This window comes from Paucibacter sp. DJ2R-2, assembly GCF_025717675.1.
GTDB lineage: Bacteria > Pseudomonadota > Gammaproteobacteria > Burkholderiales > Burkholderiaceae_C > Paucibacter_A.
Map to the genome: position 1 here is coordinate 1 of NZ_JAJIRT010000014.1, position 56,940 is coordinate 56,940.

A 56,940-nucleotide genomic window follows, 5' to 3' on the forward strand; every position below is an offset into this window, starting at 1 on the left:
CCGGTGCTGGCGCACCATCGGGCTGCGCCCTCTGTCTGCTCAGTCTTCCAACAGACTCCTGAGCATCCAGGCCGTCTCTTGGCTGCGCCGACAGCCGTCCGGTGCTGGCGCACCATCGGGCTGCGCCCTCTGTCTGCTCAGTCTTCCAACAGACTCCTGAGCATCCAGGCCGTCTGTTCATGCACCGTCAGTCGCTGGGTCAGCAGGTCGGCGCTGGGCTCGTCGCTGGCTTTGTCGACGGCGGCGAACAGGCTGCGTGCCGTGCGGGCCACGCCTTCGTGGCCTTCGACCAAGATGCGCACCATCTCCAGGGCCTTGGGCGGCTGGGTCGGGGCGTCGGGCAGACTGCTGAGCTGGGCGAACTGGGCGTAGGAGCCCGGCGCCACATGGCCCAGCGAGCGGATGCGCTCGGCGATCGGGTCGACCGCGTTCCACAGCTCCGTGTACTGGGCCATGAACATGGTGTGCAGGGTGTTGAACATCGGCCCCGTCACATTCCAGTGGAAGTTGTGCGTGGTCAGGTAGAGCGTGTAGGTGTCGGCGAGCAGCTTGGACAAGCCGGCGGCGATGGCGGCGCGGTCTTTCTCGCTGATGCCGATATTGATGCTGCTGGCGTTGGACTTGGCGACGGGCTTCTTGGCCATGAGGACTCCTGTTCGAGAGCAAAGAATGGGGTGGGGCTGGCAAACACTATAGAGCGGCGGCCTCAGTCCTGGCTGCGGCGCAGCAGGGCGCGGGCATGGTCGGCCAGGGCATGGCGCAACGCAGCGGGCTCCAGGATCTCGAAATCAAAGGGCAGGGCCGCCAGCTCGCGCGCCAGGCTGGCCAGATCGTCGATCTGGGCCGTCAGCTCCACGCCGCCCTCGGCGCGCGCCTGCAGCAGGCCGAGCTCGGGGTAGAGGGCGCGGCGGGCGGCGTCCAGCCCGGTGTGCAAGAGCAAGCGCACTTGGTGGGCACGGGGCAGGCGGGCCAGGGCTTCGTTCAGGAATGCCAGCACATCAAATTCAGCCGGGCGTCCGAAGCTGGCGGCCAGGGGCTGCACCGCCAGCACCCGGTCCAGGCGGAAGGAGCGCAGGGCCTGGCGCAGATGGCAAAAGCCCACCGCATACCAGGCGCCACCGCGCAGCCCCAGGCCGTAGACATCGAGCTGGCGCTCGCTGCAACTGCCGTCGCGGTCCTGATAGCGCAGGCTGACACGCTGCTGCGCCCGAGCGGCCGCGCTCAAGAGCGCCAGCTCCGCCTGCACACCCGCCGGCCGCCCATCGGACGGCGCCGCGCCGCGTCGCAAGTCCAGGGCCACGGTCTCGTGAACATCGCTGAGTCGGCGCTTCACCGCCGCGGGCAGCACCCGTTCGAGCTTGGCGCGGCTGCTGTGCACGGCCGGCAGCATGCCGTCCAGGCCCAGCTCGCGCGCTGCCCGCAAGCCCATGGCCAGTGCCAGGGCCTCGTCGCTGTTGAACATCAGCGGCGGCAGTTTGTGGCCGGCGCTCAGGCCGTAGCCTCCGTCACGGCCGCGCTGCGCAGCCACCGGAATGCCCAGCTCGACCAGATGGCCGATGTAGCGGCGCAGGGTGCGCACATCGACACCCAGGGACTGCGCCAGCTCAGGCCCCGGGCTCAAGGCCTTGGCCTGTAGCAATTCCAGCAGGGCCAGGACGCGGCGGGTCGGGTTCTCCTGTTGCATACAGGGCGGATTATGTCCGGTATGACTTCTAGACTGGCGGCCTGTGCCCCCGAGCATGCAGCCCTTCAGCTTTCCTCTGCCTCCCTCTGCCTCCCATGGAACCGACCCACAGCCTCTGGATCTTCTTCATCCTCACCTTCGGCATCATCGTCCTGCCGGGCCTGGACATGGCCTTCATCGTCGGCACGGCCGTGGCCTCGGGCGCACGCGCCGGGGGTGTCGCGCTGGCGGGCATCGTCGTCGGCGGCGTGCTCCATGTGCTGATCAACCTCAGCGGCTTGGCGGCCTTGCTGCTCTGGTGGCCGGCGGCCTTCAATCTCTTGCTGCTGGCAGGTGCGGCCTATATGGCCTGGATTGGCTGGGGCATGGTGCGCGCAGCCTGGCAGCCGGCTGTTGCTGCTGCAGCCGAGGAAGTCAGCCAGCCTGCCCGCTTGCCGCAGTCGTCCATGGCGATCTTCAGCAAAGGCGTTTTGAACTGCCTGCTCAACCCCAAGGCCTATGCCTTCATGCTGGCCGTGTTCCCGGCCTATCTGCAGACCCAGGAGCGCAGCGTGGCCGCCCAAGCGGCCCTGCTCAGCGCCATCATTGCCGGCAACCAGATCGTCATCTACGGCACGGTGCTGCTCAGCGCGCTCGGCGCCCGCCGCGTGGCGGCTCCGGGCGCTGGTGTACAACGTGGCTTGCTGGCGGGCGTGGGCCTGCTGCTGATGGCTGCCGCGGCGCTGACCCTGCTCAGTGCTTGGAAATGAGAGTCGGCTGGCTCAGTCGCAGCCAGCCCCGTTTGACGCAGAACTGCGGCGCGCTGAGCAGTTCGCTGAGATCGGCCAGCGTGCCGCACTCTGCGCTTGCTGACAGGCCGACCCAGGTGTTGCGGCCGGCGCGCTTGGCCATGTAGAGCGCCTGGTCGGCCAGGCTGACGACCTGCTGCCAGTCCAGGCGCTCGGGCTGTTCGGCGATGAAGGGCAGGGCGGCAAAACCGACCGAACAACTCAGGGCCAGGCTGCCGCCGGCGTCGATGACAAAGGGCTGCTCGGCCACAGCGGCGCGTATGCGTTCGGCGAACAGCGGCCCGCTCGCAGCGTCCACGGCGCGCGCCACCACGAGGAATTCCTCGCCACCCCAGCGCACCAGATAGTCCGACTCTCGGCAGGCGCGGCGCAGGCGTTCGCGCATCTGCACCAGCACGGCGTCGCCGGCCGGGTGGCCCCAGTCGTCGTTGACGCACTTGAAGTGGTCGATGTCCACCAGCAAAAAGACCAGGTCCGACTCCGTCGGGCGAGGCCGTTCGGGCTGGCGCCGCCAGTCTTGATAGAGGCGCAGGCATTGCGCCACTTCGGCGGCCAGGTGCTGCTCCAGAAAGCGCCGGTTGCGCAGGCCGGTCAGCGGGTCGGTCAGGCTGATGTCCTGGAGCGATTGGTAGGCGCGCTCCAGCTCCTGGTTCTTTTCCAAGACCTCGGCCTGGGCTTGGTGCAGATGGCCCAGGGTGGCCTCCAGGCGGCGGTAGTTGCTGGTGTTTTCGAGCGCGATCGAGCTGTAGGCGGCCAGGCTGCGGAAGATCAGCCGTTCACGGTCGGCATAGGCATGGGCCTGGGTCGATTGGATGGACATCACGCCCAGCACCCGCTCATTGGCGAGCAAGGGCATGAACATGGAGCTCAGGGTCGGCGCGGTGCCGGGCAGCAGCGACTGCAGCTGCGTCGGATCGATGTCGCGGAAGATCTCGCAGCGCTCGCGGGCGCAGCGCGCGGCCTGCGAGCCGCTGGCGTCCAGGGCGATGGCAAATGGCGCGATCGGCTGGCCGTTCTCGGTGCCATAGGCCAGGCGCAGCTCGGCCGCCTCGGCGTCGAGCAGGTAGATGGCGAAATGCTGGGCGCTCAGCAGGCCGTGGACATTGCGGTCCAGGGTGGCGTAGACCGCCTGCTCCTGCAGATGCGCGGTGATCTCCTGGCCGATCAGGCCGAGCTTCTCCAGCGTCGCCCCGGTCTGGCTGAGCAACTCGGCGCGTTCGGCCGATGCTTCGGCCAGTTGGCGCAGATGCTCGCCCTCGGCCTTGATGCGTTCGTTCTGGAACTTGGCCTCAACCGACAGCAGGCGCTGGCTGACCTCATGCCGATGCACCTCTTCGATGGCCGCCCGTGCTTTGCCGGCGTAGACATAGGCTTGCTGGCCCTGGCCCAGGCGCGCGTACTCGGCGGCGATGGCGTCATAGAAGCTGGGCGGCACGTTGTGCTGCGTGTCGGCCGGGAACACGGCCAGGGCCTTCAGCAGGTAGTGCAGGCTGGCACTGGCCTCGCGAAGGTCCGGCGGCGCCGGCAGCACATGGCGGCCGTGCAGCTTGGCCATGCTGCGCAGGGCTTCCGCGTGGTGCAAGGCCATGTCGGTGGCGGCCGCCAGTTCGAGCGCCTGCTGTGCGGTCGCCCAAGCCTGATCGGCGCGGCCCAGCTCGGACAGGCATTCGGTCGCCACCACCATCGCGCTCAGGCGCAGGTCCAAACTGCGTGGGATGGCGCCGGGCGCTTCCAGGCGCAGGGCCGTGGCCAGGGCAGCCTCATACTGGCGCTGGTCGCGTTGCAGCTCGGCCAGGTAGAGCAGGCCTATGGTGTAAATGCGCGAGCCCTGCACAGGCGCCAGCAAGCTCAGGCCTTCATTGAGCGAAGCCTGCGAAGCCTCCAGCTGGCCGAGCCGGCATTGCACCGTGCCCACCTGCAGCAGGGCCAAGCCAAGCACCAGGGGCCAGCCGGTCGGCCGGGCGATGTCCAGGCTGCGCTGCATCCATTCCATGGCTTGGCGCTCGTCACCCAGATTGGAGAAGGCCACGCCCATGGTGGTCAGGGTCAGGGCCAGCTGGCGCCGCATACCGGCCTGGGTCAGGCCGCTGACGGTGTCGCTGCAGACCTGGAGCACCGTGCTGAAATCGGAATGGCGCAGGGCCTCGAAGCTCAAGAATTCATTGCACAACATGTGCAAGGCCGGGTGAGCCGGGCGCGCTCTCAGCTCGCGCACATGGCCCATCCACTGCGCCGATGCGGCAGGCCCGTCCTGGCGCAGGGCCGCATGGGCCAGGCAGAGCTGTGCGAATTCCAGGCGGAAGTCGTCGCCGCAGCCGACCGCCACACTGGCCGCGGCGTCGAGCTCGCGGCAGCGCAGAGTCAAGTCGTAGCGGTCGCCGGCGATCTGGGCCAGCAGCAGGTGGGCATCGGAGAGCAGCGGCATCTCGCCCTGCTGGCGTGCCAGCTCCACCACCTGGCGCGCTTGCGCCTGGGCCGTGTCCAGCTCGGCAAACAGCCACAGGCATTCAGCCTGCAGCAGTTGCAAACGCAGGCGCAGGCCGGCCGCCGTGCCACCCGAACTCAGCGCAGGGGCGGCCGGCCCATCCAGCAGTTCGGCCAGCAGCAGTTCGGCCAGCTGCTGCGCGCGCCGCGTGTGGCGCTCGCGCAGATGCCAGGCCAAGGCCACGCGATCGTGCACGCTGGCGGCGGCGCCCGCGGTGTGGAGTCGAGCCTCCAGCGCGGCAAACTCATCGTCGGTCAGGATCAGATGCATGGCGCGCATTCTGTCAGCCCGCAGGCGCCAAAACGAAGGGCTCGCGGGTCAGGCGAGCCCTTCTTGCTGTGCATCAATGCCGCTTTCGCGGCACGGCGTTCAATGCGGCTGCTTGTGCGTGAATTGCAGCAGCATGCCCAGGCCCGCGGCGGCCCCGCCGCAATGGATGGCCAGTCCAGCCAGCAGGCGCAAGCTTCGGCGCATCTTCAGGTCCATGTCTGACTCCCGATTTCAGCGGCAGCTGAGCTCGAAGCGGTCCAGGTTCATCACCTTGGTCCAGGCCGCCACGAAGTCGCGGACCAGCTTCTCGCGGCCATCGGCGCTGGCGTAGACCTCGGCGTAAGCGCGCAGCACCGCGTTGGAGCCGAACACCAGATCGGCACGGCTGGCGCTGAACTTCAGCGCGCCGCTCTGACGGTCGCGGCCCTCGAAGCGTTCGTCACTGGCGTCGCTGGCCTTCCAGGCGGTGCCCATATCGAGCAGCTTGACGAAGAAGTCATTGCTGAGCACGCCGACGCGCTCGGTGAACACGCCCTGGTTGCTGCCGTCGAAGTTGGCGCCCAGCACGCGCAGGCCACCGATCAGCGCCGTCAGTTCCGGTGCCGTCAGCGTCAGCTGCTGGGCACGGTCGATCAGCAGCGCTTCGGTCGGCGCGCCGACCTGGCCGCGTCGGTAGTTGCGGAAACCATCGGCCAGCGGTTCCAGCACCGCGAAGGATTCGACATCGGTCTGGTCCTGTCGGGCATCGACCCGGCCCGGGGCGAAGGGCACTTCAACGTTGACGCCGGCCGCCTGCGCCGCCTGCTCGACGCCGACCACGCCGGCCAGCACGATCACATCGGCCAGCGAGGCGGTGCCTGCGGCTTTCTGGATCTCGACCAGCTTGGGCAGCACCTGCACCGCGCGCTGGTTGACGGCCCAGTCTTTCTGTGGCGCCAGGGCCAGGCGGGCACCGTTGGCGCCGCCGCGCTTGTCGCTGCCGCGGAAGGTCGAGGCCGAGGCCCAGGCCACCGAAACCAGTTCGCTGACCGACAAGCCGGAGGCCGCAATCCGGCCCTTCAGTGCCGCGATATCGGCGGCCGTGGGCTGGTGTGTGGCTTCGGGCAGAGGGTCTTGCCAGATCAGCGCTTCCTTCGGCACTTCCGGGCCGAGGTAGCGGGCCTTGGGGCCCATGTCACGGTGGGTCAGCTTGTACCAGGCGCGGGCAAAGGCGTCGGCAAAGGCTTGCGGGTTCTCATGGAAGCGCTTGGAGATGGCGCCGAAAGCCGGGTCGAAGCGCAGCGTCAGGTCGGTGGTCAGCATGGTGGGCTTGTGAAACTTGCCCGGGATGTGCGCGTCCGGAATGATCTCGGGCGCATCCTTGGCCACCCATTGCTTGGCGCCGGCCGGCGAGTGCGTCAGCTCCCACTCGTACTTGAAGAGGTTTTCGAAGAAGTTGTTGCTCCACTGCGCGGGCGTGGTGGTCCAGGTCACTTCAAGGCCGCTGGAGACGGTATCTTTGCCATGGCCGCTGCCGAAATTGCTCTGCCAGCCCAGGCCTTGGGCCTCGATGCCGGCGGCTTCGGGTTCGGGGCCTTTGTGGGCTTCAGGGGCGGCGCCGTGGGCCTTGCCGAAGGTGTGGCCGCCGGCGATCAGGGCGACGATTTCTTCGTCGTCCATGGCCATGCGATTGAAGGTGATGCGGATGTCATGGGCCGCGGCCAGGTAGTCGCCGCTGGCGTTCGGGCCTTCCGGGTTCACATAGATCAGGCCCATATGGGTGGCGGCCAGGTTGGCGTCGAGTTGGCGCTCGCCGTGGAAACGCTGATCATCAGCCAGCCACTTCGTCTCGGCGCCGAAGTTGACGTCCTGATCCGGTTCCCACACATCTTCGCGGCCGCCGGCAAAGCCGAAGGTGCGGAAGCCCATGCTCTCCAGCGCCACATTGCCGGCCAGGATGAAGAGGTCGGCCCAGGAGATGCTTTGGCCATATTTCTGCTTGATGGGCCAGAGCAGGCGGCGTGTCTTGTCGATGTTGACGTTGTCGGGCCAGCTGTTCAGCGGGGCGAAGCGCTGCTGGCCACGGCCGCCGCCGCCGCGGCCGTCCTGGGTCCGGTAGGTGCCGGCGGCGTGCCAGGCCATGCGGACCATCTGCGGGCCGTAGTGGCCGAAGTCGGCCGGCCACCAATCCTGGCTGTCAGTCATCAGCTTGACCAAATCGGCCTTGAGCGCGTGGTAGTCCAGCTTCTGAAAGGCCTCGGCATAGTTGAACGCTTCACCCAACGGGTTGGATTTGCTGGAATGCTGGTTCAGCAAGTCCACGCGCACCTGCTTGGGCCACCAGTCGCGGTTGCTGGTGCCGCCGCCGGCGGCGTGGTGGAAGGGGCATTTGGATTCGGTGGACATGGCGCTTCTCTCCTGAGGTGAGGGGGTGCTGGGATGGATGGACTTTAGATTTCTTCTATCAAACTCGCCAATTGAATAGTTTTAACGTGTGGATAGCCAAAAGCTTGCGCGCCTGACAATCGCCGCCCATCTTCCAAAGAAATCATGACCATGGCCATGCGCTGGAGTCCCTTCTTGTTTCGCTGGCACCGCTGGCTGGGCTACTTGGTGGCCTTGCAGGTGCTGGCCTGGATCCTCGGCGGGCTGATCTTTGCCTGGCTGCCGTTTCAAGCCTGGGTCAAGGGCGGCGAGGTCTTGCGCAAGCCGCAGATTTCGCTGCCGGTGGGCTGGCAACTGAAACAGCAGGATCTGCCCGGCGACCGGGGCGCACTGCTGGCCCTGCAGAGCGTGGCGACGCCGGACGGCCCGGCGCTCAAGCTTCGTTATGCCGAGGGCGGCGAAGTCTGGATGCGCGCCGGTGGCGGCCCCCTGGCCGCGCCAACGGCGGCCGAGATCGAGGCCTTTGCCCGCTCGCTCTACATCGGCGAGGGGCGCTTCTTGGGCGTCGAGCAGATCGAGGCCGTGCCGCGCCGGCTCGGGCTGGTGCGCGAACTGGGCGAACGCTCAGGGCCGGTGTGGCGGGCCCGCTTCGATGATCGTTTCAGCAGCCGTTTCTACTTCGACCCCCGCAGCGGCGAACTGCTGGCCGTGCGCAACGAGGCCTGGGTGGTCTATGACTTCTTCTGGCGCTTGCACCTGATGGACTACCAGGGCGGCGAAGACTTCAACAACAGCCTCTTGCGCGCCGCTGCGGCTGCGGCCCTGTTCTTGGTCGCCAGCGGACTGGCGCTCAGCGCCTTGGCTTTGCGTCGTGCTTTCCGCCGGGTATCGAAGCGCCCAAGCCACGAAAGTTTTTGATAGGTCTGGCTTGGCCCTAGCGCAAGAGGCCAGCGCATTTGCCCGCCTTGAGGCATGTAGACTGAAACGCATCGTTCTTGCTTTGACTCGATCCTGCTGTTTCTTAAACCATGCAACCAGAGTTTTGCGCTTGAGATCCTTTCTTCAAAGCCTGCTGATTGCGTTGCGCGTGCACTCGGTCAGTCTGAAGATCGGCCATCGCTTGGCCCTCAGTTATGGCGCGGTGATCCTCTTGCTCGTGCTGACCATGGCGACGGCCGTCTTTCAGCTCAAGACTTTGAGTGAGACGACCGGCGAAGCGCTGAACGACCGCTACCCCAAGACTTTGTTGGTCAACCAGCTGACGCAGGAGTTAGGGCTGATTGCTCGCGCCATGCGCAATGCGCTGATCCTGGCGGAAGACGAGCAGGTCGCAGAACAGTTGCGCGATATTTCCGCAGCCAAGATACGCATGACGCAGACCCTGGTCGAGCTCAAGCAAAGTGTCCGCGATCCGGTGGCGCTGGACTTGATGGACAAGATTCGCGTGGTCCATTCGGCCTATGTCATCAACCAGGACGACTTCATCCAGCTGATCGGCAGCCAGCGCATGGGTGAGGCGCGCAACTTGCTGGTGGTGGATCTGCACGGCTACCAAAACACCTATTTCGAACTGTTGGAGCAACTCCGGCGCTTTCAAAGCGAGCGCATGGTGACGGCCAGCCATGAAGTGGAGCGCGCCTATCTCAGCTCGCGCAATTGGATACTGTCCATTGCTGCATTGGCTCTGTTGCTGAGTGTGCTGGTGACGGCATCCATCACGCGCTCATTGCTGGCCAAGCTGGGCGGCGAGCCGGAGTACGCAGCCGAAGTCGCACGCACCATCGCCGCGGGAAATCTGCGCGTGGATGTCGAAGTGGGCAACCGTGATGTGAGTAGCCTGCTGTATGCAATGAAGCTGATGCAAGGCAAGCTGATTGAGCGTGACGAAGCCGTGCAGCAGGTCAATGCTGAACTGGTCCAACTGATTGAGACCCTGCGCCTGACTCAGAGTGAACTGGTGGCGCAAGAGAAGCTGGCGGCATTGGGGGCCTTGGTGGCGGGTATTGCCCATGAGTTGAATACGCCGATTGGCAATGGTTTGCTGGCCGCCAGCACCGTTGTCGACAGAACCAGCAGCTTCGAGCGCAATGGCTTGCAGACTCTGACGCGCAGCAGCTTGGTGCGCTATCTGAATGAGATGGAGGCCGCCGGCGATATCTTGCTGCGCAATCTGTCACGTGCATCGGAGCTGATCGTTAGCTTCAAGCAATTGGCGGTTGATCGCCAGAGCGCGCAAAGGCGGCGCTTTGCGCTGACTGACGTGGTCAACGAGGTCTGTTTGACGCTGCAGCCCTCCCTCAAGGCCGGCGCCTTTCACCTGGAACAGCAGATTCCCCCCGACATCCGAATGCTCAGCTACCCCGGACCCTTGGGGCAGGTTCTTGGCAATTTGATCAACAACGCCATTCGCCATGGCTTCGAAGATCGCGATGAAGGCCTGATCTGCATCACCGCCATCATGAAAGACGCTGGCCACCTCGAACTGACGGTACGGGACAACGGGCGCGGGATTGATCCGGCACATCTGCACCGTGTGTTTGAACCCTTCTTCACGACCCGGTTGGGCAGTGGCGGTTCCGGCCTTGGGCTGCATATTGCCTTCAATATCGTCACCAGCATTTTGGCCGGCAAGATTCGAGTTGACAGTGTGCCGGGCCAGGGCTGTACCGTCACCCTCTTGCTGCCCCTGGAGACGATAGACAGCTGAGGACGGCTGAGCCAAGATGTGCAGGCATGGCCGGGTTCGAGCCTCGGGACAGCTGCTCTGGCCAAGCCCCATGAAGCGAAAAACCAAGGGGACGCAGATGGACAAACGCAAAGTTCAGGACCTGGAACTTCAGACCCTCCGACGTGGTTTGGTTTTGGCGCCCTTGGCGGGAGTCGGCCTTGGGGCTTTGGGTCTGCGATCCGCACAGGCCGCGGCGCCGCAAGTGGTCTACCTGACGCCCGGTTTGGATCTGCCCTTTTGGCGCACCCTGGGTCAGGGCGTTCAACAGTATGTTGAAGCCCGAGGGCATGGCTTTCAGGTCTTGGACAGTCGCAACAGCGATGCCCTGCAACTGCAGAACGCGCAGGCCGCGCTGGCCAAGGGCGTGGCGGGTTTGGTGCTCTCACCGACCAGCAGCAAGTCGGCGGTTGATGTGCTGGACTTGGCCAGCAAAGCCCGGGTGCCGGTGGTGGTGGCCGATATCGGCACCAATGGCGGCGACTATGTCTCCTACGTCAAGTCAGACAACTACAAGGGCGCTTACGGTGTAGGCGAGGCCTTGGCCCAGGTCATGAAGGAGCGCGGCTGGCAGGGCGAGCCCTATGCCATGTGCACGATTGCCTTGGACCGAAAAAACGGCCAGGACCGCACCAATGGCTTTCGTGATGCGATGCGCGATGCCGGCTTTGGCAAGGAACTGGCGCTGCGGCAGATGAAGACCTACAGCACCGAAGAGACCTATGGCTTCGTCAAGGACTTGCTGACCCAGCACCCCAGGCTGCGTGGCTTGTTTGTCGAGGTGGATCAGCCCACGCTCGGCGCTTTGCAGGCGATTCGTGAGCTGAAGCGATCCAACGACTTGCTGCTGGGGTCCTTCGATGGCATTCCCGAGTTTGTCGACTTGCTCAGACGCAAGGCCCTGGTCGCGGTGGGCATGCAGCAGCCATTGTTGATGGGCAGTCAGGCCGCAGAAGCGCTGCTGGCGAGCCGCAGCGCTGCGTCGCAGCCGGCCAAGCAGATTCTGGTGCCGGTCTTGATTGCGACCAACCAAAACATCGACCAATGGCTGCCTGTGGCCAAGAAAACGGTCTTCGGCAGCGACGTCAAATAGCCCCTGTTGAGCAGGCCGAGGCTTCGCCGCGTGCCAGTTCCAAGCCCAGCAGAGCTCGTTTGGTGCGCGGCCCCCAGCGGTATTCGCCAAAGTCCGCATTGGCGCGAATCACCCGGTGGCAGGGGATCAGGTAGGCAATCGGATTTGCTGCAACGCAACTGGCGACGGCCCGCACCGCCCGTGGAGCGCCGACCTGCCGCGCCAATTGGCCGTAACTCAAGACCTGACCCTCTGGTATGCGCATCAGCGCCTGCCAGACCTTCAGCCGTAAGGACGTGCCGGACAAGGCCAAGCCGATGGGCCGGCTGGGCCCCAAGCCGCTGATGCGACGCAGCACTTCGTCCAGGATGGGGGCCAGTTCTTGCCGCGCCTCCTGCCATTGCGCGAGCGGCCATTGGGCCGTCGCCTTGGCCAGCATGTGTTCGTCGCTGGTGCCTTGGCTGAACACCAGCGACACCACGCCGCGTTCGCTGGCGGCCAACCAGATCGGCCCCAGCAAGCTGTCGGCGCTGCTCCAGCGCAGCGTCAGGCCGGCCGCGCCATTCTTGAACTCGCCTGGGCTCAGACCTTCTTGTCCGACAAACAAATCATGCAGGCGCGACGGGCCTGATAAGCCAGCCGATAGGGCCGCTTCCATCACCGAGTCGGCCTGCGCCAGACTTTGCTTGGCGCGCTGCAAGGCCAGTGCCTGGCTGAACTCCTTGGGCGTGACACCGGCCAGCTCGACAAAGCTGCGCTGGAAGTGAAACAGGCTTTGGCCGGCGGCATCGGCCAGGGCTTGCAGGGACACCGGGCCCTGGCTCAGCTGCTCCAGGGCCTGGCGGACGCGTTCATAACGGGGGCTGTTCATGGCGGCAGTGTGAAGGGCGAACTCTTGGCCGACCACCCGGTTCTTGCGCTCAGCTGTGCTGGCCAGGCCTTACAGGGCGGCGGCATCCGCACTGCCCGGTTCCTCTCGGTCGCGGGCTTCGGGTGCCTGCAGAGGCAGGCAGAGTACGAAGCAGCAGCCCGGCCCCGGCGCGGGGTCCAGCGTGAGGCTGCCGCCGAGCAGGGAGCTGACGATGTTGTGGCTGATGGACAGGCCCAAGCCGCTGCCGCCTTGGCCGAACTTGGTGGTGAAGAAGGGCTCGAACACGCGGCTGGCATGGGCGGCGCTGATGCCGACCCCGTCGTCGCGAAAGCGCAACTCGACCCGGCCGTCCTTGAGCGGCCGGGCGCTCAATTGCATCAGGCCACCGCGCCGGGCGCCGAAGCCGTGCAGCATGGCGTTGTTGACCAGATTGCTGAGCACCTGGCCCAGGGGGCCGGGAAAGCTGTTGAGCAGCAAGCCCTCGGGCACCTGCAGCTCCAGGCGGTGGCCCTTGTTGCGGATGCCTGCTTGCAAGGTGGCGGTGACCTGCTCGCACAGCAGGGCCAGGTCGAACAAGCGGCGCTGTTCGGCCGTGCGGTCCACGGCCACTTGCTTGAAGCTGGTGATCAGCTCGGCCGCCGTCTGCAGGCCCTGCATGATCAGGCGTGCCACCGATTGGGTCTCGCTCAGAAACAGCTCGAGTTCGCTGCGCCGCAGTAATTTGGCATCGGCCGCCTGCGCCACCTCGCGGCTGCGTTGCTCCAGGGTGCTGGCCATCAGCAGGCTGTTGCCCAGCGGCGTGTTCAGTTCATGGGCAATGCCGGCGACCAGGGAGCCCAGGGCGGCCAGCTTCTCCTTGGCGACCAGCTGGCTCTGCGCCTGCTGCAGGCGCCGGTAGGCGTGGGCATTGTCCAGGGCGATGGCGGTGAAGGCATTGAGCGAGCGGAACACCATGCGCTCATGCTCGCCATAGGCTTGGGCTTGCGGTGACTGCACCGTCACCACGCCCAGCAGACGCTCCTGGATCAGCAACGGCGCGAACATGGCGCTCAGGGTGCGCATGGTTCCGGGCACCTGGCTGGGGTCGCTGCCGTCGGCGGCCAGATGGACCGAGAGTTCGCGCCGTTCGCGTGCGCAGCGGGCGGCGTTGGAGTCGGTGTCGCTGAGCGCAATGCAGTCAGGCGGCAGGGGCTGGCCGTCCTCCAGGCCGAACACCGAGTTCAGGCTCTCGCCATCCTCGTCCAACAGATAGATCTCGAAGGCCCGAGCATCGAGCAGGGCCGGGATGTGGCGGCTCAGGGCGTCGAAGATCGAGCCCAGCTCCAGGTGTTGGGTCAGCTCCAGGCCGATCAGGCCGAGCTTTTCCAGCGTCAGGCTGTTGCGCTGCATCAGCGCGGCCTTCTGGCGCTCGGCCTCGGCCATGTCCTGCAGATGCTGCGCTTCGCTGCGCGCGTTTTCATTGAGATGGCGCAGCTGCAGGGCCTCGACCCGGTCGGCCGAGCTGCGGCCGAGCATGTTGGCGCGGGCGCTGGCGGCCAGCTGGCTGGTCTCGAAGGCTTCGCGGTAGCGGCCGGTGCCGGCATAGGCTTGCGCCAGGGCTGCCAGCAGTTCGGCGCTGTCCTTGTTGCCGGCGATCGACAGGGCGCGCTCGCGCGCCAGCTCCAGCTGCTGCAAGGCCTGGGCCCGGCCGTTCGGGCCGGGGTCCTGCTGGGCGATCTGGGCCAGCACCATGCGCAGCTCCACCTCGGCCTCGGCCGCGCCTTCGGCCTCGGCGCGCGCCAGGTCCTCGCTGGCCATCTGGCGGGCCGGCTCCAGCTGGCCCAGCAGCAGCAGCGCACGGGCTTGGCCGCGGCGGGCATTGCGCCGCAGGTCCAGATAGCCGCCGGGGTGGCGGTCCAGCGCTTCGAAGTAGTCCAGGGCCCGCTGGCCCTCGCCCAGGTCCAGGCAGAGCAGGCCTTGGTAGCTGAGGCAGACCGCGTAGTTGCGCGAGTCGGGCTGGGGCGCAAAGATCAGTGTGCCTTCGTCGAGCAGGCTGCGCGCCAGCTCCAGGCGGCCCAGGCGGCGCAGGGTTTCGCCCATCTGCATCAGGCAGCCGCCCAAGCTGATCGACCAGCCCGAGGCGCGGGCCATGTCCAGGCCGCGCTCCATCCATTCCAGGGCCGATTCCGGGTCATTCAGGTCGTTGAAGGCGCTGCCCAGATTGCCCAGGGTATTGATGGTTTCGCGTACATAGCCGGCGGCCTGCAAGGGCTGGATCAGGACGGAAAAGCGGCGCACAGCCAGCTTCAGGTCGCGCGCGCGCAGGGCGCGGTAGCCTTGGTAGAGCTCGATCAGCACGGCCGCGCTGGCATGCAAGCCGCTGAGCTCGGCCGGGAAATGCTGGCCCCAGCGCAATTCGGCGGCTTCACGGTTCTGCAGGCCGGCGCTGCGCGCCAAGCTGCATTCGAAGATCCATTGGCGCGTGCGGTCGCCGGCGCGCTCGGCCCAGACGATGGCTTGCTCCAGAGCCGCGCAGCTCTCGTCCATTTGCCCGGCGCCACTTTGCAGCAGGGACTTCAGCCAAGCGCTGTCGGCACAGGCCAGCCAATCCTGCGCGGCTGAGGCTTCCACCAGCAGCTCGGCCGCCAGGGGCAGGCCTTCGGCAAAGCGGCCATGGAGGCGCAGCGCGTCGAGCCGGGTCAGGCGCAGGCGTCGCCGCAAGGCCGCGACTTCGTCGGCGGGCAGCGCCGGCTTGGCGGCCAGGGCCTGCTCGGCGGCCTCGGCCCGCGCCAGGGCTTGCGGGGTGTTGCGCTCGCGCTCATGCCAGGCCAAGGCCACAAGCAGGCGGCAGCGCTCGGCCTCACTCAGGGTGTCGTCCCGGCCGGCGCGCAGGGCGGCGAGCTCGCCGTCGAGTTCGTAGAGCCGCGGCTCCAGGGGCGTGGCTGCGGCTGCGGGGCTCATGACAGGCGCTTCACTCCGGCCAGGCTGCAGCCGTAGACGGCATTGCGCAGCGCGGCGATGGCCTCGTAGCGGGTGAAGGTCTTGCGCCAGGCCAGCACCACGCGGCGCGTCGGCACCGGCGGCGCAAAGGGCACGAAGCGCAGATGGCTGGGCGGCAGCACAGGCACGCTGAGCGCCGGCACCACGGTCACGCCCATGCCCGAGGCCACCATGTGCTTGATGGTTTCCAGCGAGCTGCCTTCGAAGCTTTTGCGTATGCCCTCGGCGTCGCTGCTGAAACGGGCGAACTCGGGGCAGACTTCGAGCACATGGTCGCGGAAGCAGTGGCCGGCGCCGAGCAGCAGCATGGTTTCGCTTTTCAGCTCCTCGGCCGAGACAGACTCGCGCCCGGCGAAAGGGTGGCTGGCCGGCACGGCGATCATGAAGTCTTCGTCGTAGAGCGGCGCCACGGCCAGGCCGGTGTCGGGGAAGGGCTCGGCCATGATGGCGCAGTCCAGCTCGCCGGTGCGCAGCATCTCCAGCAGCTTGACGGTGAAGTTCTCCTGCAGCATCAGCGGCATCTGTGGGTAATGCTCGATGACGTTTTTCACCAGCTCGGGCAGCAGATAGGGCGCGATGGTGTAGATCAGGCCCAGGCGCAGGGCGCCGGCCAAGGGGTCTTTGCCGCGCTTGGCGATCTCGTGGATGGCGCTGGCCTGCTCGATCACCGACTGGGCCTGGCGCACGATGTCTTCGCCCAGCGGCGTCACCTTGATCTCGTTGGCCCCGCGCTCGAAGATGCGCACGTCCAGCTCTTCTTCGAGCTTCTTGATGGCCACGCTGAGCGTGGGTTGGGAGACGAAGCAGGCCTCGGCGGCGCGGCCGAAATGGCGCTCGCGGGCCACGGCAACGATGTAGCGCAACTCGGTCAGGGTCATGCGGGCCATCCTAACTGGAGCGCGGGCCCTGTGCGGGGCGGCGGCCGGCCATTGGGCGTCTCAGCCTAGCGCAAACCCGGAGATGGGCGGCTACACTGCGCGCCAAATGGGGTCTGGCTTCGCAGGCTCCGCCCCTTCAGCCCCCGAGGAGCCGCCATGACCGAGCGCAAACCCATGACCTTGCAGCGCCTGCTGGACATGCATGCCAGCGGCGACAAGATCGCCATGCTGACCTGCTACGACGCGGCCTTCGCCACCCTCTTGGACGAGGCCGGTGTCGACGTGCTGCTGGTCGGCGATTCCCTGGGCAATGTGCTGCAGGGCCAGAGCAGCACGGTGCCGGTTTCGCTGGACGAGATGGTTTATCACACCCGCTGTGTGGCCCGCGGCCGCAAGAGCGCTTGGGTGATCGGCGATCTGCCTTTTGACAGCTACCAGAGCTCGCCCCAGGAAGCCTGGAAGAGCGCGGCCGCCCTGGTCAAGGCCGGCGCCCACATGGTCAAGCTCGAAGGCGGCGGCTGGACGGCGCCAGTGGTGCGTTTTCTGGTCGAGCGCGGCATTCCCGTGTGTGCCCATCTGGGCCTGACGCCGCAGACCGCCACCATGCTGGGTGGCTACAAGGTGCAGGGCCGCGAGGAAGCGGCCGCCGCGCTGATGAAGCAGCATGCGCGCGAGCTGGTCGAGGCCGGCGCGCAGATGCTGGTGCTGGAGATGGTGCCCTCCGCCTTGGCGGCCGAGCTGACCCAGAGCCTGGGCATCCCGGTCATCGGCATCGGTGGCGGCGTTGGCTGCTCGGGCCAGGTGCTGGTGCTGCACGACATGCTGGACGTGACCCCGGGCCGCCGCCCGCGCTTCGTCAAGAACTTCATGCAGGGCGCGGCCTCGGTGCAGGACGCGGTGCTGCGCTATGTCGCTGCGGTCAAGGCGCAGACCTTCCCGCAGGACGATCTGCACGGCTACTGAAGCCCACCTTTTCTCTTTTTGCCCGAACCCCATGCAAGTGATCCACACCATCGCCGAACTGCGCCAGGCCCTGGCCGCGCAGCCGCGCCGCGCCTTCGTGCCCACCATGGGCAATCTGCACGAAGGGCACCTCGATCTGGTGCGCCAGGGCCGCGCGGCCGTAGGCCTCGATGCCTTGGTGGTGGCCAGCATCTTCGTCAACCGTTTGCAATTCGCGCCGCACGAGGACTTTGACCGTTATCCCCGCACCTTGGCGCGCGATGCCGAACTCTTGCAGGGCGCCGGTTGTGACATCGTCTTTGCGCCCGACGAGCGCGAGCTCTACCCCGAGCCCCAGGGCTACAAGGTGCACCCGCCGGCCGAGCTGGCCGACATTCTGGAAGGCCATTTCCGGCCCGGCTTCTTCATCGGCGTCTGCACCGTGGTGGCCAAGCTCTTCAATATCGTCCAGCCCAGCCTGGCCTTGTTCGGCAAGAAGGACTACCAGCAGCTGATGGTGCTGCGCCGCATGGTGGCGCAGATGTCGCTGCCGATCGAGATCCGCGCCGGCGAGACCACACGCAGCCCGGAAGGCCTGGCCCTGTCCTCGCGCAATGGCTACCTCAGCGAGGCCGAGAAGACCGAGGCCCTGCGCCTGAGTCGCACGCTGCGCGATCTGATCGCCCGCTGGCAGGCCGGCGAGCGCGATCTGGTTGCGCTCGAGGCCGAGGCCATGGACGCCCTGCGCGACGCCGGCTGGCAGCCCGACTACCTGACCCTGCGCTGCCAGCACGATCTGAGCCCGGCACGCGAGGGACAGGCCCTGGTCGCCCTGGGCGCCGCCAAGCTGGGCACGACACGGTTGATCGACAACCTCGAGCTCTGAGCCGGGCGGGATGGCCTGTTCGGATGGGTTGGTGGGAAAATATCCCACGTGTGTGCGCTATGCGCTCAAAACGGCGGTCCTGTGCGCTGCGCTGCGTAGATACTGCAGGCCGGTCGCTGGCGAGCAGCCAGGCTTGTTTGTTTGTTGATTCACCGTCATTTTTTGAGTCCTGTATGAACACCACATCCCGCTTCTCCATTGCCAAGGCAGCTTTGCTGGCCGCTGGCCTGAGCACCCTGACCCTGCTGAGCGCCTGCGGCGGCGGCAGCTCGGCCGATGCCGGCAAGCCCTTGCCCACGCCCAAGCCCAACCCGGTCCCGACGGCGCCCACCACCACCTGCAGCTCGGCCGGCATCGCCGCCTCGAACGCCAGCCCGGCCACGGCCACGGTCTGCATGCTGACCAGCAAGGGTGAAATCGTCATCGAGCTGGAAAGCGTCAAGGCGCCGATCACCGTGGCCAACTTCCTGGCCTATGTGAAGAGTGGCTACTACAAGGACACCATCTTCCATCGCGTGGTGCCCGGTTTTGTGGCCCAGGGCGGCGGTTTCACCAGCGGCAATGTGGCCAAGGCCGGCACGCTCGCGCCCATCGTGTTGGAGAACCAAAACGGTTTGTCCAATGTGCGCGGCACCATCGCCATGGCACGCACCGGCGCCGTCGATTCGGCCACCGGCCAGTTTTACTTCAACACCGTGGACAACAAGGGCCTGGACTACAGTGCCGCCATCTCGGGCAAGAACGGCTATGCCGTGTTCGGTCGCATCATCTCGGGCCTGGCCACGGTCGACGCCATCAATGCCGAGCCGCAGCTCTACGCTGGTGCCGACATGACCGGCACCGAAGTGCTGCTTTACTGGGCCACACAGCTCAAATAAGCTGACTTTCACCCGCAAGGGTAAGCAGATGTCAGCGCCGTCAGCGGCGCTGCAATCGAGCGCGTTGAGCAGACACCTTGTTCAGGAGTCTGTCTCATGCGCTCTTTTGTTTTGCGCCTGGCCGCTGTGGCCGCCCTGGTGACCTTGACCGCCTGCGGCGGCGGCGGTGGTGACGGCGATCACTACCGCCCGGACCCGGTGCCCGTGCCGGTGCCCAACCCCAACCCGCGCCCCAACACCAACAGCTGCAGCAACGAGGGCTTGGCCAAATCGGCGCAAAGCCGCTTCTCCACCGTCTGCATGCTGACCAGCAGCGGCGAGATCGTCTTCGAGCTCTACACCGAGTACGCACCGGCCACCGTGGCCAACTTCCTGCGCTATGTGGCCGACGGCCATTTCAGCAACACCTTGTTCCACCGCGTCGAGCGCGATTTCGTGATCCAGGGCGGCGGCTACACCAGCGGCATGTACGAGCGCCGGCCGACCTATGGACCGGTGCCCTTGGAGAGCAACAACACCCTGGCCAATCTGCCCGGCACCCTGGCCATGGCGCGGCGCGGCGAGCCCAACAGCGCCACCAACCAGTTCTTCGTCAATGTGAAAGACAATCCGGGCAATGACTTCAAGAGCCCGACCCAGCCTGGTTACGCCGTGTTCGGACGGGTCATTTCCGGCATGGCCACGGTGGAGGCCATCAATGCCGTGCCCACCTACTACTACGCCGATGCCGATGTCTCGCGGCCGCGCCAGGAAGTGCTGATCTATTGGGTGCAAAGACTGCAGTAAGCCCGAAGCCGGGGGCCCTGAGCTTGGCGCGCATGCGCCTGCAATGGAGCCGCGCCGAGTTGGCCGCCCTGCTGCGACGCTGGGCGGCTTTTCTCGCTGTGGTGGCCGCCGTGCTGGGCAGTTTCATCAGCACCCTGATCGGCTGGCCGGCCTTGCCCCTGTTCTGGGCCATGCAGGCCGACACGCCGCTCGCGCTCTCCTTCGCCGCGCTGCTGGGCCATGCGCTGCCGGGCCTCTTGCTGGCCTGGGGCTTGCGCGAGGCCTTGCTGCCAGTGCGCTGGATTCCGTTCGAGCGCGCGCTGCCGCTGCAGCGGGTGGACATCTGGCGGGCCGATCTGGGCGTGCTGGCCTTGGCCCTGCTGCCATGGGCCTTGCTTAACCTCATTTCTTTCGCGGCCTGGCGGGCGGCCAACCCGTTCTGGATGCAGGGCTTGTGGCTGCAAGCCTTGCTTGGCTTCGCGATCTCGTTGCTGTTCTCGGCCGGGGGCGCTCTGGCCTTGATGCAGCACCGGCGACGCCCCGGAGCACCCGCCCGGCGTGCGCCGGCGGCGCTTCGGATCTCGCGCCGCCAGGCCGTGTCGACCTGGACCGCCTTGCTCTGGCTGCCGCTCTGGCGCGGCCCGGCGCGGCCGGTGCTGCATGGTTTGTTGGCCGCGCTGCTGGGCTTGTTGCTCTGCCTCGCCGCGGCCTGGCGATTCCCGGACCAAGCGGCCTGGGCCTTGGCGTTTTCGACCCTGCTGAGCTCGGGCTTCTGCGCCCGGCTGCAAGCCCAGGCCCGGCAGTGTTTTGCACCGCTTCAAGTGGCCAGCGCCATGCTGCCTTTGTCGCCTCAGGCCTGGTCGTTGCGCCTCTATGCCTTGGCCTTGCTGCCTGCACTGCTGGCCTGGGTCAGCTGGGCGGCCTTGCTGGCGCTGGGCCCCTGGTCGCTGGGGCCGCGTGCCACCCCGGCCTTTTTCATCGCAGCTGCCGCCGCGCCAGCCTTGGCCCTCTGGCGTCCCGAGACCCTGAGCCCCGAGGCACGCGCCGGCCGCTGGCTTTTGTCCTGGGGCATCTGGGTTGCCCTCGCCAGCGAAGTCATTGTCTGAAACCATGCCCGACGCTCATCGACCTGAATTCCAACTGCATGTCCGCGCCCTGAGCTTTGCCTATGCCGGCCAGGCGCGGCGCGTGGTCGACCTCTGGAGTCAGGACTTCGGCCCCGGTCTGGTCTGGCTGCGCGGCGCCAATGGCACGGGCAAGTCCACCCGACTCAAGCTGCTGGCTGGTGCGCTGGCGCCGCAGTACGGCAGCGCCGAGCTGCAGGGTTGCGATCTGCTGCGGCAGCCCTTGGACTACCGGCGCCAGGTCGCTTTCGTCGGCGCCGAGCCGCCGCCGTTCGAGCACCTGAGCCCGAGCGAATACTTCGGCTTTCTGAGCGGGCTCTACCCGCGCGCCGATGCGGCGGCGTGGCAGCAGCACATCGAGGGTTTCGGCCTGCAGCCCTTCTTGGGCCAGCCGATGCGCAGCCTCTCCACCGGCACGCAGCACAAGGCGGCGCTGGCCACGGCCTTGGCCCTGGGCACGCCTCTGCTGCTGCTGGATGAGCCGCTCAATGCGCTCGATGCCGCCTCGCTCACGCACCTGCGCGGCGAGCTGTCACGCGCCGCTCAGTCCACGGACCGGATCTTGCTGTTGGTCAGCCATGAGGAGCTGGGCGTGGTGCCGAGCGCCCGCGTCGAGCTGTCGGCTTGATCTGAGGCAAGGCATGCGGGGCAGGCGCTGGCTAGACTGCCGCGCCACTTTGTCCCGACCGAGCTCCGCCATGACGACGCCACCACTTGCTGCCCCCGAACTGTTGCTGCCCGCGGGCGATCTCGAGCGCATGCGCGCGGCCTTTGATTTTGGCGCCGATGCCGTCTACGCGGGCCAGCCGCGCTACTCCCTGCGCGCGCGCAACAACGACTTCAAGCTTGAGAACCTCAAGACCGGCATTGCCGAGGCGCACGCGCGTGGCAAGAAGTTCCTGGTCGCCAGCAACATCCTGCCGCACAACGGCAAGCTCAAGAATTACCTGGCCGATATGGAGCCGGTGGTGGCCATGAAGCCCGACGCCCTGATCATGGCCGACCCCGGCCTGATCATGATGGTGCGCGAGCGCTGGCCCGAGCTGCCCATCCACCTCTCGGTGCAGGCCAACACGGTCAACTACGCGGGTGTGAAGTTCTGGCAGAAGCAGGGATTGAAGCGAGTGATCCTCTCGCGCGAGCTGAGCCTGGACGAGGTGGCGCAGATCCGCCAGGAATGCCCGGACATGGAGTTGGAGGTCTTCGTCCACGGCGCCCTGTGCATCGCCTACTCGGGCCGCTGCCTTTTGTCGGGCTACTTCAACCACCGCGACGCCAACCAAGGCACCTGCACCAATGCCTGCCGCTGGGATTACCAATTAGGCGCTGCCTTCGAGGACGAGGCCGGCCAGGCGCAGCCGATCCAGTTCGACTTTCACAAGGCCGTGCAGCAGGCCGATCAAGACTTCGCCGCGGCCGGTGGCACGGCTCGCCATCCGCTGGCCGATCGCACGTATCTGATCGAAGAATCGCAGCGCCCCGGCGAGCTGATGCCCATCCAGGAAGATGAGCATGGCACCTACATCATGAATTCCAAAGACCTGCGCGCGGTTGAGCATGTGCAGCGCCTGGTCGAGATCGGCGTCGATTCGCTCAAGATCGAGGGCCGCACCAAGAGTCGCTACTACGTCTCGCGCGCCGCCCAGGTTTACCGCCGCGCCATCGACGACGCCGTGGCCGGCCGGCCCTTCGACCCGGCGTTGCTGGGCGAGCTGGACGGCCTGTCCAACCGTGGCTACACCAGCGGCTTCTACCAGCGCCACCGCAGCCAGGACTTGCAGAACTACCTCGACGGCCACTCCAAGGCCCGGCGCAGCCAGTTCGTCGGCGAGGTGGGGCCGGTGGCGGCCGATGGCTGGGCGCCTATCGAGGTCAAGAACCGTTTTGCTGTTGGCGACCGCCTGGAGATCATCCACCCCAGCGGCAACCGCGAGATCACCTTGCAGGCCCTGCGCGGCCGCGAGGGCGAGCCGGTGCAGGCGGCTGCCGGCAACGGCGTGCAGGTCAGCCTGCAGCTGCCGGCCGAGCTTCAGGGCGCCTTGATCGCGCGCTTGCTGGAGCCGGGCGAAGTCGCTTGAACCGCGTCAGAGCGGTTCACAAAGGCTAGCGAAGCGGTTCTGGCTAGGCGGACCCGGCGCAGGCAGTACGGCTTGTACGACCAGCCGGGCCAACGACGCCAGAAGGACTGTGTGAGCCGCGCCTACCTTCCGACGGCGTGCAGCTGCGCGCCGTTGATGCTGTAGACCAAGCCATCGGGCCCGGCCACGGTGGGCGTGTAGGCCTGGCCGATGCCGTCGTTCAGCTTCACCTGCTCGGTAAAACGGTTGCTGCCGAAGTCCCAGCGGTAGAGCCGGCCATCTTCGTTGTTGACCAGGGCCGACTTGCCTTTCACATCGACGACCGCCGTGTTGACGCACCACTCGCGCACGCCGCCCGGGGTGTCGGCATCGGCGGTGGGGCCGACGATGGTCAGCACCTCTTTCATCACCGTCACCGCCGGGCTGATCGGGTCGGCCTGGCTGGCCTGTGGGTCCAGCAAGGCCATCTTGTTCTGGCCGTCACCCGTACCGATGCCATAGTAGTTGTTGTACTTGACCAGCAGCAGATAGCTGGACGCACCGCTGTAGCCGGGCACGGCGCTCGCCGGCACGATGGAAGCCGTGTCGTCCCAGCCGAAGGAGCCGGGCGTCTTGAGCTGGCTCAGCTCCGCATTGAAGTGCAAGAGCCAGCCGCGGCCGTTGTGGTCGGTTCGGGTGTTTTCCAGCACGCCGTAAAAGACATCGCCGTCCGGACCCACGGTGGGCGAGGCGGTGGAGCTGTCGCTGACGCGGGCGATCAACTCGGTGGCCGGGTTGATCAGGCGCTGCTTGGCCTTGAGAGCCAGGGTGCCGGAGTCCAGGGCCAGCAGATAGCCGTTTTGCATGCTGCCGCTGGCGGGGTCGCTGTTGACGGCGATGTAGAGCGTTTTCTCGTCCAACGACAGGGCCGGTGCCGCGTTCATGGCGGTTTGGAACATGCTCGCATCGCCGCTGAGCTCGGCGGCGGACTTCCAGACCGCCTGGCCGTCGGCCGCCACCCGCACGATGCCGCCTTTCAGGCCGCCCGGTGCCCCAGCCTTGGTGGTGAAGCCGAAGAACACCGTGCCCCCGCTGTCAAGGGTCAGCGCTGTGTTGATGCGCACCTTGTCGCGGTAGTTGGCGCTGTCAGCTTCAAATGCGGCATTGCCGTAGAAAGCGAAGGTTTGCACGCTGCCGCTGGCGCTGTCCACCGCATCGCGGATCAGCAGCCGGCCGCCGGCAGCCGGGGCGAACAAGCGACCCTTGAAGTCCAGGCCGATGTTCCAGGACGGCGTCCAGCTGCTGGCCGGCAGCAGGTAGTCGCTTTTCAGGGTCCAGAGCAAGCTGCCATCGGCCGCCTTGCGAGCCTGGACCTCGAAATCGCCAATGCTCGTGGTCTTGACCGGCACCAGCACCGTGTTGCCGCCCGAAATCACCGGTGTGCCGTAGTGGATCAAGAGAAAACCACCGGCCCGGTAGGGCGGCGCCAGGTCCACCGGTGTGCTCCAGACGATGCGTTGCAAGGCCTGGGTGGCGACCAGAGTCTGTGCCTGATGCTGGGCATTGCCGCCGTAGCTGGCCCAGAAGGGTGCGGTGCTGGGGCTGGGGGCCGGTGGTGTGGGGGCAGGCGGGGTGGGCGCTGGTGGTGTGGGCGCGGGCGGAACCGGTGCTGGCGTGGGCACTGGTGCGGGCTCGGAGCCACCACCACCGCCGCAGGCCTGCAGCAAGCCGGCCAGGCCTGCGCCCAGCAGCAGTTGCCGGCGCTGCGGCCGAGGGCAGGGCGAGGGCGTCGGAAGGGGGCAAGCGTCGTGGCGTTCGGTCATGGTGGTTGCGGCATGGAAAGCGGTGCGCCGCCAAAGCATCTGTGACAGGAATTGGACGCGGTGGAACTCCACTTGGGCCCGGGTGAATTCCCTAGTCGGGTGAAGCCGCCCCTAAGCTCGACAATCAGCAGCATGAGTGCCGCCCTTGAATCCCTGCTTGTCTCGTCCTGCCGTTCCCTTGGGTTGGGTTTGGGCGCTGGCTTGCTCTTGCTGCTCGGCGCTTGCGGCGGCGGTGGTGGAGCCTCGCCCTCGGTCTCGCCGACTGGCGCGGCCAGCAGCCCCAGCACGCCGGCTTCGGCACCGTCCCCCAACCCCAAACCGCTGAGCCTGCAGGCCCAGCTGGGCGAGAAGATTTTTCACGACCGCAACCTCAGCGGCTCCGGCCGCATGTCCTGCGCCACCTGCCATGACCCGGCCTTCTTCCACGGGCCGCCGAACAATCTGCCGGTGCAGGTGGGCGGCGCCTTCGAAACGGAATTCGGCACCCGTGCCGCGCCTTCGCTGCGTTATCTGGAAACCCAGCCCGCCTTCCAGGGCACGTCGCAAACCCTGGTGGCCGATCTACGCGGCGGCCTGATGGCCGACGGCCGGGCCGACAGCCTGGCCGCCCAAGCCAAGCTACCCTGGTTCAACCCGCGCGAGATGGACAACGGCAATGCCGCCATCCTGGCCCGCAAGCTGCGCGGCGCCGCCTATGCCAGCGACTTCGGGCGCGCCTTCCCGCCCGCCGCTGGTGCCTCGGCCCCGGACGACGACAGTCTGGTCACCCAGGCCAGCCAGGCGCTGCAGAGCTTCCAGATCGAAGACCCGCGCTTCCATCCCTACGACTCCAAGTTCGATTGGGTGCAGCAGGGTCGTGCGCAGTTCAGCAATGCCGAAGCGCGCGGCCTGCGCGTGTTCAACGACACCCAGCGCGGCCACTGCGCCAGCTGTCACCCGTCCTTCAGCCTCAACAACCAGCCTGTCGTTTTCAGCAACTTCGGCTATTCGGCCCTGGCCGTGCCGCGCAACCGCGCGCTGCAGAGCAATGCCGATGCGGCGGCGTTTGACCTGGGTCTCTGCCAGTCGCCCCATGCCGCCGTCAAGGGCCGCCTTGAGTCCTGTGGCTTCTTCCGCATCCCCAGCCTGCGCAATGTCGAGCACCGGCCGGTGTTTTTCCATAACGGCACATTCAACAGTCTGGAGCAAGTGCTGCGCTTTTACGCCACCCGGGACACCGACCCGGCGCAGTGGTACCCGACGGTCGCTGGCCAGGTGCAGCTCTACGACGATCTGCCGCTCGCCCTGCAAGCCAATGTCGAACGCAACGCGCCCTTCGGCCCGCGGCGGACGATGAGTGATGCCGACATCGCCGACATCCTGTGCTTTCTGCGCACCCTCAGCGACGGCTACACCGGCCCTGCCACACCGCCCCCTCCCGGTTGCAACTGAGCGGCTGCAAATGGTCGTCTGTGGCGCTGGGCAGCCATGCCCGGCACCGTTGCAAGTCATTCGCTTTGCGTATGGCAGCGCTGGCGGGCAGGCTGGACGGCCAGAATCGCCGCATGAGCACAAGCAACAGCAGCAAAGGCAGTCTCGCAGCGCGACCTCGGGTCTTGGTCATCGGTTGCGGCTTCGGCGGCCTCGCCGCCACTCGCGCCCTGGTCGGTGCCCCGGTGGACATCACGGTGATCGACCGCAGCAACCACCATCTGTTTCAGCCCTTGCTCTACCAAGTGGCCACGGCCGGCCTGTCGGCGCCCTCGATTGCCGCGCCCATCCGCCACATGCTGCGCGGCCAGCGCAATGTCACGGTGTTGATGGCCGAGGTCAAAGGCATCGATCGCCAGCAGCGCCAGGTGCATCTGGCCGATGGCCAGAGCTTGGGCTATGAGTACCTGATCGTCGCCGCCGGCGCCACGCACAGCTATTTCGGCCGCGACGAATGGGCCACCCATGCGCCGGGGCTCAAGACCTTGCAAGACGCCTTTGCCCTGCGCGCCCGCGTGCTCAAGGCTTTTGAGCAGGCCGAGAGCTCGCCCGACCCGGCGCAGCAGCGCGCCTGCTTGAGCTTTGTGGTCATTGGCGCCGGCCCCACCGGGGTCGAGATGGCCGGCACTCTGGCCGAGATCGCCCGCCACACGCTCAAGAACGAGTTCCGCCGCATCGACCCGGCCAGCGCCCGCGTGCTGCTGCTGGAGGGTTCACCGCGGGTGCTGCAGGCTTTGCCGCCGGAGCTCTCGGCCAAGGCGGCGGCGCAGCTGCGTGCCTTGGGCGTCGAGGTGCGTACCGGCTGCCGGGTGGTCGGCATCGATGCAGGCGAGGTGGAGGTGGAGACCGGGGATGGCACCGTGGGCACGGAGCGCATCCCTGCCCGCACCGTGGTCTGGGCGGCCGGCGTGGCTGCCTCGCCCCTGGGCCGCATGCTGGACATGCCGCTGGACCGCGCCGGTCGTGTCCATGTCGACGGCCGGCTCAACATCCCTCGCCACCCGGAAGTCTTTGTCATCGGCGACCTGGCCGCAGCCCAGAGCCGGCAGTCCGATGGCCGCACGCTCAAGTCCGTGCCCGGCGTCAGCCCGGCGGCCAAGCAGATGGGCGCTTACGCAGCAAGCCAGATCCTGCAATCGCTGCGGGCGCCACAGGGTCAGGTCTTGCCTCCCTTGCCGGCCGATGCGCCCGGCGCTTTTCGCTACCGCGACTACGGTGCCCTGGCCACCATCGGCCGCAAGGCGGCCGTGGCCGATCTGGGATTCCTTCAGTTCTCGGGCTACTTCGCCTGGCTGTTCTGGCTGTTCGTCCACATCTACTTCTTGATCGGCTTCCGCAACCGCCTGGTCGTGCTCATGGACTGGGCCTGGGCCTACTGGAGTTTTCAGCGCTATGCGCGGGTGGTGGCGGAGCCGGTGGATGCGGAGCCACTTTCTCTGACTAAGCCTTGAGAAACTCCGCCTTCGAGCCCAGCCAGCGTGCCACCTGACGCTGCGCGGCCTCGGGGTATTTGTCCAGCAGCTGGGGCGCCAGGCGGCGGGCGGCTTGCAGCAGCAGGGAGTCTTCCTGCAGATCGGCAAAGCGCAACAGCTCGGCGCCACTCTGGCGGGCGCCCATGAACTCGCCGGGGCCGCGGATGTCGAGGTCGCGCCGGGCAATCTCGAAGCCGTCGTTGGTTTCGGCCATGGCGCGCAGGCGCGATTTGCCGGTGTCGGACAGCGGGCCGGTGTAGAGCAGCACGCAGACGCTGGCCACCGCGCCGCGGCCGACGCGGCCGCGCAGCTGGTGCAGCTGCGAGAGGCCGAAGCGTTCGGCATGCTCGATCACCATCAGGCTGGCATTGGGCACGTCCACGCCGACCTCGATCACGGTGGTGGCCACCAGCACGCTGGCCTCGCCGCCCGAAAAGCGGGCCATCACGGCGGCCTTCTCGGCCGGTGGCATGCGGCCGTGCAGCAGGCCCACCTCGAAGCCCGGCAGCGCGTCGACCAGCTCTGCATGGGTTTCGGTCGCGTTGTTCAGGTCCAGGGCCTCGCTCTCTTCGATCAGCGGGCAGACCCAGTAGACCTGGGCGCCACCGGCCACCTCCTGGGCGATTTTCTCGATCACGTCCTGGCGTTTGCCATCGGCAAAGACCTTGGTGACGATGGGGGTGCGGCCCGGGGGTAACTCGTCAATCGTGCTGACCGCCAGGTCGGCGAAGTAGGTCATGGCCAGCGTGCGCGGAATCGGCGTGGCGCTCATCATCAGCATGTGCGGCTCCAAATCCATCGACGCCAGCTTGCGCCGCAAAGCCAGGCGCTGCGCCACGCCGAAGCGGTGCTGCTCGTCGATGATGGCCAGGCCCAGGCGGGCGAACGTGACCTTGTCTTCGATCACCGCATGGGTGCCGATCACCAGCTGGGCCGCGCCGCTGGCGGCGGCATCCAGCATCTTTTGGCGCGCCTTGCCTTTGACGCTGCCGGTCAGCCAAGCCACTTGCAGGCCCAGGGGCTCCAGCCAGCCGATCAGCTTCTTGAAATGCTGCTCGGCCAGGATTTCGGTCGGCGCCATCAGCGCGCATTGCCAGCCGGCATCGATGGCCACGGCTGCGGCCAGGGCCGCCACCACCGTCTTGCCCGAGCCCACATCGCCTTGCAGCAGGCGGTGCATCGGTTGGCCCAGGGCCAGGTCTTGCGCGATCTCTTCGCTGACCCGCTGCTGTGCGCCGGTCAGGCCGAAGGGCAGCACGGCCAGCAGGCGCTCGACCAGGCCGCCGGGCTTGGCGCGCAGGGCCGGTGCCTTCAGCAGGGCGCGCTCGCGCTGGGCCTGCATCTGGCTGATCTGCTGGGCCAGCAGCTCCTCGAACTTGAGCCGCTGCCAGGCCGGGTGGCTGTGGTCTTCCAGCGTGCCCAGGCGCGCCTGCGGCGGCGGGTGGTGCAGAAAGTTCAGCGCGTCGCGCAGCGGTGGCAGGCTGCTGGGCACCGTGCCCTGGGGCAGCAGCTCGCGCAGATCGGCGCGCTGCAGGCCCGAGGCGATGGCGCGGCGCAAGTACGTCTGCGGCAGGCCGGCGCTGGCCGGGTAGACGGGCGTCAGCGCCTCGGCCAGCGGTGTGTCGGGCTGCACGGCCTTGAAGGTCGGGTGCACCATCTCGCGGCCGAAGAAGCCGTGGCGCAGCTCGCCGCGCACGCGGATGCGCTGGCCCACGGCCATGCTTTTCTGGTGCGAGGGGTAAAAGTGGATGAAACGCATCAGCAGATCACCGGTTTCGTCTTCCAGCCGCACCAGCAGCACGCGCCGGCCACGCGTTTCGATGCGGCACTCGATCACCTCGCCCTCGCACTGCACGGTGTCGCCCTCGCGCGTGCGGCCGATCGGCGTGATCTGGGTCTCGTCCTCGTAGCGCAGCGGCAGGTGCAGGGCCAGGTCGATGTCGCGCAGCAGGCCCAGTTTCTCCATGGCCTTCTGCGGCGCGGACTTGGGCTTGCTGGCGGCGGCTGATGCAGCAGGCGAAGCGGCTGACGAATGAGGAGGCTGGGGGGCCGAAGAAGGCATGGGCGGGATTTTGCCCTGCGGGCGGAGTTCGAAACCCGGCCGGGGCGTCGAGCTGGTGCGGGGCGCTGGCATCTGCATGTTCAAGCCTCTTTGGAGCTCATGACCGGCAACATAATGGTGTTTTCGTTCGGTGCCGCGGGCCGCCATCCAGCCCTGGGGTCCGCTGGCTCTGCGTGCGACACGGATACTGTATGAATATCCAGTTTATCAGCAAGATTGTCAGCAAGTTGTGCCACATCCAGGATGCTTGCGAGAGCGCTGCCGCGCGCTCGGCCACGAGGCGGTTCGGGTGAACGCCAGGCACCCCGATCGCCAGGACGAGCTGCAGGCCATCGTGCGCAGTTCCCCTTGGCTCATGCAGGCGCTCCATGCCGCCCGTGATCTGTGCCTGCGCCAGTGGTGCATCGGCGCCGGGGCGCTGCGCAATCGGGTCTGGGACCATCTGCATGGCCACACCGAGCCCTCGCGTCTGGCCGACGTGGACCTGGTCTATTTCGATCCCGAGGAGCCGCCGGGCTTGGAGGCGAGGCATCAGGCGGCCCTGGCGCGCGCTTGTCCGGATCTGCCCTGGGAGCTGACGAACCAGGCCCATGTGCATCTCTGGTTCGAGTCCTGCTTCGGCCATGCCGTGGCGCCGCTGCGCTCGCTTCAGGACGCGGTCGCCTCCTGGCCCGAGTTCGCCACCGCGGTGGCCGTGCGCCTGGAGACCGACGACACGTTGACCGTGATCGCCCCCTACGGCCTGGACGACCTGTTTGCCATGCGCATTCGCCGCAACCCGGCGCGGGTCAGTGTCGAGACCTTTCGCCAGCGGATCGCGCAGAAGCAGTACGCGCAACGGTGGCCGCGGGTGCAGATCGAGGATGCGGAATGAGCCAGCTTCAGCCCATGCCCGAGTTCCTGCGCTTTACCGCGCCTGACCCTGAGGTCCATGCGCGCAGCGTCGCCGCCTTGCGCGAGCAGCTGGCGCAGCTGCAGGGGAATGCATCGGTCGGCAGGGCCGTGGATGAGACGGCCTTGCTGGAGGTGGTGGCCGATCTGGCCGGACTCTTGATCACGGCCCGCCAGGAGGGCGAAGCCCTGCAGCTTCTGCAGGCGCATGAGGCCCTGGCCGAGGCCGCGAGCCAGGCCTCGCCCGTGCTGCACGAGGCCCTGGGCTGGTTCTGGTGTGCCTACGCCACCGCCTCGCAATACCTCGGCCAGCGCTCCGAGGCGGAGCCCATCTTCGCCCGCACCGTGGCCTTGTGTGAGGCAGGCGGCTGGGCGCGCTTGCGCGCCATGGTGCTGCAGCACTGGGGCCGCAGCTTGGCGGAGCAGGGGCGCTTCGACGAGGCGGAATCGCGCTTCCAGCAGGCCCTGGCCCTGCGGGTGCAGCTGCAGGACCCGAGGCAGGCCACCACGCGCGAGGCGCTGGCGCTCTTGGCGCAGTTGCGCGATCGGGATTGAGCGGCACCTCATGATCTCGGACGACCTGCTGGCCCGCCTGGCCGCACCCATCGAGTCCCCTCGCCTGTGGCTGGAGCCCTTGCGTGCCACCCATGCCGCCGAGCTGTTTGAAGGCTTGCAGGAGCCCGAGCTCTACCGCTGGATCTCCATGGACAAGCCCGACAGCGTGGAGGCCCTGGCCGCCCATTGGCAAACGCTGGAGCGCAGGCGTTCACCTGATGGCCAGTTCGCCTGGACGATCTGGGCGGTGCGACGCAAAGCCGATGGCAGCTGCATGGGTCGGCTGGATGCCGAGATCGATGCGCAGCTGAACGCACCCAATCTCGGCTACTACCTGCTGCGCCCCGCCTGGGGTCAGGGTTATGCCAGCGAGGCGGTGCAAGCCGCCACGGCGGCGCTGGGCGAGCGCGGTGTGCGGCGCATCGTCGGCACGGTGACCGTGGGCAACCGGGCCTCGGCACGGGTGCTGCAAAAAGCCGGCTTCGTTTTCGATCGCATCCTCAAAGACAACGACTGCATCGCGGGCCAGATGCACGACGACGAGGCGTATGTCTGGACGGCGGACGCGCTCTCAGCGCCCGCTGCTTGAGGAGCCTGTACCCGCGTCGGCCTTGAGCCCCACGCGCTGCGCCCGCAGATGCCGGGCGATGTTGACAAAGCTGTCCACCCAGAAGCGCTCCGGGTGGGCCGCCAGATGCTGCAGCAAGGCCTGGTGCGCCTCTTTGGAGACGCTCAGGTGGTCGCCGCCAATGCCGTGGAAGGTGAGGCTGGCCAGCGTGCCCTGAGCGGCCGCCTGCTCGACGATAGCGATCAGCTCGGCGCCGCTCGAGCCCACCGGCCCGGCTGTGGGCACATCGGCCAGGTCCAGCGTGGCCAGCGAAGGCACGACCCCGCCCACGCGCGTCTTCATGGCTAGGAACTCTCCAGCCACGGTTGGGAGGTAAGGCTTGCCGCCAGCCAGTGGATCCGTGCAGGGGGCGGTGTAGGTGCGCTGGGTCTGGCCGTCGATGGCATACAAGTAGGCATTGGCCAGCTGCACCTCTTCCAGCATCTGGGCCACGCTGATCTTGTCGAGATCGCGGTGCGGCGCCACCCAGTCGCGCCCGGGCGCCGAGCGCGAGCAGGGGTGGAAGAGGGTGTGGTTGCCCAGCTCATGGCCGGCCGCAGCGGCACGGCGCCACTCGGGCAAGCGCGAGCTCAGAGCAGGGCTGGCCAGGGTCAGGTAGAAGCTGGCCTTGAGTTTCAGCGCGTTCAGCGCGGGGATGGCGTGGTCGAGCTGGCTGGGCAGGGCGTCGTCATAGGACAGGCTGACGGCAGCACGGGCGCCGCCGGGCCAGCTGAAGGCGGTGGCGGGCGACTGCGCCCAGCTGGCGTTGCTGGCGAGCAAGAAAGCCGTCAGCAGCAGGGGCCGCAGTCCGGACTGGATGAGGGCGTGGAATGTCATGTTCTTCGTCTTCATGCGCAGCCGATCTCGGGTGGGTGGGTAGGGCCCGACAAGCAGCCGGGCTCGGCGCGGCGATGATACGCAGGGCCTGGCGCTCGCAGCCTTGTCTCTTTGCAAACCCTTGACCTTGACGCATTCCGCCATGAACTCCCGCTCAGAACCCGGCCCTGCCGAGGCGGCCGGCCAGACGGCGCCGGTGCCGGCGCGCCAGCTCGATGTGCGCCACGCCGTGGCCTTGTGCGTGGGCATGGTGGTCGGGGCGGGTATCTTCAAGACCTCGCCCATGGTGGCCCAGGCCTTGTCGGGTGATGCGGCCTTGTTGGCCGCCTGGGCGCTGGGCGGCCTGCTGTCCTTCATCGGCGCCCTGTGTTTTGCCGAGCTGGCGGCGGCCTTCCCCGACCCCGGTGGCGACTACCACTTCCTGCGCCGGGCCTACGGGCACCGCCTGGGCTTTCTGTTCGCCTGGTCGCGTTTCGCCGTCATTCACACCGGCTCCATGGCCTTGCTGGCTTTTGTCTTTGGCGACTATCTGGCCCAGGTGCTGGATCTCAGCCCCTGGCTGGGCCACCACGCCAGCGCGACGCTGGCGGCCGGGCTGATCGTGCTGTTGACGGTGTTGAACCTGCGCGGCGTGCGCGTGGGCCTGGGCACGCAGCTGGGGCTGCTGGTGGTGGTGATTGCGGCCCTGCTGGCGCTGGCCTTCGGTGCCGGCAGCCAGATCCTGGCCGGGCATGCAGCGCAGGCGCCCGGCTTGCCGGGCGCGGCGGCTCTTCAGGACTGGGGCATGGCCCTGGTCTTTGTCTTTCTGGCCTATGGCGGCTGGAGCGATGCGGCCACGCTCTCGGCCGAGATGCGCGACCCGCAGCGCGGCATCGTGCGCGCCTTGCTCTGGGGCCTGGGTCTGGTGACCGGGCTCTACCTGCTGGCCAACTGGGCTTATCTGCAGGTGCTGGGTCTGGAGGGCCTGGCGCGCAGCGAGGCGCCGGCGGCCGATCTGATGCGCGCGGCTTTCGGTGCGCCGGGCGAGTTCGTGATGGTGGCCCTGGTCAGCCTGACGGCGCTGTCGGTGATGAACGCCATTTTCATCGCCAGCCCGCGCACCACCTTTGCTGCCGCTCGCGATCTGGCGGCCGAGCTGCAACTGGCCCGCTGGGACCCGCAGCGCGGCACGCCCACGGCCGCCGTGCTGGCTACCGGCGCCGTGGCTCTGGCCCTGGTGGGCATGGGCGCGCTGACGCGCGACGGCTTCTCGACCCTGGTGGACTACCTCTCGCCGGTGTACTGGGCCTTCATGAGCCTGAGCGCCCTGGCGCTGATCGTGCTGCGCCGGCGCGAGCCGCTGGCGCCGCGGCCCTTCCGCGTGCCGCTTTATCCCTGGCTGCCCTTGGCGTTTGCGGCCAGCAGCTTGTATGTGCTGTGGTCCAGCGTGGTCTACGTCAAGGCCGGGGCATTGGTCGGTCTGGGTGTGCTGGCTTTGGGTCTGCCCTTGCTGTTCTGGCAGCGCCGTGGGGACCGGGGCTAGCAGCAAATTCACACGGTGCAGCAAGGGGGTTTGGCCGAAGTGCCTGAACCGAGACCTTGGCCTAATCTGCCCCAATGGAACGCCTGCTCTATCTCGACCCCCCGAGCCCAGCCGAGACCTCCCGTCTGGACCGCCTTCTCAGCGATCGCCAGAGCGACTGGTGGGATCAGTTCTATGCCCAGCGCGAGGGCCGACCCGTGCCCTTTTTCGGCCGCGAGCCCGATGAGAGCCTGGCCGCCTGGGTCGAGGCCGGCGAAATCCCGCTCGGCCCGACCCTGGATCTGGGCTGCGGCAACGGCCGCAACACCGTCTACCTGGCCCAGGCCGGTTTTGCCGCCGAGGGCGTGGACTATTCGACCGAGGCTCTGGCCTGGGCAGCCCAGCGGGCCCATGAGGCCGGTCAGCCCGGCCTGCCGCTGACGGCTTGCTCGGTGTTCGATCTCCATCGGCCCCTGGGCCACTACGCCCTGGTCTGTGACTCCGGTTGCTTTCACCACCTGCCGCCGCACCGTCGCGCGCTCTACCTCGCTCGCATCCACGCTTGGCTGCGCCCCGGTGGCGTGCTGGCCCTGTGCTGCTTCCGGCCCGAAGGCGGCAGCGGTCTCAGCGATGCCGAGGTCTATGAACGCGGCACGCTCGCGGGCGGCCTGGGCTACAGCGAAGCGCAGCTGCGCGCCATCTGTGGCGGGCATTTCGAGATCGCCAGTCTGCGGCCCATGCAGGCGCAGCCGGCCGGCGCCGAGCGCTTCGGTGCTGACTTTCTCTGGGCGATGCGGGCGATCCGGCGGGCCGAGCCGGTGCCGGGAGCGGGCCTCTGAGGGGCCGGTGCTCTGCTATCGTGCCGCTCATGCGAAGCCTGAACTCTCTGATTCCCTTGTCCGCTCTGTGCCTGCTGGCTGCCTGTTCCAGCACCGATCAAGGCAAGGCCGGCACGGCCGTCGCCACGCCCTTGAGTGACCTGAACCTGCTCAGCGCCACCATACCTGCCGTGCTGGCAGCGGCGCAGCGGGCACCCTATGGTCTGCCGGCTGCACCGGACTGCGCCAGTCTGGCACTGGACATCCAGGCCCTGGACGAGGTGCTGGGCCCGGATATCGATGCTCCGGTTTCGGACAGCCACCCGGGCCTGCTGGAGCGCGGCGCCGAGGCCGGCTCGGGCGCCGCCGTCGGCGCCTTGCAGCGCACGGCCGAGGGTGTGATCCCTTTCCGCGGCTGGATCCGCAAGCTGAGCGGCGCCGAACGCCACTCGCGCCAAGTGGCAGCAGCCATCACCGCCGGCGGCGTGCGCCGGGCCTTCCTCAAGGGTTTGCGGGCGAGCCGGAGCTGCGGCGCGGCTTGATGCGCCGGCTGGAGCAGGCCTGGTGGGCGGGAGTGCGAGCCTCAGCTGTCTTCCCGAGCCCGCCGCTTCATGCAAAACTGCGCCCATGAGCGATGCACCGGCACCCGAAGTCCTGCCTGCCCCGAAGCCGCAAGCCGCTGGACCTGTGCGCCCCGCGCCTTACTTCGACCCGAACATCCACGCCCACAGCTTGTTCGAGGATGCGCAGGCCATCTTCACCGGCGTGCTTTTCGTCTCGCTGGCCCTGATCCTGTTTGCTCAGGTCGGCCTGATGACCGGCGGCACGGCCGGTGCGGCCTTTGTGCTGCACTACGCCACTGGCATCAGCCTGGGCAAGCTGTTCTTCCTTATCAACATCCCTTTCTATTGGTTTGCCTGGCAGCGCATGGGGCGCGAGTTCACGCTCAAGACCTTCATTGCCATCGCCTGGCTGTCGGCACTGACCGAGTGGTCGCCCAAGCTCTTCGCCATCGAGCGCCTGCACCCGGCCTATGCCGCCGTGCTGGGCGGCCTGTTGCTCGGCTCGGGCTGCCTGTTCCTGGCCCGCCACCGCGCCAGCCTGGGCGGCGCCACCATCGTGTCGCTTTACTTGCAGCATGCGAAAGGCTGGCGGGCCGGAAAGGTGCAGATGGGCATCGACTGCGTGATCGTGCTGTGCGCGCTGACCGTGGTGGACCCGACCCGCGTGGCCTATTCGGTGTTGGCCGCGGTGGTGATGAACCTCTTCATCGCGGTCAACCACAAGCCAGGGCGTTACGCCGTGCTTTGACGGGCCGTGGCGTCACAGCCGTCAAGTATTCTTGGCGCTTCCACGATTGGGGCAACGCGCCCCGGGAGCCTTGCCCATGCGTCCTGTCGTTCTTACCCGCGCTTTGGTGCTGAGCGCCTTGGCTTTCAGCATGAACCTGCAGGCCGCTGCGCCGTCGCCGGCCGACACCATCTATCTGCACGGTGATGTGATCACCATGAACGATGCCCAGCCGCGCGCCCAAGCCCTGGCCGTGCGCGCCGGCCGCATCCAGGCGGTGGGCAGCGAGGCCGAGGTACGCGCCCTGCAAGGCGCCAAGACGCGGGTGGTGGACCTCAAGGGTCAGGCCTTGCTGCCGGGCTTTGTCGATGCCCATGGTCATGTCTCGTTGACGGGACTGCAGGCCGTGTCTGCCAATCTCCTGCCGCCGCCGGACGGCAAGGGCAGCAGCGTGGCCGCCATCCAGGGCCTGCTGCGCGACTACGCCAAGGGCCCGGTTGCGCGCAGCAACAAGATCATCCTCGGCTTCGGCTATGACGAAGCGCAGCTGAAGGAAGGACGGGCGCCGACGCGCCAGGAACTCGACGCCGTTTCCAAGGACCTGCCTGTCATCATCATTCACCAGAGCGGCCATCTGGGTGTGCTCAACAGCAAGGCCTTGCAGCTGGCCGGTTTGAATGCCGACAGCAAGGACCCCGAAGGCGGCCACATCCAGCGCGAGGCCGATGGCAAGACGCCCAACGGTGTGCTGGAAGAAACCGCCTGGTTCAGCGCCGGCATGGGCCTGGTCCAACCTTCGCCGAAGGACTACGCCACCATGCTGCTGGAGGGTCAGAAGCTGTACGCCAAGTTCGGCTTCACCACCGGCCAGGATGGCCGCTCGGACGAAAACAGCAACAAGACCTGGGTGGCGCTGTCGCAGAGCGGCAAGATGCTGATCGACCTGGTCTCCTACCCCGACATCACCTTGCCCTTCACCGCCGGCTTGATGAACCAGCAAGGGGGCTACTGGAGCCGCGAGTACAAGGGCGGCTTCCGCATCGGCGGCGTCAAGCTGAGCCTCGATGGCTCGCCCCAGGGCAAGACCGCTTTCTTGACCCACCCCTATCACCACCCCCCAGCTGGCAAGGCGGACGACTACCGTGGCTACCCGGCGCTCAGCGACGAGGCCACCCAGCAGGCGGTGGACCAGGCCTATGCCAAGGGCTGGCAGCTGCTGGTGCACACCAATGGCGATGCGGCATCGGACCAGATGCTGCGTGCCGTCGAAGCGGCCACGAGCAAGTACGGCGCGGCCGACCGGCGCACGGTGATGATTCACGCCCAGACCGTGCGCGAGGACCAGCTGGATGCGATGAAGCGTCTGGCCGTGACGCCGAGTTTCTTCGGCATGCATGCCTATTACTGGGGCGACTGGCACCGCGACGAAACCCTGGGCCCTGTGCGCGGCGACCGCATCTCGCCGGCGCAATCGGCGCTGCGCCGTCAGATGATCTTCACCCAGCACCACGACGCGCCGGTGGCTTTCCCCGACGCCATTGCCATCCTCGACGCGGTGGTCAACCGCCGCACCCGCAGCGGCGACATCCTCGGCCCTGATCAGCGCCTGCCGGTCGAGGTGGCGCTCAAGTCCATCACCTTGTGGGCCGCCTGGCAGCATTTCGAGGAGGCGAACAAGGGTTCCTTGGAAGTGGGCAAGCTTGCCGATCTGGTGCTGCTGTCCAAGAACCCGCTGACCGTGCCGCCGGCGCAGTTGCGCAGCATTCAGGTGCGCGAGACCATCAAGGCCGGGCGCAGCATTTACCGGGCCACGGCTCAGCCGAAGTAACGCTGGCGCAGGCGGGCGTAGCGGCCATCGCTGCGCAGCTGGTCGAGCGCAGCCTGCAGGGCCTGCACCACGCGATCGTCGCTGTCGAGCTGCAGGCCGTACCAATAGCTGTGGCGGGTGTCGAGCTCCAGCACCGGCCGCAGGGTGCTGTAGTCCAGGCGCAGCTGCTTGAGGTGCCAGGCGGCCGCCCAGTCCAGCAGCACGATCAGGTCCATGCGGCTGGCCAGCAGCTTGCGCAGATTGCTGCCGTCATCGAGCGCCAGTTCCAGCTCCTCACCGGGGCGCAGCCCTTCGGCCTGCAGCAGGCGCGCGGCCGCCGACTCGCGCACCACGCCCACCTTGAGATCGCGCAAGTCACGCAGGTCTTTCAGCGGCTGGATGTCGCGGCGCTTGCTCAGGCTGTAGAGCATGATGCGGCGCTCGCTGATGGGGCCGACCCAGCGGTATTTGCTTTCTCGCTCAGGCAGGCGGGTCAGGGAATAGAGGATGCTGTTGGGCAGTGCGCCGGCCGCCTGCACCGCGCGCGGCCAGGGCTGTACCTGGATATCCACCTGGGTGCGCGCTTGCGCAGCCATCAGCTGCAGCAATTCGGTGCTGAAGCCCGCGGCCCGGCCGCTGTCATCCTGAAAATTCAGGGGCGGGAGGTGTTCGGTGAAGGCTTGTAGGGAGGAGATGCCTGCTGCCGCCAGCCCTGAGGCATGAGCCGATTGGCTCATGCCCAAGGCGCTCAGCAGGCCGGTTCCGCAGGCGGAGCCGAGGCCGAGGGCCAGGCCTTGCAACACGCATTCACGGCGCTGCATGATGCGAGGCGCCCGCGGTGAGGCGCAGAAATCGACGACCCACGTTCATGGCTCAAGAGAAGCAAAGAACGAAGCCTACGGTCGCCGGACCGTGAGTTGGCTTACATCGGTGACGGTGTGCCGGCCATGCGGTCGTATTTGACGAAGAACTGGCGTGCCTTGGCCACCAGTTGCGGCTCGGTCGGATGGTCCACCGTTTCGTAGGCGACGATGTGCTTGGCGACCAGGGGGCGGTGCTTGTCCGCGTAGTGCTTGAAGTCGCTCAGCGCGGTGCTGGAGCCGACGACCAGAACTTCTTCGATGCCATTCAGCGCATCACAGACCTCGCCGAAGAACTCGTGTTCCGTGCGCACGGCGCTGCCATGCTGCTTGGTGTGGTGGCTGTGGGCCTTGATCTTCTCGGCCTGGACATGCTCAGCGTCGAACTGCAAGACCTTGGCCTGTTGGTGGTCCAGGCTGACGACGGCGTGGAAAGTGACTTGCGATGTGCTCATGGATGGATCCTTGCTTGTGTGGGGATTGAGAAACGTGGGATCGGGACTACCGGGCCGCAGGCATGCGGCACGGCTTTGATCTGAGCCGCTCAGAGGCGGGCTGTCTGTGCGTGCGCCGTGGCCTGGCCTTCATGCAGGCCTTGGCAGCTCACGCAGCGTCGTGCCTCGGGGCTGGCGAGTAGACGAGCAAAGGCGATTGCGTCGCCGCAGTCCTGGCAGAGGCCGAAGCCGTCACCGTCCAGGGCGGCCAGCGCCGCGCGCACTTCGCGCAGCGATTGCAGGGTCAGATCGCTGCGCGCCAGGTCGACTTCGCGTTCGGCATCCAGTGCGCTCTCGCGCTGGCCATTGCCGTCGCCATCCTGCAGCAACTGTTCCCGGGCATGCTCGGCCCGGCTTTGATGGCCCAGCAGGCCGTCCAGTTCCTGCTCCAGGCGCTGTTGGCGCAGCAGCAGTCCCGCGCGCAGCTGCTGCATCTGTTCGTGATTGAGGGGGGTGCTCATGGCGTTCTCCTTGACGCCATCTTGGCAGTCTCGGGCCGGCCGGTGTTGACCTGGGTCAACAGCTGCGTGGGTGCGAAGCTGGGTTCGTGGGCGCCCACGACACCCTCCTATGGGGGAGGCGGAGCGTTCCCACTGGCAACTATCATCGCGCCTGAAAAAAACAGGCTGGCGCAAGAGGCGACCCGCCATTTCACAGCTCGAGAGAGGGATCCCCATGACATATCGATTCGCTGCGCGCGTAGCGCGCTTGACCCTGGCCCCAGGCTTGGCCTTGTTGCTGGCCGCCTGCGGTGGCGGAGGGTCGGATGCGCCGACACCCGTTCCCGTGCCGCCCACGCCTGTGCCTGAGAACCTCAGCATCACGGCGCCGGCCAGTGGCGATATCGCGGAGCCCACCGTTTTCGGCAACAGCGCTGCGAGCCTGGGCAAGCTGCAGTACAGCTGGGACTTCGGTGACGGCAGCGCGGCCAGCACGGAAGCGGCGCCCAAGCATGTGTTCGCCAAGCCCGGCGACTACGAGGTGAAGCTGCGCGTCAGCAATGAGGCGGGTCAGGCCAAGGAGGTCAGGACCACCATCACCGTCAACAACCAGGCCGCCGTGAGGGGACTCGAATGCAGTGGCGCCTCAGAAACCGGCTGGTGCTGGCAGGCGCCGCGCCCAACCGGCCACGCGCTGAGTTCCATCACCTTCGCCACCGCCACCACGGGTTGGCGCGTCGGTGCGGTCGGTGAGATCTTCAAGACCGTGGATGGCGGCAAGACCTGGGCGCGCCAACGCAGCGGTGTCACCGTGGATTTGCTCGAAGTCGTGTTTTGGGATGACAAGATCGGCTGGATCCGCGGCAGCAACAGCACCTTGCTCAGCACGCGCGATGGCGGCACGACCTGGACGGCCCTGGCGGCGCCGTGGCAGGACGACTACTCTGGCTCCAAACTCCGTTTGAATGGAGCGCGTGGCATCGAATACAGCGACTTTGCCGTCTATCGCAGCGATGACGGCGGGCTCACTTGGCAGTCTCGAAGCGGCAGCGGCCGGGACCTGACTCCGGCGGGCGGAGGTGCTTACCTGGCACTGACGTATGAAAAGCTGATCCGCTATAGCAGCCTCACGGCAGAGCCTGCAGACGTTCTGCAACTCAAGGACAGCGACGGCACACTGTTTCCCGGCTACTCCAGCACCATCAGTGCTGTAGGTGAAAAGTCCGTGATTGCGCGTGCGCGCAACAACGGCGCTTGGGATCCGGTGAAGCAACAGTACAGCTATCGCCAGGCTTTGTGGCGCAGCGACGACATGGGCCTGACCTGGAGCCGACTGGCTGCCGCCGGTCTGGGCGCCGAAAGCGAAGATCTGCAGATTCGCAGCTTGGACCTTGAAGCCAAGGTGCTGCTCGCCCACAACTACAACAAGCTCTTTCGCTCCGAAGATGGAGGCGTGAATTGGGCTCGGGTGTCTCTCGGCGATGTCTACGGCTTCAGCAACCTGACGGTTCAAGGCAGTCGCGTCTTCGCGCTCTGGAGCAACAAGCCGCGCTACAGCGACGATCTTGGCAAGACCTGGAGCGAGCTGGCTTTGCCTCAGTTTGCCAGTGGCAGCAATGGCTACTACTCCATGACCTTGAGTGGAGTTGGCGCGGGTTTGCTGATGGTTGACTCTCAGTACGGCAGCTTTGCCAGTCTGGACAAAGGCCTGACCTGGGTGCGCGTGAGTGAAGGGAGCAACAGCGCCCAGGGCGCGCCGCACGCGGTGGCTTTCCGGGACGCCAAGAACGGCGTGATGGTCAACAGCAAGGGTGAGTTGCTGCAAAGTGCCGATGGTGGCAAGAGCTGGACGGTCAAGCGCGCGGATCTTGGAACGCAGAACAGCTACAACTTCAGTTCTGTTTTGCAGTTCTCAAGCGCCAAGATCGGCTATCTCTTGCATCAAGACCGACGCCTTTACAAGACCGTCGATGGAGGAGAAACCTGGACCTCTGGCTTGAATAGCAATCAGTGGGCTCGCATGGGTTTCACCGATGAAAACAATGGCTGGGCGCGCATCGACAATGGCTACAGCAAGCTTTGGCTGACGCGTGACGGTGCCGGTCGCTGGGGCGAAGTCACGACGCCATTTCAGTACTTTGGAGATGTGCGCGTGGATGCAGGCGCAGGCCTGACCGTAGTTGGTTATGCCGGCAGCATTGCCCAGTCCAGCGATGACGGCAAGACCTGGGCCTCGCGCTACACCGGCGTGCGCGAGCAGCTGAATCGGGTCTATTCGCGGGATGGCAAGACCTACTGGGTGCTGGGCACAAATGGCGTCCTGCTGCGTTCCGATGACGGCGGCATCAGCTGGACCAAGGTGCCAGTACCTGGTTTCTCCACACTGCTGGATATCCAGTTCTCCGACGCCAAAAACGGCTGGATCGTCGGCGAGCAAGGCACTATCCTGGCCACCCGCGACAGCGGCAAGACCTGGGCGCCGCAAGCCTCGGGCACGCGCAAGGCTCTGCGCACGGTGCAGCTGATCGACAGCCGCACCGGCTGGATCGTCGGTGACGAGGGCACGCTCTTGGCCACGGGCACCGGCGGACACTGATCCCCTCTTCTTGCCAAGTTTGAAGGCCGGGCCGCTGCCAAGCGCCCCGGCCTTTTTTGCGCCGGCGAGGCGCATGGGAAAATCGTCAGCTCTCCCACCGTTTGGCACGGGTCCGTCCGGCCCTCAATCTCCCATGTCTTCCACTTTTCCTGCATCTACCCCCGCTTACACCGTCAGCGATTTCGATTTCGAACTGCCGCCCGAGCTGATCGCCCAGCATCCTGCGGCCGAGCGCAGCGGCTCGCGCCTGCTCGATGGCCGCAGCGAGGCGCCGGTGGACCGCGTGTTCCGCGAGCTGCCCGATCTGCTGAACCCCGGTGACCTGCTGGTTTTCAACAACACCAAGGTGATCAAGGCGCGCATGTACGGCGCCAAGGCGACCGGCGGCTCGGTCGAGGCGCTGATCGAGCGGGTGTTGCCCGGCACGCTGGAGGTCTGGGCCCATGTGCGGGCCAGCAAATCGCCCAAGCCCGGCACGCTGATCCGCTTCAACGAGGCCTTTGATGCCGAGGTGCTGGGCCGCTGTGGGCCCGATGGCGGCATGTTCCATCTGCGCTTCCCCAGCGACCCCTTTGCCCTTCTGGAACAGCATGGCCATGTGCCGCTGCCGCCTTACATCGAGCATGCCGACGAAGCCGATGATGTGCGCCGCTACCAGACTGTGTTTGCCCGCGAACCCGGTGCCGTGGCTGCGCCGACCGCGGCCTTGCATTTCGATGAAGGCGTGCTGGCCCGCCTGGCCGAGCGCGGCGTGGCCACGGCTCATGTCACCTTGCATGTTGGCGCCGGCACCTTCCAGCCGGTGCGCGTCGAGCAGCTGAGCGAGCACAAGATGCACAGCGAGTGGTTCGAGGTGCCGGCCGAAACGGTGGCCGCGGTGGCCGCCTGCCGGGCGCGCGGCGGCCGGGTGGTGGCCGTGGGCACGACCACGCTGCGCGCGCTGGAATCGGCCGCCCAGGGCGGCGAGTTGGTGGCCGGCGCGCGCGAGACCGAAATCTTCATCACGCCTGGCTTCACCTTCCGCGTGGTTGACAGCCTGATCACCAACTTCCACCTGCCCAAGAGCACCCTGATGATGCTGGTCAGCGCCCTGGCCGGCCATGCGCGGGTGATGGCGCTCTACCGCCACGCGATTGCGCAGCGTTACCGCTTCTTCAGCTACGGTGACGCCATGCTGCTGCAGCGGCGCGAATAAAGCCCGGCTCCGCGGCGTGCGCTCGCGTCTAAGATCGAAAGACAGCAAGCTGCGTTTCGCAGGGAGGACTCTGCCGATGCCGGATTCCAATTCATCGCACGGCGTTTCATGCTCGGTGCCTGGGCGCCGTGCAGCCTTGCTTGCGCTGGCGGCTTGGCTCGCTGTCAGCCTGCCGCAGCGTTTGAGTGGCCAGCCAACGCCGATGCCCTTGCGCGTGGTCGGCAGCGCCGATCCACCGTACCGGGTGTTCGGCCCTGGTGGACCGAGCGGGCTCTATTTCGAGCTGATGGCCGAGGCGGCGCGCCGCCTCGGCTGCTTGCTGAGCTTCACCGAGGTGCCTTCGGCGCGCGCTTTCAAGATGATGGAGTCCGGCGCGGCCGATGTGATGCTGGGCCCGCTGATGACCGCCGAGCGGCAGCGCTTTCTGAGCTACAGCCAGGTGCGACTGCCGGCCGAAGACAAAGTGTTCTATACCAAGCCCGATGCGCCGGCCTTGCGCAGCCTGGCCGATCTGGATGGTCGGCTGATCGCCGTGCACCGCGGCAAGCGCTATGGCGCGGCCTTTGATGGGCTGACGCAGCTGCGCTTGCAAGAGGTCAACGACTATGGCGTGGCCCTGGAGTTGGTGGCGCGGGGCCGTGTGGACCTGGCCGTGCTGCCCGAGCGGCAGGGTGATCTGCTCTTGCGCGAGCGGCAGTTGAAGCTGCAAAAGCAGGCGCTGCGCCTGGAGGGGGAGACGGCCTATCTGGTGCTCTCGCTGCGCTCGCCCTGGTTGAAGCGTCAGGCCGAACTGGAGCATGCATTCCAGACCATGATGGCCGATGGTAGCTGGCAGCGCATCGTCGCGGCCTATCCCTGAGAGCGGCCGTATCTTGCCAATGCCACAGGTTTTCTGGTCAAGCCGGCCGATAATGCTCGCAAACTTTCAGCCCGGAGCACCCGCACCATGTTCAAGCACGTTGACGCCTACGCCGGCGACCCGATCCTGAGCCTCAACGAGGCTTTCCAGAAGGACAGCCGCCCCGGCAAGATCAATCTGTCCATCGGCATCTACTTCGACGACGAAGGCCGCATCCCCATGCTGGATTCGGTCCGCAAGGCTGAGCTTGCCGTGGTGGCCGACGCTGGCGCCCGCCCCTATCTGCCCATGGAAGGTGCGGCCAATTTCCGTAGCGCCGTGCAAGGCCTGCTCTTCGGTGAAAACCACCCGGCGCGCGCCGAAGGCCGCATCGTCACCATCCAGAGCGTGGGCTCCAGCGGTGGCCTCAAGGTCGGTGCCGATTTCATCAAGCGCTACTTCCCGGCCAGCGCCATCTATGTATCCGACCCGACCTGGGACAACCACCGTGCGGTGTTCGAAGGCTCCGGCATCGAGGTCAAGACCTACCCCTACTACGACGCGGCCACCGGCGGCGTGCGCTTTGCGGACATGCTGGAAGCCATCCGCGCCCTGCCGGCCAAGAGCGTGGTGCTGCTGCACGCCTGCTGCCACAACCCGACCGGCGTGGACCTCAGCCCCATGCAGTGGGATGAGTTGATCCCGGTGCTGAAAGAGCGCGAGCTGCTGCCCTTCCTGGACCTGGCCTACCAGGGCTATGGCGACGGCATCGATGAGGACGCCTTTGCCATCCGCGCCATGCTGGATGCTGGCCTGTCCTTCTTCGTGGCCAATAGCTTCTCCAAGAGCATGAGCTTGTACGGCGAGCGCTGCGGCGCGCTCAGCGTGGTCTGCCCCGATGCGGCCCAAGCCGCCCTGGTGCTGGGCCAGCTGAAGTTCATGATCCGCCGCAACTATTCCAACCCGCCGCTGCACGGTGGCCAGATCGTCGCCCGCGTGCTCAGCGACCCGCAGCTGCGCAGCCTCTGGGAAGGCGAAGTGACCGAGATGCGTGAGCGCATCCACGCCATGCGCAACGCCCTGTACGAGGTGCTGGCGGCCAAGCTGCCGGGCCGCAACTTCGACTACTTCCTGACCCAGCGCGGCATGTTCAGCTACACCGGCCTGACCGCCGCCCAGGTGGATCGCCTGAAGGACGAGTTCGCCGTCTATCTGGTGCGCTCGGGCCGCATGTGCGTGGCCGGCCTGAACAACAAGAACGTCGAGGCCACGGCCAGCGCCATGGCCGCTGTGCTGGCTTGAAGCGCAAGGGCCCGGTCCTCTTTGTCGCTGCCCTGCTGGGCGCTGTGCTGCTGATGGGGCCGCGCAACGCCGACCAAGCCTGGTTGCCGCCGGACACGGTGGCGCCGCTGCCTTCGCAGCTGGACCAGTTCGACGCCCACCTGGCCGCCGCCGAGGCGCGCCTGGGTGATGTCACGCCCGGTGCCGAGAAGCACATCGTCTGGGGCCCGGCCGGCCGCAAGCGCGCGCCCTGGGTGGTGGTCTATCTGCATGGCTTCAGCGCCACGCGGCAGGAGCTGGCCCCGGTGCCCGATCTGATTGCCAAGGAGCTGGGCGGCCACGTCTATTACGCCCGCCTGGCCGGCCATGGTCGGCCCGGCGCCGCCATGGGCACGATGACCGTCAGCGAGTGGAAGGCCGACGCGCTGGAAGCCCTGGCCATCGGCCATCAGTTGGGTGAGCGCGTGCTGGTCATGGGCACTTCGACGGGTGCTACCTTGTCCGGCTGGCTGGCCCTGCGCCCCGAGGCGCAGGACGTGGCCGGCTGGGTCATGGTCTCTCCGAACTTCGGCCCCAAGAATGTCTGGGCTTCGGTGATCAACTGGCCCTGGGGCCGTGTGCTGGCGCGTTGGTTCCAGGGCGAAACCAGCCGCTGGACGCCCAACAGCCCGGCCAAGGCCCGCTACTGGACGCATGAGTACCCGACCTCGGCCCTGTTCCCCATGATGGCCCTGGTGGCGCGTGTGCGTGACAGCGCACTTGAGAAGGTCAAGGCGCCTTTGTTGATGATGTTGTCGCCGCGCGACCAGGTCATCAATGTGCAGGCGGCACGCGAGGCCTTCGAGCGTTTCAGCCACCCGGACAAGCGTCTGGTCGAGGTGGATTACAGCCAGAGTCCCAGCCAGCATGTGCTGGCCGGCGACATCGAGTCGCCCCAGTCCAATGCGCCCATGGTGGCCCAGGTGCTGGAGTTTGTGCGCTCGCTGAAGTGAGCGGCAGCGCCCAGCTCCGCCACGCGCCCGGCTGGCTGCTGAGCGTGCTGCTGGCGCTGGCGGCCGCGTCGGCCCAGGCCGCTGAGCTGCCTGCCTCGGTGCAGGCGGCGCTGGAGCTGGCCGGTCTGCCGGCCACGGCCTTGGGCGTGGTGGCCTTTCCTCTCGACGAGGCGGCGCGGCACGGCGGCCCGATGCACCGACCGCAGGCTTTGCGTTGGCAGGCCGATCGGGCGATGGCGCCGAGCTCGTCCATCAAGGTGCTGAGCGCCGTGGTCGCGCTCGATCGATTGGGCGCCGCCTCGCGCGGCCGCACCGAGCTGCTGAGCGAAGGCCCGCCCGATGCCGAGGGCCGCCTGGCCGGCCCGCTCTATCTGCGCGGTGGCGCCGACGCTCAACTCGATTGGGGCGCACTCTGGCTGATGCTGCGTCAGGCGCGCGAGCAGGGCGTGCGCGAGGTGCCGGCCGGCCTGGTGCTGGACCGCAGCCTGTTCCGCCCCGCGCGGCCCGACCCGGCCCTGCTGCCCTTCGACGAATACCCCGAGTCGGCCTACAACGTGGTGCCCGACGCCCTGATGCTCAACGGCAATCTGCTCGGCCTGAGCCTGGCCTCCGATGGGCAGACGGTGCGCGGCCGCTTGAGCCCCGCCTGGCGCGGCCTGCAGCTGGACCTCAGTGCCCTGGCTTGGAGCGAGCGCCCCTGCGCCGAATGGGAACTCGATTTCGGCCGGCCGCAGCTGCTGCCCGCGCCAGAGGGCCATGGCTGGTTGCTGCGCCTGCAGGGCAGCTTTCCGCGCCAGTGCCAGCAGCGTCAGGACATGAATCTCGTCGACCGTCAGGCTTTTGTGCCCTTGGTCGTGCGCTCGCTCTGGGAAGAGCTGGGCGGCAGCCTGGGCCCGGCCGTGCAGGAGGCCGCCACACCCGCAGGCGCTCAGGTCCTGGCCCAGCACCAGGACCGGCCGCTGGGCGAGCTGCTGCGCGGCGCCTTGAAAAGCTCGGACAACCCGCTGACCCGCCTGGTCTATCTGCGCCTGGGCGCCGCCGTCGCGCGGCCCGGCGAGGAGACCCTGGCCGCGGCCGAGCGCGCGGTGCGTGACTGGCTGGCCGGGCAAGGCTTGGACGCTCAGGGCCTGGTGCTGGAGAACGGCTCCGGCCTGTCGCGGCGCGAGCGCATCCGGCCCGAGCTGCTGGCCGCCGTGCTGGCGCGCGCGGCCCGCCTGCCGCTGGCGCCCGAGCTGCAGAGCGGCCTGCCCCTGGCCGGCGTGGACGGCACGCTGCGCCGCCGCCTCAAAGGCAGCCCGGCCGAGGGCCGCGCACGCCTCAAGACCGGCAGTCTCAATGAGGCCGTGGCCTTGGCCGGTTATGTGCCGGACCGGCGCGGCCGCACCTGGGTGCTGGTGGCTTTTGTGAACGATGAGCAAGCCGGGAGGCGCGGCCGACCGGTGCTCGATGCGCTGGCGGACTGGGTGGCGCGCCAGTAGCAGGGCCTTGCCTACCGTCAGGCAATTGCACGTATTCTTGGGCCTTGCCAACGAGGGCTCGATGGATTTCAGCGTTCGCGATGAGGTGCTCAAGGTCTGGGAAGCCGAGCTGGATGAACCGGCCTGGTCGCTGCCGATCTCGCGCCGCCTTGCCCTGGCCTGGCATCTGCGCCAGCGCAACAGCCGCCGTGCCCGCCTGCTGGCCGAGCAGGCCCGGGCCGCCTTGGCCGCCAGCCCCGAAGGCAGCAAGGAATGCACAGAAAGCGCCTGGCTGGACTTGCTGGATGCAGAACTGCTGCTCTTGCAGCAGATCGAACTGCTCGCCGCCCAGCGCCAGGCGCAGCTGGCCCTGGCGGTGTTCGAGCGCCTGGGCGATGCGCTCGGCCGCTGCGAAGCCTGGCTGACCCTGGCTCGGGTGGACATCGCCCAAGGGCGCAGCCATGAGGCCATCGCCTCCTTGGGGCAGGCGACCCTCGCCGCGCGCGCCGGCGGCGACGAAGAGCGCGCCCAGGTGACTGAGTTGATGTCCGCGCTGTTCCTGACCTATATCGACCCGGTGCGTGGCCGCCAACATGGCGCACCGAGCGACGCCGAGTTGGCCGGCATGAGCCCGGCCGTGGCCGCCTGGGCCCATGAGCTGCGTGGCACCCTGGCGGCTCAGGCCAGCGACTACGGCCATGCTGCGGCCGAACGCATGAGTGCTATGCAGCTGGGTCTGTTGACCGGCCAGCTCAGCCGCGCCATTGCCGCCGGCTTCAATGCCGCCGATGCTCTGAACAGCCTCAACGAGCATGAGCTGGCCCTGCAGTGGATGGAAAAAGCTCTGGCTCTGGCGCGCCAGCATGAGCTGCCGCTGAGCACCGGCCACGGCCTGGCCCAGATGGGCGAGACCCTGCGCCGCCTGGGCCGGCTGGAGCCGGCGCGCAGCAGCCTGCAAGACGCGCTGCAGCTGCTGCGCCGGCTGCCGCCGGGGCGCAATTTCTGCATCGCCCTCAAATACTGGGCCGACCTCTGCCTGGACCTCGATGAGCTCGATGGCGCCCAGGCGGCGCTGGCCGAGCTGCTGCCCTTGACGCTGCGCCAGGCCCACCCGGACCTGCACATCCACGCCTGCCGCGCCCTGGCCCAGCTGCACTCCCGCCAAGGCCATGTCGCGGCGGCCCTGCAATTGGCGCAGGAAGCTCTGGAGGGCGCGCGCCAGACTGGCCATGTGCTGCGCCAGATCGAGAGCCTGCGTGCCCTGGCCGAGCTGCACAGCCAGCATGGCTTGAACGGCCCAGCCGGAGAGGCGCCGGGGCAGGCCGCGCTGCAGCTGCTGGAGCAAGCCCTGGCCCTGGCGCACAGCATGGCCGGCTATCTGGTGCCGGGCGAGCTCTTCGAGGCCCTGGCCGAGGAGCACCGCAAGCAGGGCGATGTGGACCTTGCTTACCAGCTGATCCGCCAGGCCTCGGGCGCGCGCCTGAAGATCCAGAGCGACGCGGCCAACAAGCGCCTGCTGGCCTTGCAAGTGCTGCACCAGACCGAACGCGCCCTGGCCGAGGCCGAGCATCTGCGCCAGCTGGCCGAGGAGCAGGCACGGCGGTCCGAAATGCTGGCACGCACCCAGGCCCAGCTGCTGCAGCAGGAGCGTCTGGCTTCCTTGGGCCGCCTGGTGGCCGGCGTCGCCCATGAGCTGAACACGCCGATCGGCAATTGCCTGCTGGCCGCCAGCACCTGGCAGGAGCGCACCTTGCAACTGGCCGTGCAGGCCGAATCACGCAGTATGAAGCGCAGCGATCTGGAGCGTTACTTCAGCGACGCCGAAGCCTCGGCCGATCTGCTCTTGCGTGGTCTGCAACGTGCCGCCGAGCTGGTGCGGCAGTTCAAGCAACTGGCGCGCGACCCGGGGGGCGAGCCGCTGCAGCGCTTTGCCGTGCTGCCTCTGTGTCAGCTCATGCTGGCCGGCTTCCGCGACGCGGCGGCTGCGGCTGGCGTCGAGCTGAGCCTGGAGGCGCCCGAGACCGAGATCGTCCTGCAAGGCCAGCCTTCGGCCTTGCAGCAGGTGCTGCAACAGCTGCTGGACAACGCCTTAATCCATGCCTTTGTGGGCCGCGAGCGCGGCCGCCTGTGCCTGCGCTTGCTGCCGGACGGCGCCCAGGGCTTGCGCCTGCAGGTGCAGGACGATGGCGTGGGCATCGCGTCCGAGCACCTGGGCCGGGTCTTCGACCCCTTCTTCAGCACCCGCTTCGGCCAGGGCGGCAGCGGCCTGGGCCTGCACATCGCCCACCACCTCGCCACCGCCGTGCTCGGTGGCAGCTTGGCGGTGCAGAGCGAACTGGGCCAGGGCAGCTGCTTCGAACTCCGCCTGCCTCCGCCTGGTGTGATGACGGGCGAATGACGGGTGCTTCGGCGGCCGCGATGCCGGTTCGCCTCGGCATGGCGCTATGCTGGCCGCCGGCGTCACGCCCGCGGTGCTGTGGACGTGTCAGAACAAGGAGTGCAATGTGCAACGCAAGCTGAGGCTGGCGATTCCGATGTGTGGACTGTTTCTCGCGGCCAGCGTGGCTTCGGCTGTGGCTTTGACAACGGCGCCGGAGCGGCTGTTCGTTACCGAATCGTTTCCGCCCTACACCTTCGTGCAGAACGGTGAGCCGGCCGGCCCCATGGTCGATGTGCTCAAGGCGACCTGTGCCAGCCTGGGCTGGTCCTGTCGCATCGAGCTGTTGCCTTGGCGGCGCGCCCTGGCCATGGCCGAGCGCGGCCAGGCCGATGGCTTGTTCACCTTGCTGGACACGCCGCAGCGCCAGGCCCTGGTGCGCGCCTCCCTGCCGGTGCTGGATGCCCGCTACAGCGTGTTCGCGCGTGCCGGCCAAGCCTTTTCCTACACCGGCGCGGATTCCCTGGCCGGTCATCAGATTGGCGTCTACGGGCCTTCGGGCAGCTCGATCAGCCTGAAGACCCTGATCGAGGGCCAGAGCGCGGCCGAGCCGGCACAGCTGGTGCTGGAACCCGACAACCTGACCGTGCTGCGCAAGCTCATCAGCGGCCGCTACGGCCCTGACGGCCTGGCCTTCATGAACGAGAACGTGGCCCTCTGGCTGCTGCGCGAGTATGGCCTGACCGGCCTGCAGGCGGCCGGCGTGGCCAAGCAGTTCAGCTACAGCTTCGGCCTGGTCCGGCAGCGCGTCAGCGCCACCGACTTCAAGCGCTTCAATGCGGCCCTGGGCGAACTCTGCCGCAGCGGCCGCACGGCCGAGCTGATCCGCCCCTATGCCTTGCCGGCCTCGCCCTGCTCGAAGTGAGCGCTGCGAGCTTCAGCAGTCGGCACAAAGCAGCCGAATACAAAAGGCAACCACAGAGGCGCAGAGGCACAGAGAAATACAAAGCTGAATTGGTTTTAGCTCTGTGCCTCTGCGCCTCTGTGGTTGCATTTGAGTTTCAGCAATGTGCCGAACCCTGACGATCCTGGTTGGGCCGTCGCGCGTGTCGCTTACTTGCGCTGCACGTTCTCGAAATCGACGCTGCCGTTCGGCGCCATGATGAAGCCGCTGACGTCGCGGCGCACCGGCATGTAGATGGCCGAGTGGGCCATGGTGATCCAGGGGCGCTCGCGTTTGAAGATCTCCTGTGCCTTTTCGTAGGCCGCCTGGCGCTTCTTGGCGTCGGGGGTGGCGCGGGCGGCGTCGATCAGGGCATCGAATTCCTTGTTGCAGAACTTGATGCCGCTCTGGTTGGCGGCGCAGCTGAGATTGGGCGTCAGGAACTCGTCGGCATCGCCGGTTTCGCCGCTCCAGCCGCTCATATAGACGCTGTGCTCGCCTTGGTTGGCGCGCTTGAGGTACTCGCCCCACTCGTAGGTCTTGATGTTGGCCTTGACGCCGATCTTGGCCCAGTCCTGCTGGATCAGCTGGGCCATCAGCTGGCCATTGGGGTTGGTGGGCCGGGCCACGGGCAGGGCCCAGAGGTCCAGCTCCAGGCCCTTGGCGTGGCCGGCCTTGGTCAGCAGCTCGCGGGCGCGGGCCGGGTTGTACTCGTTCTTGAGCTTGCTGTTGTAGCCGGGAATGGAGGGCGGGAAAGCGCTGACCGCCTGCAGCGCATCACCGCGCGGGAACAAGGCCTTGAAGATGGCGTTGCGGTCGATGGCGATGTCCAGGGCCTCGCGCACCTCGCGTTGGTCGGTGGGCGCCTTCTTGAGATTGAAGGACAGGTAGGAGATGTTCAGCGCCTGGGTCTTCATGACCGTGATGTCGGGCTTGCCGTCGAGCGCGGCCAGGTCCACGTCGCGCAGGGCCGCAGCCACCTGGCATTCGCCCGCCACCAGCTTCTGCACCCGCACATTGGCCTCGCGGCTGATGCTGAACACCAGGGCGCCGGCCTGCTTGCTGCCCCAGTACTCGGGGTGGGGCTCCATGCGCAGCACATCGTCCTTGGTGTAGGACTTGAAGCGATAGGGCCCGGTGCCGACCGGCTGGTTGTTGATCTGGTTGGCGCGGCCTTGCTTGAGCAACTGGGCGCCGTACTCGGCCGAATGAATCGAGGCCCAGACCATGGCCAGATTGCTGGCGAAGCTGGCATTGGCCTGCTTCAGACGGAAACGCACGGTGTGGTCGTCCACCCGGTCCAGGCCCTCGACCATCTGCGCCAGGCCCATGTTCTGCGGGTAGACGAAGGTGGCCGGAAAGGCCTTGTTGAAGGGGTGCTCGGGGTTCAGGAAACGGCCGAAAGTGAACAGCACATCGTCGGCGTTCATCGCCCGGCTGGGCGTGAAGCCGGCGGCCTTGTGGAACTGCACGCCGCGGCGCAGGGTCAGCGTCAGGGTCTTGGCGTCGGGCGACATCTGCCAGGCCGTGGCCAGCTTGGGCACCAGTTCGGTGCTGCCGCGTTTGAAGGCCAGCAGGCCCTGGAACATCTGCCGGTTGGCGTTGTTGGTGGTCGAACTGTCCCAGAGGCCGGGGTCAAAGCCCTCGGGGCTGGCGTCGGCGCAGAAGATCAGGGGCTTGGCCGCCAGGGCGCTGCTGGGCAGCAGGGCGGCGGCCAGGGCCAGGCTCAGGGCGGCCGTGGCGGGCAGGGTCGTGTGCAGCGGAAGGCGCGGGCAGAAGCGGCGTGTCGGGCTCATTGCGGGCAGGGTAGCGGGGTCAGAAAAGGACTATAGCCCCCGCCATGGTCACAGCGGCTCGCCGCTGCCCGGCGCTGATTTCAGCGCGAGCGCACGTCCGGCGGCGGCGCCCGCAGGGAGTCGGCTGCCTCGCGGCTGGCTTCGCCGCGTGCCTTGGCTTCGGCAATATTGTGGCAACGCGTCACGCTGAAGCGCGTGGCCGTGGGCGTTTCGGTGCCGCAGGCGTACTCGACCTTGCTGCTGCCGATCTCGGTGTAGTTGCCGGGCTTGGGCGGCTCATAGCTGCCGCAGGCGCTCATCAGCAGCACGGTGGCCAGGGTCAGGGCAGGGCAAGCGAGGCGGCGAAGCGGATGCATGGCAAGAATCTCCTGAGCCAGGTGCTCGCAGCTAACGCGTCATTGCGAGGCCTGCCCGGTGGCTCATGGGATTCGATCCGGGCGGCGCGATTCTGACCGATCTGGCCGACCTTTGCATGTGAGGTTCGGGAAAACTCGCTGTGAGCGCGGCTCAGCTGGGCGATCTGCGCCACAAGACCAGGGAACCGGGCTCGAATGTCTGCGCCTCCAGCTCGTTGAAGCGCAGCGAGGCCTCGCGTTCCCAGAGCGAGCGCCCGGCCAGCTGGGCCGCCACTGTGCGGCCATCCGGGCTTTGCAGCAGCAGCAGGCTGCCCAGCGGCGGCAGCTGTTGCTCGGACTCGAACTCGCCCTCCAGCGCATACCAGGTGCGGGCGGGGCGGTCTCCGATCTGGACCTGGAAACTCTCGGCAATGGTGAGGCGGTACATGGGGCTGCGGTCAAGAGGCGGGCGACGTGGGGCTCAGGTGAACAAGGTGTCCTCGTCCTGGAAGCGCGCGCGGATGTCCAGCACCGCGTCCCAGTGCTCGAAGAAGACGCGCACGCAGTCCGGGTCGAAATGGCTGCCGGACTGGGCTTGGATGTGGGCGGCTGCATCCCGAAGCTCCCAGGCCGGCTTGTAGGGGCGGGCCGAGGTCAGGGCGTCGAAGACATCGGCCACGGCAACGATGCGGCTGAAAATCGGGATGTCGCCGCCGGCCAGGCCGGCCGGATAGCCGCTGCCGTCGAACTTCTCGTGGTGGCCCAGGGCGATCGAGGCGCCGGCCTGCAGGATGGCGGATTTGCTGTCTTTGAGGATCTCATAGCCATAGGCGGCATGCTGCTTCATCAGCTCGAATTCCGCCGGGCTCAGGCGACCGGGCTTGAGCAGGATGCTGTCGCTGATGCCGACCTTGCCGATGTCGTGCAGAGGCGCGGCCTGCAGCAGCAGGTCCTGCTCGGCCTCGCTCAGGCCCAGGCCTTGAGCGATCAGGCGTGAGTAGTGCGCCATGCGCAGGATGTGGGCGCCGGTTTCGGGGTCGCGGTACTCGGCCGCCTTGGCCAGGCGGATCACGGTCTCGCGCTCGCGTTCCAGGATCTCGGCCGTGGCCTTGCGTACCTCCTCGGCCAGCCAGGCGGCCCGGTCGTCGAGCTTGTGGCGCATCTCGCTCATGGCCAGCAGATTGGCGCAGCGGGCCAGGAACTCGACCCGGTCCACTGGCTTGATCAGAAAGTCGGAGGCGCCGACATTGAGCGCCCGGTAGCGCACCTGCTTCTGGTCGTTGGCGGTGATCATCAAAATGGGCACCGCCTCTTTGCCGGGCGTGGCCCGCAGGCGTTCGATGAACTCGACGCCGTCGAGCTCCGGCATCATGTAGTCGACGATGATCAAGTCCGGCTCATGGCTCTGCGCCCAGGCCAGGCCTTCGCTGGCCGAGCTGAAGGACTTGGCCTCGCCCGCGCCCAGCTTGGCCACCAGGGCTTCGAACAGGGCGATATTGATCTCGCTGTCGTCGACGATCAGGATGTGGCGTTGGCTGTACTTCATGGGGATGATTCGGTTGGGGCCAAAGCGGCCAGGGCTTGCACGACCTTGTCGACTTCCACAGCCACGGCCTGCACGCACTCGGCCAGGCCTGCAGTGCGGCGATGTTCGGCGCCGTCCTCGATCTGCCGGGCCAGCTCGACCGCCGGCCGTGCGCCGAACATGCCGAGTGTGCCCTTGAGGGCGTGGCCCCCATGCATCAAGGTGTCCCAGTCCTGCTCGGCCAGGGCCGTCTGCATTTTTTCCAGGTCCTGCGGCCAGCGCCGGATGAAGATGGCGCGCACGATGTGCACCACGTCCTGGTCGACCTCGGCCAGGGCCTGGGCGTAGTCGAAATCGGGCGCGGCGGCGCTCGCGCGCTGCCGCTCGGCGCCGTCTGCGTTGGTCGGAAGCGCGGCCGGCTTGTGGCCTTTGTTCACCACATAGCGCTGCACCAAGCGCTGGAACTCTTTCACGTCGATGGGCTTGGACAGGTAGTCGTCCATGCCGGCGGCCAGGCAGAGCTCGCGGTCGGCCGGCGTGGCGCGCGCGGTCATGGCGATCACGGGCGTCCGTTCGCCCGGCCGCTGCTGCGCTTCCAGGGCGCGGAAGCGGCGGGTGCTCTCCAGGCCGTCGAGCACCGGCATCATCATGTCCATCAGCACCAGGTCAAAGCGGCGCCGGGCCAGCTGCTCCAGGGCCAGCTGGCCGTTGTCGGCCATGCTGACGCGGTGGCCCCAGCGCTGCAGCAGGGCGCAGGCCAGCTGCTGGTTGACCGGGTGGTCCTCAACCAGCAGCACCTCCATCTGCGGCTGCTCGCCCGGCAGGGCCGTGCCGGCCAGCAGGGCGCCCAGGCTGTCCTGGATGCGCTGGGCTTCCGGCAGCTCGCCGCCGGCGGCGGGCTCAGGTGCGCTGGCAAAGGGCAGGACGAAATTGAAACTGCTGCCTCGGCCCAGTTCGCTGTCCACCCAGATGCTGCCGCCCATGGCCTCGACCAGGCGCGCCGAGATGGTCAGGCCCAGGCCGGTGCCGCCGTAGCGGCGCGTGATGCTGCTGTCTTCCTGCGAGAAGGCGTCGAAGATGGACTGCAGCTTCTCGGGCGGGATGCCGATGCCGGTGTCGCTGACGGTGAACAGCACGCTCGGCGGCACGTCCGCCTCGGCCCCGGCCGCCAGGCTGACCCGCAGCACCACCTCGCCATGCTCGGTGAACTTGATGGCATTGCCGATCAGATTGATCAGCACCTGGCGCAGCCGCCCGGGGTCGCCCAGCACCTGGCTCGGCAACTCGGGGGCCAGCGAGCAGACCAGCTCCAGGCCCTTGTCATTGGCGCGCAGGGCCAGGGTCTTCAGCGTGTCGGCCACGCTGCGGCCGAGCTCGAAGGGGATGTGTTCGATCTGCAGCTTGCCGGCTTCGATCTTGGAGAAGTCGAGGATGTCGTTGATCACCCGCAGCAGCGATTCCGCCGAACTTTGCACGATGCTCAGGTACTCGCGCTGGTTGGCTTCCAGCGGGCCGTCCAAGGCCAGCTCGGCCATGCCGATGATGCCGTTCATGGGCGTGCGGATTTCGTGGCTCATATTGGCCAGGAAGTCGCTCTTGGCGCGGTTGGCGCTTTCCGCCCCTTCTTTGGCGCGGCGCAGCTCCTCGGACACGCGCTTGGCCTCGCTGATGTCGGCCAGATAGCCGTTCCAAAGCACGCCGCCATCGGCCGCCCGCTTGGGCTGGGCCTCGCCATGGACCCAGACGGTCTCGCCACTGAGCTTGTGGCGCAGGCGGAAGTCCAGGGACCAGGGGCGCAGGTCCGTGGCCGAGTTGTCGAACACGCGCTTCAGCTGGGCCGCTTCCTCCGGCGCCAGGCAGGCCAGCAGCAGCCGGGTGTCGCTCATGGCCTCCTCGGGGCTGACGCCGCA

At 67.3% G+C, this 56,940-nt stretch carries 47 protein-coding genes (1 of these 47 only partly in view); 29 read left to right on the forward strand and 18 right to left on the reverse strand.

Translation table 11 applies throughout. The features are described 5' to 3' along the window. Nucleotides 1-137 precede the first annotated feature (137 nt). Complete coding sequence (locus LNV28_RS22995; RefSeq protein WP_263518128.1) at nt 138-644, reverse strand: Dps family protein; 507 nt, start codon at nt 642-644, stop codon at nt 138-140. Nucleotides 645-706: 62 nt separating this feature from the next. Continuing rightward, entirely contained in the window at nt 707-1,684 is a 978-nt protein-coding gene (locus tag LNV28_RS23000) for a helix-turn-helix transcriptional regulator (RefSeq protein WP_263518127.1), read from the reverse strand. A gap of 95 nt (nt 1,685-1,779) precedes the next feature. Between LNV28_RS23000 and LNV28_RS23005 the strand changes: the two genes are divergently transcribed. Then, nucleotides 1,780-2,433, forward strand: coding sequence for a LysE family translocator (locus tag LNV28_RS23005; protein ID WP_263518126.1), 654 nt, complete (start codon nt 1,780-1,782; stop codon nt 2,431-2,433). On the opposite strand, the gene LNV28_RS23010 is transcribed toward LNV28_RS23005, so the two are convergent. Then, a complete protein-coding gene (locus tag LNV28_RS23010) occupies nt 2,417-5,227 on the reverse strand; it encodes a GGDEF domain-containing protein (protein ID WP_263518125.1) in 2,811 nt (936 codons plus the stop codon). The two genes, LNV28_RS23005 and LNV28_RS23010, sit on opposite strands and share 17 nt — an antisense overlap. 231 nt (nt 5,228-5,458) lie before the next feature. Continuing rightward, entirely contained in the window at nt 5,459-7,612 is a 2,154-nt protein-coding gene (katG, locus tag LNV28_RS23015) for a catalase/peroxidase HPI (RefSeq protein ID WP_263518124.1), read from the reverse strand. A 150-nt stretch (nt 7,613-7,762) separates the two neighbouring features. On the opposite strand from katG, the gene LNV28_RS23020 reads away from it, so the two are divergent. The 3 genes from LNV28_RS23020 (at nt 7,763) to LNV28_RS23030 (ending at nt 11,409) form a co-directional block, all read left to right on the forward strand. Further along, entirely contained in the window at nt 7,763-8,509 is a 747-nt protein-coding gene (locus tag LNV28_RS23020) for a PepSY domain-containing protein (protein WP_263518123.1), read from the forward strand. A 130-nt stretch (nt 8,510-8,639) separates the two neighbouring features. Then, nucleotides 8,640-10,298: an ATP-binding protein gene (locus tag LNV28_RS23025; RefSeq protein WP_263518122.1), complete on the forward strand. Its 1,659-nt coding sequence runs from the start codon at nt 8,640-8,642 to the stop codon at nt 10,296-10,298. Between the two features lie 70 nt (nt 10,299-10,368). Further along, nucleotides 10,369-11,409: a substrate-binding domain-containing protein gene (locus tag LNV28_RS23030; protein WP_263518121.1), complete on the forward strand. Its 1,041-nt coding sequence runs from the start codon at nt 10,369-10,371 to the stop codon at nt 11,407-11,409. Here the strand turns inward: LNV28_RS23030 and LNV28_RS23035 are convergent. The 3 genes from LNV28_RS23035 to LNV28_RS23045 all read right to left on the reverse strand — a co-directional run bounded on the left by LNV28_RS23035 (nt 11,402) and on the right by LNV28_RS23045 (nt 16,116). Continuing rightward, nucleotides 11,402-12,259 carry a bifunctional transcriptional activator/DNA repair enzyme AdaA gene (locus tag LNV28_RS23035; protein WP_263518120.1) on the reverse strand — a complete coding sequence of 286 codons (858 nt, stop codon included), beginning with the start codon at nt 12,257-12,259 and terminating at the stop codon, nt 11,402-11,404. The genes LNV28_RS23030 and LNV28_RS23035 overlap by 8 nt on opposite strands. 69 nt (nt 12,260-12,328) lie before the next feature. Next, the gene (locus tag LNV28_RS23040) at nt 12,329-15,199 is read right to left on the reverse strand and encodes a sensor histidine kinase (protein WP_263518119.1); all 2,871 of its coding nucleotides are present in this window, start codon (nt 15,197-15,199) and stop codon (nt 12,329-12,331) included. After that, on the reverse strand, nt 15,196-16,116 hold the full coding sequence (locus LNV28_RS23045; RefSeq protein WP_263518118.1) for a hydrogen peroxide-inducible genes activator: 921 nt from the start codon (nt 16,114-16,116) through the stop codon (nt 15,196-15,198). The genes LNV28_RS23040 and LNV28_RS23045 overlap by 4 nt, the downstream gene beginning before the upstream one ends. 156 nt (nt 16,117-16,272) lie before the next feature. Between LNV28_RS23045 and panB the strand changes: the two genes are divergently transcribed. The 7 genes from panB (at nt 16,273) to trhP (ending at nt 22,789) form a co-directional block, all read left to right on the forward strand. Continuing rightward, the gene (panB, locus tag LNV28_RS23050) at nt 16,273-17,079 is read left to right on the forward strand and encodes a 3-methyl-2-oxobutanoate hydroxymethyltransferase (protein WP_263518117.1); all 807 of its coding nucleotides are present in this window, start codon (nt 16,273-16,275) and stop codon (nt 17,077-17,079) included. 31 nt (nt 17,080-17,110) lie between these two features. Continuing rightward, nucleotides 17,111-17,944 (forward strand): pantoate--beta-alanine ligase, encoded by an 834-nt coding sequence (gene panC / locus LNV28_RS23055; protein WP_263518116.1) that lies wholly within the window; start codon nt 17,111-17,113, stop codon nt 17,942-17,944. A 173-nt stretch (nt 17,945-18,117) separates the two neighbouring features. After that, nucleotides 18,118-18,822 (forward strand): peptidylprolyl isomerase, encoded by a 705-nt coding sequence (locus LNV28_RS23060; RefSeq protein ID WP_263518115.1) that lies wholly within the window; start codon nt 18,118-18,120, stop codon nt 18,820-18,822. 96 nt (nt 18,823-18,918) lie between these two features. Then, nucleotides 18,919-19,608, forward strand: coding sequence for a peptidylprolyl isomerase (locus LNV28_RS23065; RefSeq protein WP_263518114.1), 690 nt, complete (start codon nt 18,919-18,921; stop codon nt 19,606-19,608). Between the two features lie 32 nt (nt 19,609-19,640). Then, nucleotides 19,641-20,693 (forward strand): hypothetical protein, encoded by a 1,053-nt coding sequence (locus tag LNV28_RS23070; RefSeq protein ID WP_263518113.1) that lies wholly within the window; start codon nt 19,641-19,643, stop codon nt 20,691-20,693. 4 nt (nt 20,694-20,697) lie between these two features. Continuing rightward, nucleotides 20,698-21,339 carry an ABC transporter ATP-binding protein gene (locus LNV28_RS23075; RefSeq protein ID WP_263518112.1) on the forward strand — a complete coding sequence of 214 codons (642 nt, stop codon included), beginning with the start codon at nt 20,698-20,700 and terminating at the stop codon, nt 21,337-21,339. Nucleotides 21,340-21,409: 70 nt separating this feature from the next. Further along, a complete protein-coding gene (gene trhP / locus LNV28_RS23080) occupies nt 21,410-22,789 on the forward strand; it encodes a prephenate-dependent tRNA uridine(34) hydroxylase TrhP (protein WP_263518111.1) in 1,380 nt (459 codons plus the stop codon). Between the two features lie 122 nt (nt 22,790-22,911). On the opposite strand, the gene LNV28_RS23085 is transcribed toward trhP, so the two are convergent. After that, complete coding sequence (locus LNV28_RS23085; protein ID WP_263518110.1) at nt 22,912-24,591, reverse strand: hypothetical protein; 1,680 nt, start codon at nt 24,589-24,591, stop codon at nt 22,912-22,914. Between the two features lie 132 nt (nt 24,592-24,723). On the opposite strand from LNV28_RS23085, the gene LNV28_RS23090 reads away from it, so the two are divergent. Next, nucleotides 24,724-26,022: a cytochrome-c peroxidase gene (locus tag LNV28_RS23090; protein WP_263518109.1), complete on the forward strand. Its 1,299-nt coding sequence runs from the start codon at nt 24,724-24,726 to the stop codon at nt 26,020-26,022. A gap of 113 nt (nt 26,023-26,135) precedes the next feature. Next, nucleotides 26,136-27,512, forward strand: a complete 1,377-nt coding sequence (locus LNV28_RS23095; RefSeq protein WP_263518108.1) for an NAD(P)/FAD-dependent oxidoreductase — start codon at nt 26,136-26,138, stop codon at nt 27,510-27,512. Here the strand turns inward: LNV28_RS23095 and recG are convergent. Then, nucleotides 27,502-29,595, reverse strand: coding sequence for an ATP-dependent DNA helicase RecG (recG, locus tag LNV28_RS23100; RefSeq protein ID WP_263518107.1), 2,094 nt, complete (start codon nt 29,593-29,595; stop codon nt 27,502-27,504). The two genes, LNV28_RS23095 and recG, sit on opposite strands and share 11 nt — an antisense overlap. 289 nt (nt 29,596-29,884) lie before the next feature. On the opposite strand from recG, the gene LNV28_RS23105 reads away from it, so the two are divergent. Genes LNV28_RS23105 through LNV28_RS23115 form a run of 3 tightly spaced genes read left to right on the forward strand, consistent with a single transcriptional unit; the run spans nt 29,885 to nt 31,630 of the window. After that, the gene (locus LNV28_RS23105; RefSeq protein ID WP_318013896.1) at nt 29,885-30,469 is read left to right on the forward strand and encodes a nucleotidyltransferase family protein; all 585 of its coding nucleotides are present in this window, start codon (nt 29,885-29,887) and stop codon (nt 30,467-30,469) included. Continuing rightward, on the forward strand, nt 30,466-31,041 hold the full coding sequence (locus LNV28_RS23110; RefSeq protein ID WP_263518106.1) for a tetratricopeptide repeat protein: 576 nt from the start codon (nt 30,466-30,468) through the stop codon (nt 31,039-31,041). Before LNV28_RS23105 ends, LNV28_RS23110 begins: the two co-directional genes overlap by 4 nt. A 10-nt stretch (nt 31,042-31,051) precedes the next feature. Continuing rightward, complete coding sequence (locus tag LNV28_RS23115) at nt 31,052-31,630, forward strand: GNAT family N-acetyltransferase (RefSeq protein ID WP_263518105.1); 579 nt, start codon at nt 31,052-31,054, stop codon at nt 31,628-31,630. Here LNV28_RS23115 and LNV28_RS23120 read toward each other — a convergent pair. Further along, nucleotides 31,613-32,500 (reverse strand): polysaccharide deacetylase family protein, encoded by an 888-nt coding sequence (locus LNV28_RS23120; RefSeq protein WP_263518104.1) that lies wholly within the window; start codon nt 32,498-32,500, stop codon nt 31,613-31,615. The genes LNV28_RS23115 and LNV28_RS23120 overlap by 18 nt on opposite strands. Nucleotides 32,501-32,627: 127 nt before the next feature. On the opposite strand from LNV28_RS23120, the gene LNV28_RS23125 reads away from it, so the two are divergent. The 5 genes from LNV28_RS23125 (at nt 32,628) to LNV28_RS23145 (ending at nt 37,922) form a co-directional block, all read left to right on the forward strand. Further along, a complete protein-coding gene (locus tag LNV28_RS23125) occupies nt 32,628-34,007 on the forward strand; it encodes an APC family permease (protein ID WP_263518103.1) in 1,380 nt (459 codons plus the stop codon). 74 nt (nt 34,008-34,081) lie between these two features. After that, nucleotides 34,082-34,825: a class I SAM-dependent methyltransferase gene (locus tag LNV28_RS23130; protein ID WP_263518102.1), complete on the forward strand. Its 744-nt coding sequence runs from the start codon at nt 34,082-34,084 to the stop codon at nt 34,823-34,825. A gap of 29 nt (nt 34,826-34,854) precedes the next feature. After that, a complete protein-coding gene (locus tag LNV28_RS23135; RefSeq protein WP_263518101.1) occupies nt 34,855-35,346 on the forward strand; it encodes a hypothetical protein in 492 nt (163 codons plus the stop codon). Nucleotides 35,347-35,431: 85 nt separating this feature from the next. Continuing rightward, entirely contained in the window at nt 35,432-36,115 is a 684-nt protein-coding gene (locus LNV28_RS23140) for a YitT family protein (RefSeq protein ID WP_263518100.1), read from the forward strand. A 76-nt stretch (nt 36,116-36,191) separates the two neighbouring features. Continuing rightward, entirely contained in the window at nt 36,192-37,922 is a 1,731-nt protein-coding gene (locus LNV28_RS23145; protein ID WP_263518099.1) for an amidohydrolase, read from the forward strand. Here LNV28_RS23145 and LNV28_RS23150 read toward each other — a convergent pair. From LNV28_RS23150 to LNV28_RS23160, 3 genes are all read right to left on the reverse strand, one after another. Then, complete coding sequence (locus LNV28_RS23150; protein WP_263518098.1) at nt 37,910-38,722, reverse strand: substrate-binding periplasmic protein; 813 nt, start codon at nt 38,720-38,722, stop codon at nt 37,910-37,912. The genes LNV28_RS23145 and LNV28_RS23150 overlap by 13 nt on opposite strands. A gap of 101 nt (nt 38,723-38,823) precedes the next feature. Further along, nucleotides 38,824-39,216 carry a hypothetical protein gene (locus LNV28_RS23155; RefSeq protein ID WP_263518097.1) on the reverse strand — a complete coding sequence of 131 codons (393 nt, stop codon included), beginning with the start codon at nt 39,214-39,216 and terminating at the stop codon, nt 38,824-38,826. Nucleotides 39,217-39,305: 89 nt separating this feature from the next. Then, the gene (locus LNV28_RS23160; RefSeq protein ID WP_263518096.1) at nt 39,306-39,716 is read right to left on the reverse strand and encodes a TraR/DksA family transcriptional regulator; all 411 of its coding nucleotides are present in this window, start codon (nt 39,714-39,716) and stop codon (nt 39,306-39,308) included. Nucleotides 39,717-39,930: 214 nt separating this feature from the next. Between LNV28_RS23160 and LNV28_RS23165 the strand changes: the two genes are divergently transcribed. The 8 genes from LNV28_RS23165 (at nt 39,931) to LNV28_RS23200 (ending at nt 51,356) form a co-directional block, all read left to right on the forward strand. Next, nucleotides 39,931-42,291, forward strand: coding sequence for a YCF48-related protein (locus LNV28_RS23165; protein ID WP_263518095.1), 2,361 nt, complete (start codon nt 39,931-39,933; stop codon nt 42,289-42,291). Nucleotides 42,292-42,424: 133 nt separating this feature from the next. After that, entirely contained in the window at nt 42,425-43,486 is a 1,062-nt protein-coding gene (gene queA / locus LNV28_RS23170; RefSeq protein ID WP_263518094.1) for a tRNA preQ1(34) S-adenosylmethionine ribosyltransferase-isomerase QueA, read from the forward strand. Between the two features lie 76 nt (nt 43,487-43,562). Further along, the gene (locus tag LNV28_RS23175; protein ID WP_263518093.1) at nt 43,563-44,345 is read left to right on the forward strand and encodes a substrate-binding periplasmic protein; all 783 of its coding nucleotides are present in this window, start codon (nt 43,563-43,565) and stop codon (nt 44,343-44,345) included. Nucleotides 44,346-44,432: 87 nt separating this feature from the next. Next, nucleotides 44,433-45,626, forward strand: coding sequence for an amino acid aminotransferase (locus tag LNV28_RS23180; RefSeq protein ID WP_263518092.1), 1,194 nt, complete (start codon nt 44,433-44,435; stop codon nt 45,624-45,626). Beyond that, on the forward strand, nt 45,623-46,597 hold the full coding sequence (locus tag LNV28_RS23185; RefSeq protein ID WP_263518091.1) for an alpha/beta hydrolase: 975 nt from the start codon (nt 45,623-45,625) through the stop codon (nt 46,595-46,597). Before LNV28_RS23180 ends, LNV28_RS23185 begins: the two co-directional genes overlap by 4 nt. Further along, a complete protein-coding gene (gene dacB, locus LNV28_RS23190; RefSeq protein ID WP_263518090.1) occupies nt 46,594-48,075 on the forward strand; it encodes a D-alanyl-D-alanine carboxypeptidase/D-alanyl-D-alanine endopeptidase in 1,482 nt (493 codons plus the stop codon). The genes LNV28_RS23185 and dacB overlap by 4 nt, the downstream gene beginning before the upstream one ends. Before the next feature lie 61 nt (nt 48,076-48,136). Continuing rightward, nucleotides 48,137-50,452: an ATP-binding protein gene (locus LNV28_RS23195; protein WP_263518089.1), complete on the forward strand. Its 2,316-nt coding sequence runs from the start codon at nt 48,137-48,139 to the stop codon at nt 50,450-50,452. 106 nt (nt 50,453-50,558) lie between these two features. Then, entirely contained in the window at nt 50,559-51,356 is a 798-nt protein-coding gene (locus LNV28_RS23200; protein ID WP_263518088.1) for a substrate-binding periplasmic protein, read from the forward strand. 188 nt (nt 51,357-51,544) lie between these two features. Here the strand turns inward: LNV28_RS23200 and LNV28_RS23205 are convergent, their stop codons facing one another. The 5 genes from LNV28_RS23205 to LNV28_RS23225 all read right to left on the reverse strand — a co-directional run. After that, the gene (locus tag LNV28_RS23205) at nt 51,545-53,170 is read right to left on the reverse strand and encodes an ABC transporter substrate-binding protein (RefSeq protein WP_263518087.1); all 1,626 of its coding nucleotides are present in this window, start codon (nt 53,168-53,170) and stop codon (nt 51,545-51,547) included. An 80-nt stretch (nt 53,171-53,250) separates the two neighbouring features. After that, nucleotides 53,251-53,526: a hypothetical protein gene (locus LNV28_RS23210; RefSeq protein ID WP_263518086.1), complete on the reverse strand. Its 276-nt coding sequence runs from the start codon at nt 53,524-53,526 to the stop codon at nt 53,251-53,253. A gap of 151 nt (nt 53,527-53,677) precedes the next feature. After that, the gene (locus LNV28_RS23215; protein WP_263518085.1) at nt 53,678-53,953 is read right to left on the reverse strand and encodes a hypothetical protein; all 276 of its coding nucleotides are present in this window, start codon (nt 53,951-53,953) and stop codon (nt 53,678-53,680) included. A gap of 33 nt (nt 53,954-53,986) precedes the next feature. Further along, nucleotides 53,987-55,051 (reverse strand): HD domain-containing phosphohydrolase, encoded by a 1,065-nt coding sequence (locus LNV28_RS23220; RefSeq protein WP_263518084.1) that lies wholly within the window; start codon nt 55,049-55,051, stop codon nt 53,987-53,989. After that, nucleotides 55,048-56,940, reverse strand: partial view of a PAS domain-containing protein gene (locus tag LNV28_RS23225; RefSeq protein WP_263518083.1) — the 3' portion only. 1,323 nt of this gene lie beyond the right edge of the window; the window shows 1,893 of its 3,216 coding nt (coding positions 1,324-3,216); its start codon lies off the right edge, out of view; its stop codon occupies nt 55,048-55,050. The genes LNV28_RS23220 and LNV28_RS23225 overlap by 4 nt, the downstream gene beginning before the upstream one ends.

Bases quoted from the DNA above. Each gene is read 5' to 3' on its own strand.
- LNV28_RS22995 (WP_263518128.1), bottom strand. From the start codon at position 644: ATGGCCAAGAAGCCCGTCGCCAAGTCCAACGCCAGCAGCATCAATATC.
- LNV28_RS23000 (WP_263518127.1), bottom strand. From the start codon at position 1,684: ATGCAACAGGAGAACCCGACCCGCCGCGTCCTGGCCCTGCTGGAATTG.
- LNV28_RS23005 (WP_263518126.1), top strand. From the start codon at position 1,780: ATGGAACCGACCCACAGCCTCTGGATCTTCTTCATCCTCACCTTCGGC.
- LNV28_RS23010 (WP_263518125.1), bottom strand. From the start codon at position 5,227: ATGCATCTGATCCTGACCGACGATGAGTTTGCCGCGCTGGAGGCTCGA.
- katG (WP_263518124.1), bottom strand. From the start codon at position 7,612: ATGTCCACCGAATCCAAATGCCCCTTCCACCACGCCGCCGGCGGCGGC.
- LNV28_RS23020 (WP_263518123.1), top strand. From the start codon at position 7,763: ATGGCCATGCGCTGGAGTCCCTTCTTGTTTCGCTGGCACCGCTGGCTG.
- LNV28_RS23030 (WP_263518121.1), top strand. From the start codon at position 10,369: ATGAAGCGAAAAACCAAGGGGACGCAGATGGACAAACGCAAAGTTCAG.
- LNV28_RS23035 (WP_263518120.1), bottom strand. From the start codon at position 12,259: ATGAACAGCCCCCGTTATGAACGCGTCCGCCAGGCCCTGGAGCAGCTG.
- LNV28_RS23040 (WP_263518119.1), bottom strand. From the start codon at position 15,199: ATGAGCCCCGCAGCCGCAGCCACGCCCCTGGAGCCGCGGCTCTACGAA.
- LNV28_RS23045 (WP_263518118.1), bottom strand. From the start codon at position 16,116: ATGACCCTGACCGAGTTGCGCTACATCGTTGCCGTGGCCCGCGAGCGC.
- panB (WP_263518117.1), top strand. From the start codon at position 16,273: ATGACCGAGCGCAAACCCATGACCTTGCAGCGCCTGCTGGACATGCAT.
- panC (WP_263518116.1), top strand. From the start codon at position 17,111: ATGCAAGTGATCCACACCATCGCCGAACTGCGCCAGGCCCTGGCCGCG.
- LNV28_RS23060 (WP_263518115.1), top strand. From the start codon at position 18,118: ATGAACACCACATCCCGCTTCTCCATTGCCAAGGCAGCTTTGCTGGCC.
- LNV28_RS23065 (WP_263518114.1), top strand. From the start codon at position 18,919: ATGCGCTCTTTTGTTTTGCGCCTGGCCGCTGTGGCCGCCCTGGTGACC.
- LNV28_RS23070 (WP_263518113.1), top strand. From the start codon at position 19,641: ATGCGCCTGCAATGGAGCCGCGCCGAGTTGGCCGCCCTGCTGCGACGC.
- LNV28_RS23075 (WP_263518112.1), top strand. From the start codon at position 20,698: ATGCCCGACGCTCATCGACCTGAATTCCAACTGCATGTCCGCGCCCTG.
- trhP (WP_263518111.1), top strand. From the start codon at position 21,410: ATGACGACGCCACCACTTGCTGCCCCCGAACTGTTGCTGCCCGCGGGC.
- LNV28_RS23085 (WP_263518110.1), bottom strand. From the start codon at position 24,591: ATGACCGAACGCCACGACGCTTGCCCCCTTCCGACGCCCTCGCCCTGC.
- LNV28_RS23090 (WP_263518109.1), top strand. From the start codon at position 24,724: ATGAGTGCCGCCCTTGAATCCCTGCTTGTCTCGTCCTGCCGTTCCCTT.
- LNV28_RS23095 (WP_263518108.1), top strand. From the start codon at position 26,136: ATGAGCACAAGCAACAGCAGCAAAGGCAGTCTCGCAGCGCGACCTCGG.
- recG (WP_263518107.1), bottom strand. From the start codon at position 29,595: ATGCCTTCTTCGGCCCCCCAGCCTCCTCATTCGTCAGCCGCTTCGCCT.
- LNV28_RS23110 (WP_263518106.1), top strand. From the start codon at position 30,466: ATGAGCCAGCTTCAGCCCATGCCCGAGTTCCTGCGCTTTACCGCGCCT.
- LNV28_RS23115 (WP_263518105.1), top strand. From the start codon at position 31,052: ATGATCTCGGACGACCTGCTGGCCCGCCTGGCCGCACCCATCGAGTCC.
- LNV28_RS23120 (WP_263518104.1), bottom strand. From the start codon at position 32,500: ATGAAGACGAAGAACATGACATTCCACGCCCTCATCCAGTCCGGACTG.
- LNV28_RS23125 (WP_263518103.1), top strand. From the start codon at position 32,628: ATGAACTCCCGCTCAGAACCCGGCCCTGCCGAGGCGGCCGGCCAGACG.
- LNV28_RS23130 (WP_263518102.1), top strand. From the start codon at position 34,082: ATGGAACGCCTGCTCTATCTCGACCCCCCGAGCCCAGCCGAGACCTCC.
- LNV28_RS23135 (WP_263518101.1), top strand. From the start codon at position 34,855: ATGCGAAGCCTGAACTCTCTGATTCCCTTGTCCGCTCTGTGCCTGCTG.
- LNV28_RS23140 (WP_263518100.1), top strand. From the start codon at position 35,432: ATGAGCGATGCACCGGCACCCGAAGTCCTGCCTGCCCCGAAGCCGCAA.
- LNV28_RS23145 (WP_263518099.1), top strand. From the start codon at position 36,192: ATGCGTCCTGTCGTTCTTACCCGCGCTTTGGTGCTGAGCGCCTTGGCT.
- LNV28_RS23150 (WP_263518098.1), bottom strand. From the start codon at position 38,722: ATGCAGCGCCGTGAATGCGTGTTGCAAGGCCTGGCCCTCGGCCTCGGC.
- LNV28_RS23155 (WP_263518097.1), bottom strand. From the start codon at position 39,216: ATGAGCACATCGCAAGTCACTTTCCACGCCGTCGTCAGCCTGGACCAC.
- LNV28_RS23160 (WP_263518096.1), bottom strand. From the start codon at position 39,716: ATGAGCACCCCCCTCAATCACGAACAGATGCAGCAGCTGCGCGCGGGA.
- LNV28_RS23165 (WP_263518095.1), top strand. From the start codon at position 39,931: ATGACATATCGATTCGCTGCGCGCGTAGCGCGCTTGACCCTGGCCCCA.
- queA (WP_263518094.1), top strand. From the start codon at position 42,425: ATGTCTTCCACTTTTCCTGCATCTACCCCCGCTTACACCGTCAGCGAT.
- LNV28_RS23175 (WP_263518093.1), top strand. From the start codon at position 43,563: ATGCCGGATTCCAATTCATCGCACGGCGTTTCATGCTCGGTGCCTGGG.
- LNV28_RS23180 (WP_263518092.1), top strand. From the start codon at position 44,433: ATGTTCAAGCACGTTGACGCCTACGCCGGCGACCCGATCCTGAGCCTC.
- LNV28_RS23195 (WP_263518089.1), top strand. From the start codon at position 48,137: ATGGATTTCAGCGTTCGCGATGAGGTGCTCAAGGTCTGGGAAGCCGAG.
- LNV28_RS23205 (WP_263518087.1), bottom strand. From the start codon at position 53,170: ATGAGCCCGACACGCCGCTTCTGCCCGCGCCTTCCGCTGCACACGACC.
- LNV28_RS23210 (WP_263518086.1), bottom strand. From the start codon at position 53,526: ATGCATCCGCTTCGCCGCCTCGCTTGCCCTGCCCTGACCCTGGCCACC.
- LNV28_RS23215 (WP_263518085.1), bottom strand. From the start codon at position 53,953: ATGTACCGCCTCACCATTGCCGAGAGTTTCCAGGTCCAGATCGGAGAC.
- LNV28_RS23220 (WP_263518084.1), bottom strand. From the start codon at position 55,051: ATGAAGTACAGCCAACGCCACATCCTGATCGTCGACGACAGCGAGATC.